The sequence below is a fragment of the Alteromonas gracilis genome (assembly GCF_036870955.2).
Taxonomy (GTDB): domain Bacteria; phylum Pseudomonadota; class Gammaproteobacteria; order Enterobacterales; family Alteromonadaceae; genus Alteromonas; species Alteromonas gracilis_A.
In genome coordinates, this window is record NZ_CP145482.2 from 865,073 (window position 1) to 922,743 (window position 57,671).

Sequence of the window (57,671 nt, forward strand, 5' to 3'; positions counted from 1 at the left end):
CTATGGCCATACTCACGTTGCTGGTAGTCATAGTGGCGACTGAAGAAGGCTTGCGACGAGTACCAGAAGGATTAAAAGCAGGGAGCTATGCGCTGGGCGCAACCAAAATGGAAACTATTGCTCGTACTATTTTACCCATCGCCTCACCTGGCATTATGACAGGTGTAATATTAGCTATTGCCAGGGCAGCTGGTGAAGTTGCTCCATTAATGCTTGTTGGGGCAGTTAAATTTGCGCCCAGTCTGCCTATTGACGGTGAGTTTCCTTATTTACACCTAGATAGGCAGTTTATGCACCTCGGTGTACTAATTTACGATGGCGCTTTTCACAGCCAAACTGACGGTAAAAGTGCAAGTATGATGTTTGCAGCCTGTTTGCTATTGTTGGTGGTTGTTTTCGTGCTTAATATCTTAGCGGTCGTACTTAGAACCCGTTTGCGTAGACGTTATCTCAAAGGATAAACATGCTTAAGTTGTTTGAACATAATACTCTTAACGTCAATGACATCACCGATGAACAAACTGCCGTTGACGTGAAAAACCTCAACTTGTGGTTTGGTAATAAGCACGTGCTTGACGATATCAGTATGCGCATACCGAAAAACAAGATTACCGCATTGATCGGGCAAAGTGGTTGTGGCAAGTCAACACTTATCAGCTGTTTCAATCGGCTGAACGATTTGTATGACGGTTGTAAATACAACGGACAAATCATAATTGATGGCAGAAATATCAACAGCCGCAAAGTGAACGTCTCTCGTTTACGTACCAAAGTGGGAATGGTGTTCCAGCGACCCAATCCTTTTCCCATGAGTATTTATGAGAATGTTTGTTACGGTCTAAAACTACAGGGTGTAAAAATTCGTCGCCACCTAGATGATGCCGTGGAAAATGCGTTGAAGCAGGCAGCACTGTGGAATGAAGTTAAAGACAGATTGTTTGAATCTGCTCACGTTTTATCTGGTGGACAGCAACAACGCTTGGTCATTGCCAGGGCACTTGCCTTAAAGCCTGATATTTTGCTACTTGATGAGCCGACATCAGCGCTCGACCCGCTTACCACGCTCTTTATTGAAGAGCTGATGGACTCGCTTAAAAAACAGTGCACTATTGTTATCGTTACACACAACATGCAGCAAGCCGCGCGAGTGAGTGACTATACGGCATTTTTTCATCAAGGAAGGTTGGTAGAATATGCAGATAGCGATACGCTATTTACGATGCCGGATAAAAAACAAACAGAAGACTATATTACAGGGCGTTATGGTTAACTTACTTATCTGCAGCTATCAGCACCGCCTAGCTGGCGTGATGCGCTTTTCGAGCAATTAGGAAACGATAATATGCGTCAGGTTGCCTTAAATACACATATCTCCGGTACCTTTAATATCGAGCTTGAGAACTTGCGTAACTCGGTATTAACCATGGGGGGCGAGGTAGAACAACAACTCGTCGATACACTAAAAGCAGTCAAGCACAACCATGCAGGCCTTGCAGAAAAGGTTGTACTTAATGATTTGAAGATAAACTCAATGGAAATTCAAATTGATGAAGAGTGCCTGCGAATTATCGCCAAACGACACCCGACGGCAAGCGACCTTCGTCTTATCATGACGATTTCAAAAGCAATTACCGATATTGAGCGCATGGGTGATGAGATAGAACGTATAGCTAAGCTCGTAACGCGTAACAAGTTGCCGTCTTCAGATACCATTCGCAGTAGTATGTTACTTATTGGAGAGCGCGTTGCGGCAATGATGCGCGGTACTTTTGATGCGTTTGCTCGTCAAGATGAAGATGCTGCATTAGCGGTATACGACCAAGACAATCGCATTGATAGCGAATATAAACGCTTGCTTACGTACACGACCCATGAGATGGAAAAAAGCACTGAAGACATGCAAGATTGGCTAGACGTGCTTTGGGCATTGCGTTCTTTAGAGCGAATTGGTGATAGATGTAAAAACGTCTGTGAGTATGTGGTGTATTTAACACGCGGAACTGATGTGCGTCATACACCGCTAGAAAACATACAAAAGAAACTCGAAGATCTGACTTAATCTTGTCCAAATGGTCAATGTGGATTTACGCATGTTCCTCTTAATGGAACCAATGGTGAAATTTATTTGTCATAAAACTGCAATATTTGGTGGATTTATCATCGCATTCAAATAATTCCATATACTTTTATCGTTTTTCAGTGATTTTCGCTATGGCTTCGAAGACGATTACGTTATCATGCGCCGCAGTCAAGAACAGATCGTGCAAAATTTAATCGAACCTTATGATAAAACACAATTTGTCTTTAACTTTTGTCTCTAGCCTTTGTCGCCCAGAGACCATGCTACGTACTCATGTAGCATCCAGCCTAAATCGCGTTTAGATCGGGAGCGATTATCCGTGGAATTTTTTGAAAGTTACGGCCTAATTCTTATTCTTCTTGCCGTCGGCGTGGGATTCGTCATGGCATGGGGTATTGGAGCGAATGACGTTGCCAACGCAATGGGCACGTCTGTAGGTTCTAAAGCTTTAACTATTAAACAAGCAATCATCATCGCTATGATATTCGAGTTTGCTGGCGCCTACCTTGCAGGTGGGGAAGTAACCTCGACGATTCGAAAAGGAATTATCGACTCTACTTACTTTACTGACATACCTGAATACTTGGTATTGGGTATGATCTCGTCGTTGTTCGCCGCCGGTATTTGGCTGGCAGTGGCGTCTTGGCTTGGATGGCCAGTATCTACGACTCACTCAATCATTGGGGCTATCATTGGTTTCACAGCCATAGGTGTGAGTATGGACGCCGTGGCATGGGATAAAGTGGGTGGTATTGTGGGAAGCTGGATTGTCACGCCCGCGATATCAGGTGTCATTGCCTATCTCATTTTTATGAGTGCACACAAACTTATTTTTCAAACCCAATCTCCGTTCGAAAATGCAAAGCGTTATGTACCGTTTTACATGGCTTTGGCTGGTTTCGTTATGTCACTGGTTACCATTAAAAAAGGTCTTAAGCACGTAGGTTTAGAACTCAGTGCGGTGAATGGTTATTTGCTTGCTGTTGCCATCGCGGTGCTTTTGGCGCTGGTAGGCAAGTGGTTTATTGGCCGCATGCGTTTTAGCGGTTCTGAAGATGCAGACTTACAAGCCGCAAACGTTGAAAAAGTTTTCGCACTGCTTATGGTAGTTACCGCGTGCTGTATGGCATTTGCTCATGGCTCGAACGATGTAGCTAATGCCATTGGTCCACTTGCTGCGGTAGTAAGTGTGGTTAGTAGCGGTGGTGAAATTAATTCAAGTGCAACGCTTGCACCTTGGATCTTACCCCTAGGTGGTCTAGGTATTGTTGCTGGCCTTGCACTATTTGGTCATCGCGTAATTAAAACCATCGGACAAGGCATTACGCATTTAACGCCTAGCCGCGGATTTGCCGCAGAACTAGCCGCAGCATGCACAGTCGTAATTGCGTCGGGCACAGGCCTTCCTATTTCAACTACACAAACGCTAGTTGGTGCGGTGTTAGGTGTTGGCCTTGCGCGTGGCGTATCGGCACTTAACCTTGGTATTGTCAGAAATATCGTAGTGTCGTGGATTGTAACGCTACCAGCAGGCGCCATACTTTCAATTATCTTCTTCTTCATATTGAAAGCATCGTTTGGCGTAGCATAAGGCAGAGCTAAAAAAACACCGCCCAGGTTAACCCTTGGCGGTGTTTTTGTTTGTAAATCGGGGTGATAACTTGGGGCAATATCTGCTTATTCGCGATCACGCCTGTCGCATGCGAGTACCGATTTTCATGCCAAGGTAATTGGTGTTTCAAATCCTCTTGGTTTAACACCCACAACGGCACACTTCACTTGATGTATTGTTTCTTCGGCTGTTCCACCCATAATAAAACCTGGCACACCTAATCGCGCTACGGTTCCCATTACAATAATGTCGGTATCTAAAGAGGTTGTCGTTGCCGCGATTTCACGTCTCGGATAACCATGTACAATATGTTTTTGTGGTTTAAGGTAATCAAGTACATTTTCATCAAGTTCGTCGTCTAACTCAGCAAGCAATGTATCTAATTCTTGTTCACGTTCATTATGAATTTTTGCAAGGTCGGCTTCCATTCTATCGTCATCGACAGTAATAAATCCGTCTCTTGCTATATTTTCGGGCACGGCGTCAAATACATGCACGATATGCAGTTGGGCAAACTCCAGCAACGCAATTTGGGTCGCATGGCGCAATACATCGCGGTTCAAATCGCGTCTTATCGCCACCTCGTGTTCAGGATAGTGGTAATTTAGGTCGAGCGCCGCCACAACGTTTTTGTATTGACTTCGGGGACGGTGATTAATGATCCACACCGGACACGGGCATTTTCTGAAAAAGCGCATGTCCAGGCTGCCAAAAAGCCGGTCTAGAAAACTTTCTTCAGCGCGCTTTATTACCAGGTCAATGTCGTTATGTAATACATATCTGACGACATCAATAAGTGGTTGGCCCACGGTCACCTGAGTACTAAGTGGATAGTGTTTCCCCCAATTTTCAGATTGCTCTTTTAGCCAATGGTTGGCCTGAGTTTCCATCGTTTGCTGTGAATCGATATAAGAAAATGACTCCATCACCATACTTGCATTGGGAGGAAGTGCTTCAAGCGATAGCATAATGGTTAACGAAGCTTGATGTGCTTTTGCGATATGGATGGCTTGCGCCACGGTGTCATCTTGTCGGTGTGAGTCCGTTAATACACATAGAATATTTCGATAATGACCTTTCATAACGCCCTCTGTGGCAAAAAAGAAAGTGGATAAAAGTAAAGATGCGTAGGTAGACCTCACACCTTTTTTAATCCTAACCCTACTTTTTTTAGTTTCCAGCCAAAAACCAAGTAACCGTTTATGCGTATTACGTCTCTCAACAATATTGCGCTGGGTATGTTGTAATCATTATGTTAGATTAAACCATTACTTTTTAATTTGTTTTTATTCAACAGTGAGAAGCCTATGAAGTGGCCAAATCTAAAGCATTTGCATTATCTAGTTACGCTTCATCAAGAACAGCATTTCCACAGAGCAGCACAGCGCTGCAATGTGAGTCAGTCAACATTGAGCACTGCAATTCAGAATCTTGAAGAACACTTTGGTAGTCAACTTTTAGAGCGCGAGCACAAAACATTTGTATTTACTTCGCTTGGCTTAGATATCGTAGAGCGCAGTAAGGTGCTATTACAAGAGGCTGGCGAGCTTGTTGAGTATGCACAAAATGCTTAGTAATTGGCAGCGAGGCACGCTAAAGCTGGGTGTTATTCCTACCATTGCACCGTTTCTTTTTGAGGGCATGATGGGAGCTTTCTCTGCCTTTTTGCCAGAAATTAATTTGGAAATGCAGGAAGACACAACGGAAAAGCTGTTACAGCAGCTTACTGACGGTCGCTTAGACCTACTGATTTTGGCATTGCCAATGGATACACCTGGCTGCAAACAAATGGTGCTGGGTCACGACCCTTTTCATCTTATTGCCCATGAGGAGATGGCGGAAAAATTACCTAATCCTGTGGATATTTCTACGCTTCCTAAAAAGAGTATTTTTTTGCTTCAGCAGGAACACTGCATGACGGGACACGCAGTGAGTGCCTGTAACCTGCAGCATAGCGATCAAATTAGTAAGGTTGCTGCAAGTAGTCTGTATACCCTTGTGCAATTAGCAAACAGCAAAATGGGGTACACCTTTTTACCAGAGCTTGCGCTAAATCAGTCAATACTAGAACATACCGGCTTAAAAAGTTATCCCGCCGAAGAGCAAGGGTTTAGAGAAATTGGTTTAGTGTGGCGATCAGGTACCACACGTATGCAGCTGTTTCGTCGCATTGGAGAAATAATATCCCCTTTATTGCCTATTCCAACGCTGAAATAGCCTACACAAACTTACTCTCAACGTGCGGTGCGCAGAAATACGCACCGCTTCTGATCCCTTTCGTTAGTGTCAATTCCGCCCGTTTTCTGCAAATGGAAATAGCCATATTTCATCTATCTCGGCCACAATTTTAAAAAATACGAAAAAAGACAAACTTTTTTGCCAACACCTTCGACTTAATGATTAAGTTAAACAAATAGAACACAAAACGGGGAACACCGTGTTTACAAAACGAGATGAAAAGCTCGTGGAACAGGCATTAAAAGGAAACAAGAAAGCGTGGTTTACGCTTATTTCTCGGTATGAGTCTGCGATGTACCAATATGGGCTTCGTATGACGGGAAATAGTCATGATGCCGCAGATTTAATGCAGGAGATATTTATCTCTGTGTTTCGCAGCCTCGCGTGCTTTAAAGGCGAAGGTAGCTTCAAAAGTTGGCTGTATCGCATAGCGCACTGCCGCTGTGTGGAGCTTTACAGAAAGCGCAGGCCGCATGCTGATATTGACGATGTTCCTGATGCCGTTAGTGAAGTGCCATGTCCAGAAATGCAGCTGAACAGCGATCATGAAAGTCGTGCACTGACGCAAGCCATGCAAACGTTGAGCTTAAGTCAAAAAACTGTAGTGGAGTTGAAGTTTTTCGGACATTTTACATTTGAAGAAATTGCCCAGCAGATGGATATATCAACAAACACTGCTAAGTCACGATTATATGCAGCATTGGCAAAGTTAAAGTTGGAGTTAGAACCATGACTTTACAAGAAAAAGAGGCGCTATTGGCCGCCTTCATTGACGGTAAATTAACAGCGCAGCAGCAGGAAGCTTTTGATGCGCTTTTGAATACTGATAGCGAATTTGCCGACCGTGTCGAAAACAGCAAAATGCTCAATGCGTTTGCAGAAAATTTTGCAGCGCCACCCGTACCACAATGGAATAAAGAGGCGACGTTTTTCAACGGTAATAAGAGGGAACGGAGCGCTCGTTGGTTTTCTTTATCGGGTATGGCCATGGCGATGTCCGCGTGTGCAATGGTCGTTGTATTGAGCGGCGCACAGCTTTCATTTAGTGACAATGGCATCGCGCTTACCTTCTCACGTGCTGTTGATGATGAAAATGTCGATGCAATTGTGGCGAAGAAGGTCGCAGAAGCCCTTGGTGAACAGCGAGAGTATTATCAGCAGGCAAATCAATCACTGTTTAAAGAATACGCGCAGGCTTTATCTACTCAGCAGCAGCAAAGTAGTGCTGAGCTGACCCAGTATTTGTTGGCTTCAAGCCGAGAGGAACGCAAAGAAGATTTCGCTGAATTGCTCAAGTTTATAAATGACCAGCGTATCGATGATCAGCGATTCTACGCGAGACAATTCAGCAGGCTCCAAGACGAAATTGATGATATTGAAATTGGGTACAGCGCAGTGCTAATGCCCAACAACGCAGATGGAGGCCAATCAGCTGGCTATCCAACTAATGACTCAGCTAACAATCCACAGCCTTAGTTAAAAGACTAACGCTTTTGATAATACATGCAGGTGAAACTATGAAACGCTTACTTACAGCATTGTTACTTTGCACAGCTCAGTAACCTAGCCTTGGCGCAAAGTTCAGAGAAATACGACGACTTAGCTAACGAACTTGAAATAATGTCTGGGGTACTAAAAACTTCTCTACGCCAAAATGTTAACTCAGAGAACTGGCGCGTCAGCAATATCGAAACCAGTTATCTTGCCGGACAAGGTGCTTTGTTTACGCTATCAGTGCGAGGACAAAGTGGAAATTGGATTAGGGATATTGAGAACATGGTAGAAGGTTTCGTGGTAATGACGCCGCCAGCACCACCTGAGCCTCCGACGCCTAATTTAACGGGTTCAATTGATGATATTGAGAATATTGTGTTTGAAAGTGCACGGGAGTGGGAAGCGTATGCCGATGCGACCAGCACGCGGTTTGCACAAGCTTTCTCAGAAAGCCATGAACGAGCTCGTGACTTGCGTTCAATGCAAAGAGAGATTGCATGGGAAGCGAGAGAGGCTGAACGTGAACTACGCGATATTACTTTTGAACTTCGCCATGCCGATGAAGAGAGAAAAAAGGAGCTATTGGCAGAGAAAGAGATGTCCCAGCAAAAACTAGCCAAAGTTGAAGCCCAAGCAAAATCAATGAAAGAAGAGCTTAAAGCGTTAGAGAAAGAGCAGGAAAAAAAGGTGGCTGAGCGCAAAGAAAAACAGCTTCAAGCGTATAAAAGCTTTCTGGCGGGTTTTGAGGTGGGGATGAGCGATACACTCTGTCGCTTTGGTTCTGGTTTACGTGGTCTACCAGACAGCGAGCATATAAGCGTTGTATTAAAAGATTTTGATACAGACAGCAATAATAAACGCAAAGACAGAATTTACGTCTTTACTCGTACTGACATCGTTAAATGTGTCCAAGAAAAGATAGACGCAAACAAGCTACTTGCTAATGCAGACGTATATAGCTTTTAATTGAACGGTAGTTAAACTCTTGGGGCAGTGTGACCTAGTTCCGCTGCCCATGCTAATTCTGAACGCAACAAGTTATTTGCTGCATTGGCGCCAAAACTATGCAGCGCGCCATAAGCGCTGTTAGAGGGAACGCGGCAGTAATGGCATAGTGCGTAGAACAACAAGCTGCATCTATGTTGAGAGCCATCACAGTGCAAATAAATTCGAGCGCCTTCCGTTAACATTTGTGAGAGTTCATGCAAATACTGGTGTAAATGTACATCCTCAGTAGGCGATTTTGCAGAAGGGTGTAAGAAAGGTACCCACAGCCATTCTAAACCTGCAGCCAACGCCCCATCTCGAATTCTAGGCGCATCTTCTTCGCTGGTTTGTACCGTTGCCAAATGGGTAACACCCAAGTCTTTTAAACGCGGATATACATCATCGGTAGGCTTTTTTCCTAAACATATCTTCCCAGCACGCAGTGAAAACCAGGCTATTTGGGGCTGTTGAATTGATGTGTTTTGTGATGATTCCACCAAGCAATACTCACTTCTTAAGTCTTCAAAAGGTGATTATTCAAGCATTCACACTACATAATAGTAGATAGAGAAGTAATGACAGCTGCAGCCACCTATTACAAACAAATGCCATATGGCGTGAGTGTACTTTACTTTCTTGGCAACGTAAAAACATACGCCCACACTAAAACACAGGCCGCCAGCTACCAATAGCCATAGTCCTGCCCCCGGTAAAGCCATGTACAGCGGGTAGATAAGCCCTAATGCTATCCAGCCCATCAACAAATACGTCATGACAGAGACTTTAGGGAAGCGATGTTGTGCAATGAGCTTGAACGCGACGCCTGCAATGGCTAAGGACCAAATTATCGCGGTCATGGTAATGCCAAGTACACCTCCGATGGATACAAGCAGTAAAGGTGTGTAAGTGCCTGCTATCAATAAATATATTGCACTGTGGTCAAAAAGCTTAAGCCAGCCTTTTGTTTTTTGGTGTGATATAGCGTGGTAGAGCGTAGAGCTTAGGAACATCAATATTAAGGTTGAGCCATAAATGGCAGCGGTGGTCATTTCTAACGCATTGTCTGCTCGATAAAGCATAAACACCAAGCCCACAATGGCAGCGACAAAACCAAGTCCATGACTAATACTGTTAAGCCACTCCTCTAACACAGAGTAAGCCTTAGCGGGAATTTGCTTCGCTTTTTCTTTGGCGGCGTTGGCGCCTTCCGTCAAAGTATTTGAAGTGATCATACGTGCTCCACTGGTTTTGCTAAGCGTTGTAATGGCGATGTCACCATAAGTAACATTGCTTTTTAGCGAACACTTGTTCGCTCAATGGCCTAATAATAGCAAACTCAACACAGAATGCGATGACAAAGCGGTGACAATTTACTGGTTAGTATCTGTTTCAGAGCGCGCAAAGCAACCGCCTAATTTATCTAACAAGTCGCGCAGCGTTCGGCTTTCCTCTGCACTCATGCCCTGTAGTTTGCACAGCATTTGCGTAGGAACCTCTTCGGCAACCGCTTTTTTGGCTTTACCGTCATTGGTAAGTCGTACCTTACGCACGCGTTTGTCCGCGTCGTCTTTAACCACATTCAAAAAGCCCTTAGATTCAAGCTTTTTCAAAATTAGTGACATGGCTCCGCCATCGATATCAGTGACGTCCAACAAATCCGCAATAGTAATATCGTCATTTTCCCATAGTGCCATGAGCGTAACGTACTGAGGGTAGGTTACATCGAGGGTTTTCAGCAAAGGTCGATAGGCTCGGGTAAAAGCATTCGACAAGGTATAAAACCGATGGCAAAGCTGGTTTTCTAACTTTAATAATTCTGACACGGCAATGGCTCTCTTAACGATACATTTTATATTTTGCATACAAAGTACTTGATCTTCAAGTCGGGATGATGGTAATTTATTTTGCATGCAAAGTATTTATTGTGTTGATCTAACGCAGCGAAACGCGCGGAAGAAAAAACACAGCGTTATTTAATCAAAGGAGAGCGTTATGCACACACTTCAACAAGTCGTATATACAGGTACTGCAACGGCAACTGGTGGTCGTGAGGGGACTGCTTCATCAAGTGATGGCAAATTGTCACTACAACTTTCTACACCAAAAGAGCTTGGCGGTGCTTATGGTGAAGGTACTAACCCAGAGCAAATGTTTGCAGCAGGATACTCGGCATGTTTCATTGGTGCCTTAAAACACGTTGCAGCATCACAAAAGATAAAATTAGCCGATGACATTAGCGTAACGGGCGACGTATCAATTGGGCCAATCGAAGTAGGCTTTGCTATTGCAGTGAAGCTAACAGTAGATTTAGGTGACATGGACAAAGCGCAAGCTCAAACGCTGGTAGATACTGCGCACCAAGTATGTCCTTACTCGAATGCTACTCGTGGCAACATTGAAGTTGATATTTCACTAGCCTAGTATTCGCGTGATTTCTAAAGGCTTGATAATATAGCGCATGTAATCACTACCTTTAGGAAGCCATATGAATAAATACGGATTGCTGGCAGCGTGTGTTAGCCTGCCAGCACTTTTCGCATGCAGCGAAAGCAGCGACGTCGCATCTCAAGTGCAAACAGCAGATAAAAGTGACGTTCAACAAACAACTAATGCAGCTGAAAGTACCGCACAAGCACAGGCTAATATTGCCTCTGGTGTCGATTATCACTCGTTTGCCAATCCCACAGAGGTTCGCGTAAAACACTTGAGTCTTGACCTTACGGCAGACTTTAATACTAAACAGCTTATTGGCGAAGTAACGTTAGACGTTGAGCGCGCTGAGCCCAGTAATAATATCCTAATACTTGATACGCGAGCTCTCGACATAAAACGGGTAACGGCAGAAGGTAGTGACATTGCCTTTAAAATGGGTGACGTCGACGAAGATTTAGGTACACCGCTGTCAATTACGCTTCCTGACAATGTAGATAGCGTGACCGTTTCTTATGCGACATCACCAGAGGCGTCAGGCGTGCAGTGGCTAACACCAGCTCAAACGGCGGGCAAGCAGCATCCTTTCTTATTTACCCAAGCACAAGCCGTGCATGCGCGTAGTTTTATTCCACTTCAAGACTCACCGCAAGTACGCGTTACTTATGATGCCACTATAAGAACGCCGAAATCGTTATTGGCTGTAATGAGTGCTTCAAATGATCCAACAACAGAGCGCGACGGTGAGTACGAATTCACTATGCCTCAGCCTATTCCGTCATACCTTATTGCGTTAGCTATTGGTGACCTAGAGTTTAAAGCTATGGGCGAGCGCACAGGCGTGTACGCTGAGCCCGCATTATTAGAGAGTGCGGCAAAAGAATTCGAAGATACGGAAGCCATGCTAGAAGTGACCGAAGAAACATATGGTCCATACCAATGGGATCGCTACGATCTTTTAATTCTTCCTCCTTCTTTCCCATTTGGTGGTATGGAAAACCCACGTTTGTCGTTTATCACCCCAACCGTTATCGCTGGTGATAAGAGCCTAGTATCGTTGATTGCACATGAACTTGCACACAGCTGGTCAGGCAATACTGTAACCAACGCGACGTGGCGCGACCTGTGGTTAAACGAAGGCTTCACCACTTATCTAACCTATCGCATTATGGAAATGATCTATGGTCATGATCGCTTCAAAAAAGAAGCGGTACTGGGGTATCAAGACTTACAAAATGATGTTGCTGCGCTAGACGCCAACGATGAGATACTGGCAATCGACCTACGCGGCCGTAATCCAGACGACGTATTTTCAAATATTCCTTACGAAAAAGGCGCGTTGTTCTTACGTGAAATTGAGCACAAGATTGGTCGCGAAAACTTTGATGCATTCCTAATGCAATACTTTAAAGACTTCGCATTCAAAAGCATTACAACCGACACCTTTATCACTTACTTAGAAGATACGTTGCTAAAACAGTATCCTGATAAGCTGGATGCCGAGCGTATCAATACCTGGATATTTGAACCGGGTATTCCAGAAGGTGCGCCAAAGCCAGAATCAGATGCCTTTGTAAACATCGACACCACGCGAAATGCATGGCTAGTAGGTGAAGTAGAAGCGGCTGATATTGATACTGCGAAGTGGACAGTGCATGAATGGTTGTATTTCCTTAACAACATGCCGCAGTCACTAAGTGCGGAGCAGCTTGCAGAACTTGATGTTGCATTTTCACTCACGTCAACGCAAAACAATGAAATAGCGCACAGCTGGCTTATGATTGCGGTTGAGAACAACTACCAACCTGCCTTTGAACGTTTGTATAGCTACTTAGTGACTATTGGTCGCAATAAGTTGGTTAAGCCGCTTTATAGCGAACTGTCAAAAACACCTGAAGGTAAAGCCTTTGCAAAACGTGCGTTTGAAGAAGCGAAGCCGGGCTATCATCCACTGACGGTGAAAGCCAACGAGGGTTACGTTAAGTAACAAGACATGTACGAATAGTAAATACGACAAGTAAAAAAGCAGCCACATGGCTGCTTTTCTACTTTAAGAGACATCTACATTTTCAACAACAAAGTCCAAGCATAGCTGGCCTCCTCTGATGGAACAAAACTCATCACTGTGCTTAGAGTAGATGTCTTTAGTTTTCTCGTGCTAGAGCGGCAATCTTGTGAGTATGCCGAACAGATATGAACTATAGATTTGTGTTTAGAGGTAGCATCATTGTTTAATTTTGTTCTTTGGATTACAGTTGTAATCAAATTTGCTATAAGCGACCATAAATGCATTCTTAGATAGCAATCAAAGATAAGACATTAGGAATGCTTTTGATTAGTCTCAAGAATACATGGAGAGATTATGAGATACCTGTTACTACTTCTTTGTTGTTTACCTTCTTTCGCGTGCGCCATCGTAGTTAGGCATGATGTATCAGATGAAAAGTACAAGGTTCAAAAAAATACTATTCCTCAATTGGCCACTTTTTACTTTGATGGAGCACACGGGACTCTTATTGCGCCTTCGTGGATAATCACAGCAGCTCACGCGACTTTTTGTGTTAGCCCCAATTCGACTATTTTGATTAATGAAAATCTGGTTACTGTAGAAAAGGTATTTATCCATAAAGATTATCAAGCGGGAAAAAGTCACGATATCGCCCTTATTAAGTTAAGAGAACCAGTAGCGGATGTCATTCCATTCGCTATCAATACAGACTCAAACGAACTAGATAAAAATCTTTGGTTTATCGGTATCGGAGGCACAGGAAACGGACTAACTGGGCAGACTGTAGACAACTATGAAAACAAAGGGCAAATGCGAAAAGCTCAAAATAGCGTTACGTATGCAAAAGGACCTCTTTTAAAATTTGTCTTTGACAAGGGGAGCGAGGCATTGCCCCTAGAGGGTGTTTCCGGTAGTGGTGATAGCGGCGGCCCTGCGTATAGGTTGAAAGATAAATTAGGTGTTGTTTACGGCATCAGTTCAAGAGTCGAGGGTGGTGATATCGGCACATATGGAGTTAAGGAAGTGTATAGCCGAACTTCATATTTCGCGTCTTGGATTCAACAAATTATCAGCGGTGCGAATACCAAAGATTTTTCACACGAAAGACTACAACAATTGCTTGACGGGTTTAACTGAAGACATTCTGCCGCGAGTTTGTGAAGACATAAGCATTGACGAGAGCGATATATAACAAGTGCTCACGTCGTTCTTTTCAATGACTGAAAATTTAAGTATTACCTGTAATATCAGCGCGACGACTTTACACTCATCGCGACAGGTGCCATGTGCGCTTTAAATCCTGTTATTTCGGTGGCTGGAAGTTTTACGTGCATATCTACACAGTGTGAATAATCGCACTGTGCAATCTCGCCAGTCGCCTGTTCCACCAAGTGGCGAACAAATTGTTCATGCTTAAAATCAACCTCAACAAACACATCTTCTAAGCTAACTTCTTGGCGCACCTCTAATTCGTCAATGGCTTGTTGTGCAGCGGCTGAATAGGCTCGTATTAATCCGCCTGCACCCAGTTTAATGCCACCAAAGTAACGTGTGACAATAATCATAATGTCGCCAATGTCTTTGTGTTGTAGCACATTAAGAATAGGCTTCCCCGCAGTGCCGCTCGGTTCACCGTCATCGGCCATCGCTGCACTAGTGGGCATACTAGGGCTGCCAAATACATAGGCCCAACAATGGTGGCGTGCGTCCGGGTATTGTTGTTTAACGCTGTCTAACAGCGCCATGGCGCTTTCGCGAGAATTAGCAAAGGCAGCAAAAGCAATAAACTTGCTTTTCTTAATTTCGTACAGGGTTTCAACCTGATTGACGGGAACGGGATAACTCATCGGCGCAGTATACCAAATCGTGATGCACATAAAATGATGAATATCTATGAAGTGAGAGGGCTTATACCTTAGACGTAAAGCGGGAACTGAAACTTGAGTTCAGTCTAACTTTGCTGTACCACATTGCTATAACCTCATTTGTTAATGCTCGGGAATAAGAAAAATACAATGACGCGAGAACGCTACATTCCTTTTAGAAAGCAAGACGTTATTACATTATGCGAAGACCTGATTGATTGGCCAGATACAGAGAATGCCAATCAATTCGACACGTTCGCAAAGCTTTTGGTGAGCCGTATTCATTACGATTATCACAATCGATTAGAACACCTTAAAGATAACTATGCGCTGTTTGATCCCAACCGTGATACTCGGGTGATAGGTCAGATAACTCATACTGACTTACAGGCAAGCAAACAGGCGTTTTCATCGGGCTTTGCCGAACTGCTCGACGCTGCAAATTTTGAGAAAGTCACTGACGAAGACCTAAGAGAAGCGCTTAATGAAGAGTCGTTATTTAAAGTGCGCTTAGAAGTGCAGTTTGACGATTTTGAAGATGTTGTATTTTACCGACGTGGAGAGTCAGTTAGAACCGAAACACTCCGTCAGTGGTGGGGGCTGAGAAAAAGAAAAATTGAGTTTACGCACTACGACCGTGTAGCGGTATATATTACGTTTAAAGACGCAGATTACTTTAATCAAAACAATCGAAAATCACTCACTTTTACGCCCGGTTCAACCATAGTGAAGCTTTTTCAGAACGTCCCAAAGGCAGACTTGGAAATGCTGTTTCCCAACAGCGAAGTGCGCATGAGACCGCTAGATAAGCTGATTATTGGCGCATCGGCGGCAGTAGGAGGCACGGTAGTATTGGTTACTAAGCTTGGTGCATCGCTTATTTTAATGGCGTCTGTAGTGGCGTTTTGGCTAGGGTTAAGAGATGAAGAAGTCACGCTTACTACGCAAAGTTTAATGACCTTTGGTATTGGTATGGGCGTCTTCGGAAGCTTTGTTTTCAAAGAGTGGACAAAGTTTAAAAACAGAAAGATTCGCTTTATGAAAGCCTTGTCTGACAATCTCTATTTTAAAAATCTTGATAACAACGCGGGCGTTTTTCACACCCTTATCGATGCTGCAGAAGAAGAGGATTGTAAAGAGGCGCTGTTGGCGTACTCTTTTTTACTTAACTTCGGTAGCGCGGGCATTAGCGCAGAGGAACTCGACGAGAAAATTGAGCACTGGTTTATGCAGCAGCACCAATGCGTACTCGATTTCGACGTGGCCGATGCCCTTAACAAACTTGTGCGTATGAATATTATTTCGCAATCAAGCGACATATTTAAAGCAAAACCATTGGGTGAGGCTTGCGCAATACTCGACGATTATTGGGATAATATCTATCAAAGTACGTAGCAAGTTCACGTTCATTGCAAAGGCGAAAAAATGTAGTGGTCAAAATCGCTAAATGTTAGTTAATAACGTATTTTGATGGTTTTTGGCACAGAGTGATGTTGGCTTTGTTTTTGGTGTTTTTTATTTAAGTTGTTGAATTATTTGGGTAATTAAAAGTTGGCGCGGTCATTGAAATAGACTGAGTAAGTTTAGCAAATTGCACACAAGTGCATTCACTAAACATTACTCAATGTCATCCAATAAGGAAATCGTGCTATGAAAACGCTTGTAAAATCTATCGCTACTGTTGCAATTGCTACTATGTTCACTGGTGCTGCTATGGCCTCTACACAAATTGAGGCAGCAGATGACTCTGTTACTTCAAATCTTTGTGTTGCTGCAGCTACGGGTAATAAATGGAAATTGCATAAAGAGCTTAAACTGTCTGCTGTTGATAAGCAGTATGTTGCCAGCGAAATGACGTGTAACGGCATGTCTGTTGCTGAATTTGTTGACCAATACGGTGCAAACAGTGAAGCAATTAAAAAGTACCTAAATATTGAAAGCCAGGCTATTGCTAACGTTTCTTACAGCAAATAAGTTGGCGTTTCGTAACCTTGCCCATTCACCAGCAGTCATCGTGAATGGGCAATGGCTTGCTCAATATAGCGCACATCATTTTCAATAAAGATGTAAGTGCCACTAAGATCCCAAATTTTAAAACCCAAGCTTCAAACCTCAAACATCAATTCCCAAACTCTAATTCAAAAACCATACATCTTAATGTCATTAGGTCGTTGTCACACAAATAGAAAATCTCTATAGTTCATACAGGCAAGGCATTAACCGTCTTGATGCGCTAATTCTCTACACTACATTCCTGGTTTCTCTGCTACATGAAAATACTGCACACGTCAGATTGGCACCTTGGCCAAAGCTTTTTTACCAAAAGCCGAAAGAACGAACACGCGGCCTTTTTAAAATGGCTTATTAATGAAGTTGAAACGCACAGTGTTGATGCACTTATAGTAGCAGGCGATGTGTTTGATACGGGCACACCGCCAAGTTATGCCCGCGAGCTATACCATGAATTTATTGGTGCGCTGCAAACAAAGAAATGTACGCTGATTGTACTGGGTGGAAATCACGATTCCGTATCTGTACTTAACGAAAGCAAAGCGTTGCTGAAATACTTAAACAGCCACGTTATCGCCAGTACCTTTGGTGATGCCGACGACCAGGTTATTGCGCTAAAAGACGGCCAGAATAATTGCGGCGCCATCTTGTGTGCGGTGCCGTTTATTCGTCCTCGTGATGTCATTATAAGTAGCGCAGGGCAAGATGCCGTTGAAAAACGCCAAGCGTTGGGTGATGCCATAAAACAACATTACGCCACTTTGTTCCAAAAGGCATTGTCGCTGCGCGAAACTAGTTTAAGCGCAAGTGACAAACCTATCCCTATTATTGCCACGGGACATTTAACCGCACTTGGCGTAAGCCAGTCAGAAAGTGTTCGCGATATTTACATTGGCACGTTAGAAGGTTTTGACGCATCGGGCTTTCCGCTTAAGCAGATTACATTGCGTTAGGTCATATTCATCGACCACAAAAAGTGGCCGGGAAAGCACATATTCGCTACTCTGGCTCGCCAATTCCCCTAAGTTTTGATGAGCTTAATACGCAAAAGCAAGTTGTGCTGGTGGATTTTGATAGTGATGAAAACGGCCCCGAGATAACCACAATATCGGTGCCTCGTTTTCAGGCTATGCAAGTCATAAAGGGCGACCTTGCCACCATAGAGCAAAAAATTACCACGTCTGACGACATTGCCAACGCCAGTGAAGCGCAGCCAGTATGGCTGTGTATTGAGGTTGAAACTCAAGACTACCTGACGGACTTACAGCAACGCATTCAGCAAATGCTAGACGGTAAGCATGCTGAAATTTTGCAGCTTAAGCGGGTAAGAAAACAGCAAGCAAAGCGCTTATCTGAAAAGCAGAATGTGCAGCTTAGCGAGCTGTCAGTCACTGAGGTGTTCGAAGCACGACTTGAGCTTGAAAATTTTGACGATGCGCCTGAGCGCATGTCGCGAATATCCAACTTATTTGCTGACGCTGTTGAGTTGGTCAACACCAATCAAGAAGACCTTGATGGTCAGCAAGGCGTTCAAACGAGTGCGCCTAGCGAGATGCCAAAAGCATCGTCACACGACGCGCCAAAAGAGGCCCTCGAAAAAGAAATAAAACACCCTGAAGACAAAACGCCAGAAGATAAATCACCAGAAGATACAGTGAGTGTACATCAAGCCTCGTTGTTCTTTGATGAGACGGAGGATAAAGCATGAGGATCCTCAATTTACGTCTTAAAAACCTAAACGCCCTTAAAGGCGAGTGGAAAATTGATTTCACGCAATCGCCTTTTGTAGACAATGGTTTATTTGCTATTACCGGGCCCACTGGTGCGGGAAAAACCACTTTGCTCGACGCAATCTGTCTGGCTCTTTACCACCAAACGCCGCGCCTAGGGGCGATTTCTGTGTCGAATAACGACATTATGACCCGCGGTACTGCCGAGTGTTTGGCTGAGGTGGAATTTGATATTAAGGGCAAAGCGTACCGCGCGTTTTGGAGTATGCGACGAGCAAGAGGCAAAGCCGATGGCAATTTGCAAAGTGCCGATGTAGAACTTGCCGAAGTTGAATCAGGTAAAGTGCTAGCTACACAAGTGCGACCCAAAAGTGACGAAATCGAGCGCTTAACCGGGCTTAACTTTGCGCGCTTTACAAAATCGATGATGCTGTCTCAAGGAGACTTCGCTGCATTTTTAAATGCTAATGAAGGTGATAGGGCTGAGCTACTTGAAGAGCTTACCGGTACAGAGATTTACGGCCAAATATCACAAGCTGTGCATCAACAATTTACAGAGGCCAAGCAAACCAAAAAAGAATTTTCGCTTAAATTGGAGGGTGTAACCCTACTTAGCGAAGAGCAAGTGACAGCCCTTGAGCAGCAGCTTAGTGAAGTACAAGTGAGTGTGAACGCGCTGAATACAGATATTGAGTATTTACAGCAACAAAAGCACTGGCAACAAGCGTTACAAGAAAGCAAAAACGCAGTAAACATGGCAAAGCACGACAAAGCCGACGCTGATGCAGCAATAAGCGAAGCTAAAGATGAGCTCGATAGTTTAAGACGCAGTGAACCTGCCGAAGCGCTTAGGGTGCCTTATGTAAGCATGCAAACACTCAAACTAGATGTAGAAAGTTATCAAACGCGTCTGCATGAAAAAACAGCGCTGTTGCCAGATGTGCAGCAACAGAAACAACAAGCTGCCCAACGTGCTGAACAGGCCCATGCTGCGCTTAATAATGCAAAGTCGCAAAGTAGCGCACTGGAGCAGCGCATTACAAACGATGTTCTACCTATCGATAATGAACTTGGTCATAGTGAAAAAGCGCTACGTCATCACCGTGAATCTATTAAAACGCTTACCCATGAATTAAGCGCGCTAGAGCAACAAAAAACGCAGCGAGAGTATGATGTAGCAAGTCAAAAGCGTGAGCAAGAAACGCTGTCTAGTTACCTTAACGCGAACGCAAGCCTAGGCGCTATGGCTGAACACATTAGCGGGTGGCATGAAAGCGCAGGGCATATTGCCAATGAATATCAAACAATTTCAGTGTTGGCTCAAAAGCATGAAGCCGATACCCATAGCTTAGCCGAGCTTAAAGCAAAGCAGCAGCGCATTGAGCAATCTGTTGCAGCGCTTAGCACGCAGTGTGAAAAGGAACAGCAACACCTCGCACAATGCCAGCAAGCGCTTGATGCATTATTAGTTAACGGTGATAAAGCGGTACTGACGCAGGAGCGTGATAGCAAACTAGCGCAGTGGAACAATTTGCTTCAGCTAGAGCATTTACAGCAACAATATAGTGATGTGGAAGGTCAGCTTGGTGAGTTGACGTCGCAAAAAAATGCGCAACATGAAACTCTTTTACAGCAGCAGGCTGAGCGAAACCACCTTGTCGAATTGTACAAGCAAACCAGAACTGAGCTTAAAGATATTGAAGCACTTATCGCACTTGACGCTGAAGTGGCTCAGCTGCGCGCGCAGCTTAAAGCCGACGAACCGTGCCCTGTTTGTGGCGCAAACGAGCACCCTTTATCAAGCGTAGCGATTGATATACCAGAGACCATTACGCGCCGTGATGCCCTTAAGCAAAAACTAGAAAGCATTGAACTAGAAGGTGCCAAAGCTAAAGAGAGTGTTACTAACGCAGAGCTCACACTTGCGCAAATTGAAAAGCAGTGCGGCCAACTTACCGCGTTTAAGGAATCGCTTACCGCCAAATGGCATGGCTTTACTGAGGAACTCATCGCTGCCTTTGCGTCGTTTAACGAGACGCTACCCGCGCTTAATATTGTAGACAAAAAGGGCCTGTCAGATTCAGTGGCCCAGTTTAAAGCGCGAGGCGAGGCAATAAAAGCGCAGCTTGAGAGCATTGCTCAAGCGGAAGCCGCCTTAACCAGCGCAACGTCTACCGTGACGAGCACAAACAATACCTTGTTAAGTAAAACCAATGAAAAGCAGTTGATTGAACAACAGGTCACTTCGCTACAGCAACAAATGAACAATGACAGCGAGGCGTTGGAGAAAAAGCAGCGTGAGCTCGATACCCGCACTCAGACGGTATTAACACGCATAGCTGAATTGCTAGAACAGGCGCCAGAACGAGAAAAAGAACAAGCACCCAGCGCACAAAGCCTTGAGCAGTGGCTGGCTGATAAGGCTGAAGCCCTTAAAACCTACAAGCAAAACAAACAACAATTCGAAGTATTAACACCGCATATCACTGACTTTAATAATAAAGTTATCGAGCTAAAACGCGATATTGAGAGTGTATCAAAGCAATTAAAACAAGCGAACGATGAGAGCGCTAAAGTAGCTGAAACCATACCTACGCTTAAACAAAAACGAGACACCTTGTTTCCAGAGAAAGACATTGATGCACAACGAGCGCAGGCAAGTAATGCAATAGCAAAAGCGGAATCTACTCTGCAAGACACCACGCAGCAATTGCATACCGCCGATACACGAGTGTCTACACTAGAAGCTGAAATTGCGCAGCTAATCGAGCAATTAAAAGAGAAGCAAGCTGCGTGTGAACAGGCCAATGCGCTATTTATCGAAAAACTGTCAGCAAGCCCGTTTGATGATGAAAAGGCCTTTTCCGCTGCATTGCTTAACGATGATGAACGCAAACGGCTTGTCAGTATAGAAAAAACACTTGTCGAAAAACACAGCCAAGCGCAACTGCGCTTATCCAATGCTGAAGACGCATTGAACAAGCTGCTATCTCATGAGAATGCAAAATCGTGGCAAGCAATTCTCAATGATAAGGGCACTATGTGGGTGTCAGGCGCACTTACAGATAAAATGGCGCAAAAAGATACGCTGCTTTCACAGCAAGGACAGGTAGAGCAGCAGGTTAGGACAAACAACCAAGCACGCGAGAAGCAGCAGCAGTTGGTCAGCGAAATGGCGTCGTTTGAAACCTACTACGATGACATTACCTATTTGCACTCGTTAATTGGTTCGGCAAACGGTGACAAATTCAGGCGCTTTGCGCAAGGCTTAACACTAGATAATTTGGTGCAGTTAGCGAATCAGCAGCTCGACAAGTTACACGGTCGCTACCAGCTTATTCGCAAGGAAAACGAGGGGCTTGGATTGAGTGTGCTGGATACGTGGCAGGGCGACGTTGTGCGTGATACCAAAACCTTATCAGGCGGCGAAAGCTTTTTGGTGAGCTTAGCGCTTGCATTAGCGCTCTCTGATTTGGTGAGTCACAAGACCAGTATCGACTCACTATTTTTAGATGAAGGCTTTGGCACATTGGATGCTGAAACACTGGATGTGGCGCTTGATGCGCTGGACAACTTAAACGCCAGCGGCAAAATGATCGGCGTGATCAGTCATATCGAAGCCATGAAAGAACGCATTCCTACTCAGCTAAAAGTGATCAAGCGTAACGGCGTTGGGTTAAGTGCGTTAGAAAAACAATACGCGGTGGGGTGAGCATTAAGACTTTGCCCACCTATATACTTCATTATCTCTCAATAATGCCTGCCAACATATCTCTGTTGGATTTGAAAAAAGGCGTGCCCTGCAAGTATTGTAGGCCCTCATCAATAGTTTTGATTTGCTTGAGGTAGCGTGCTAATCCGTCAAAATCACCATTTTTAAATAGAATTTCAGATAACTTAACCATCAAAGCAATGCTGTTGGGAAACTTAATAAGGGCATCTCTAGCTAGTAATTCCGCCAATTCTTTATTTCCATCATCTAGCGCTTTTTCAATACTATTCAAACATTCGTGTCGTGTAGTAGTGGTGTTTGTAGTGTAACTAGAGCGGTCCACACCGTAACATAACGAGAGTTGAGAAACCTCTTCCTGCATACCTCTCATGTAGCCTTCTGCTAACATGAGAAGAAACCTGAATTTATAATCTAATAAAGGATAAAGTTCTATGAAATTAGGGGTTTCTATTAAGTCTAATAACCCAAAATGCTGATCAATCCCCCCATTTAACGTTGTTTGTTGTTTTGAAACTTTTGTTGCAAAAACCCGAAGTTCTTCCAAAGGGGTCCCTATTAAGAGAGACATGAAGACCACAAAGAGGACGAGTGCGATTTTCGTAATTGATGTCTATGTTTTTTGCTCGCAGAAGCAAATACAGGACGTGTTCGTCGTTTTCTGTTTCTAAGCTAATACCATCAAGCGGGGGTAATGGGTAATAGTCGTCATATTTACAGAAATGCAGTCCCGTCATTCTGGGCTTCGCATCGTCTTTATTACGTATCTTGTTACTGTAGCTCATATCATTGACTTCCATTATCTCAGTATGAACGTCCATAACATTTTGCAAAACGAGTATATCTATGTCACCAATATAAAGGTGTTTTGCTTTAATCGTCGGTGTTTCTATAAAGCGAATTGTATTGGGAATTATATTACTGTTGCCGTAGGTCGATTGGGTGAGCCTAAATCTATCTCCAAACTGTTTTTTCAACAGTTTAAGAGACTCATATCGCTTTTCCTCAAAGCCTTTTTTATTTTTTAAAACAACTTCCACAGCACTTTCTGGATTTGTACTTAAAGCAAACCAAATGTAAGGGGTAACAAACAATTCGTACTTTTCATCTGCATATACAAGAAAAAGTAACTCAAAACGCTCTTGCAAAATTAGCCTCCAAATATATCCCACAATACTTCTTTGGTTTTGATGTATTTAGAAATATGACAATAAGATAGTAAAACAAAATGAGGCAGTGTAACTCAATTGGAAAAATTATATAGCGGCTTGATGTAAGCATGTAGTGAATTTGTTGCACTTACTTTGACATGGGTAATCGAGGTGCAGGCGCATGCAGCTTGTGTATTGTTAAACTCGAAAAAACATTTTTTATTCAGTATACCAAAGGGGAATCAGGTGTTTTGCTTTCAAAGGTTACTACAAAAAATAAGGCAAGTATCTGAATGTATGGAAGTTTGGGGTCTTTGATGTGTCATGAAATGGATGCCATAAACTATGAATAAGCTTTGTATCTTGTTTCTTTTTTTCCCTTGGCTTCATTACGCCGTCTCTAAAAAAGGGCAGGAAAGCTATACCGCACACAATAATGCGATTTTGGCACGGATAAAAAACACAAATAGCCTAGCCCAGTGCCACGAGGCGCTGCGCGATTGGGTACTGTTTTTTCGCAAAGGTCACGTTGCGGTAACCATCAATAACAACAGTTCGAATGAGGTTACAGGCTCATCGACGGTACACAATTTCGATATACCCGCATTCAAGTAATATCTAAAAAACAAACCTAGCTGAAGATTTAGAAGGCATTTGGCTTTCTCAAGCTATACGGTTTCGCTCAAAAAAGAAGGTAGTGAATACAAAGGCTATATTACTGAATGCCCAAACCCTGCTTGGAAAGTAGGGCAAGTGAAATTCATTATTCATGAATATCAAGATAAAAGCGCGAATAAAGCCACGTTTTTTATGGGCGATCATTCTGAGCAAGAAATAGACACTATTACGTTTTTAGGCCAAAACGAGGTGGTACTGGGAAACAACTTTATCGTAATGTCTCGTAAGGCGCCGCGAAAAGAGTCGCCTGCTAATATCAAACGCTATCTGCGCATGCTTGATGCGAGCCAACCGTTATTTGAAAGAGTCTCGCAGGATACTGTGCTGGTGCGTATACCTTCGTTCGACCATGCGTTTAAAAATGATATCGATGCGGTTATCACACAAAATTTAGAAACCATCTTAAAAACTGAAAACCCTATTATCGACATCCGAGGTAACGACGGCGGCAGCGACATAAGTTACGCGTCGTTAACCCCCATTATGTACATAAACCCAATTCGCACTGTAGGAATGGAGTACTTATCTACCGAGCTTAATAACTCTCGTATGCTTGGTTTTTTGGAGCACCCACATTTTAGTGACGAAGAAAAGCAGTGGGCTAGAGAGGGTTACGAAACCCTTCAGCAGCATATAGGTGATTACATCAATATTGATGAAGATGTGACGGTTGAGACATTCGACAAGGTTCACCCTCTGCCAAAGCGCATTGGTGTGCTTATAGATTCGAGTAACGGCAGCTCCGCTGAACAATTTTTACTTTCTGCAAAGCAAAGCCAAAAAGTGAAGCTGTTTGGACATACTACTGCTTAAGCGTACTTGATATCTCGAACATGCATCAAACCGCGTCGCCAAGCGGCGTGTTTACCCTACATTACAGCCTTACAAAAAGCCTGCGAATTCCCCACATGGCTATAGACGGCGTGGGTATACAGCCTGACTACTACTTCGATGATAAGATTCCGTTATACGAGTGGATTTCGCATACCCAGGCAACTCTAGAAGGAATGTAAATACATATAAACGCCAATCGTACGGTAATTTGCAGGAAACTAAGGCCAAACAGGTTCATTTGCGGCGCGTAATCCTATAAGGTGCGTCGTCAAAATAATAATGGACCAATATTTATGGATTCAACGTCACGCCCGAACCTGTTTCAGCGCTATATGAATGGCAGTTTGGTACTGCAAATTATCATCGGAATTGTATGCGGCATTGCGATAGCGACTTTGTCGCCCTCGTCAGCGCAATCAGCTGGTTTACTAGGAACTTTGTTTGTCAAAGCCTTAAAAGCAATTGCACCACTGCTTGTTTTCGTTCTAGTGATGGCATCAATTGCCAACCATAAACAAAACGAGAAAACCTTTATTAAGCCCGTACTTGTCCTTTATCTAATCGGTACCTTAATTGCCGCATTAACAGCGGTGCTCGCCAGTTTTGCTTTTCCAACAAGCCTGAGCCTTGTGATGTCAGAGGTAAGCCAAGCTGCGCCCAAAGGCGTCTCAGAGGTCCTAACTACCTTGCTTTACAATATGGTAGATAACCCCGTAAACGCGCTGGTTAATGGTAACTATATAGGTATTCTTACTTGGGCAGTAGGCCTTGGATTAGGGCTTAGGCACGCCAGCGAAGCAACCAAAGCCTTGCTTCAAAATATGGCGGACAGCGTAACCAGCGTTGTCAGTTTTGTGATCAAGCTTGCGCCATTTGGTATTTTTGGACTAGTGGCAAACACTATTGCCTCTACCGGGTTTGGTGCGCTTGTCGAATACGGCCAACTTATTACTGTGCTGGTTGGCGCCATGCTGTTTATCGCCCTTATCACCAACCCATTGTTGGTCTTCTTGGCGACGAAAAAGAATCCCTATCCACTAGTATTTAAGTGCTTGAAAGAAAGTGGAATCACGGCGTTCTTTACGCGCAGTTCTGCGGCCAATATTCCGGTTAATATGGCCCTTTGTAAACGCCTAAAGCTTGATGAAGATACGTATTCAGTGTCTATCCCGCTGGGCGCAACCATTAACATGGTAGGTGCAGCCATTACCATTACCGTGCTAACACTCGCGGCGGTGAATACCCTAGGTATAGCAGTTGATTTTCCAACTGCGGTTTTGCTCAGCGTTATTGCTGCTGTATCGGCGTGTGGTAGTTCAGGTGTTGCAGGTGGTTCGCTATTGCTTATACCCCTTGCCTGTAGCTTGTTTAATATTCCTAACGAAATTGCAATGCAAGTGGTGGCAGTGGGCTTTATTGTTGGTGTCATTCAAGACTCTGCTGAAACTGCGCTTAATAGCTCTACCGATGTGTTGTTTACCGCAGCCGCTTGTCAACGCGCTGATAACTAAACCAGCGCGTCGGTCACTTCAAAAATAAGTCGTGCAGCCAGTTTGGCTGTGCGACTGTCTATATCAAACTGCGGGTTCAATTCGGCAATATCGCAAAGTTGCCATTGGTATTGCATGGCCTGTTGTTGTTCAGCCAAGAAACGTAACACGCGAATAACCAAGAGTGGGTCTATACCTAGTGCACTTGGCGCACTCACGCCAGGTGCTGAAGATGCTGGAAACGCATCTAAACACACGGTGACATAAAGCAAGTCAATGTCTTGCAACATGGGCGCTAAGGTGTCGCAGATGGTAGAAAAGTTACACTGGGTATCTAATACATAATGCGTGTTGGAATAGTCTGCGAATTCAAAAAGCGCAGAAGTATTCGCCGCTTTCGACACACCGATGCAGGCGTAATGAAAAGGCACATTGTGCAGTTGGCAGTGTTCATAAACTTGCCTGAATGGTGTGCCTGAACTGGTGTTCGGGGCAGGCTTTCGTAAATCAAAGTGAGCATCAAAATTGATAATACCTATGCGCTTACCTTGACGTTTACTTGCGACAGTTGCCTGCTCGGTATTATTGGTATGGGCATTAAAAAGCCCTAGGTAGCTTCCCCAGGCTATCTCATGACCGCCGCCTAAACCAATCACAAGTCGCTGATTGTCGGTAGGCTCCTTGTTAGTCGTACCGCGAGCCTTCATGTGCAAATCGGCTGTAAGGGCATAACTGATAGCGTTTGCATATTGGTTCTGCGCTTGGGAGAGTGCACATTGTGGTATTGCCTTTTGCGCGGTACGCGACGTGCTATCAATATCTGAATTGCCATGTGAGCTATGTTGCGAATTAGCTGTTCGAATAGGGTCGACGCCCACATCACCAAAATCAGTCAACTGAGCGTAAGGCCAGTGCCACGGCAAATTGGCAAGGGCACCACGGATTGCGTCAGGCCCACCAGCGGCGCCAAGCCTGCCCTTGTTATGCTTTACGCCCAAGTCGCTTGCAAACCCTACTAGCGCCACATCCATGGTAACAGCATCACTTGCGAAGCCCTGAGAATCAACGTCATGCTTAACGCGTTGATGCCATCGTAGGCCTTTTTCACCATCTTCACTGTCAGTACGACCTTGCCAGTTAAACATGAACGCCTCCTTTATAAATGGCAGTAGGGCGATGTCCATTAATGCAATACGCAAGCTCAGCAGGGGTATCTATTTCCCACAACGTGATATCAGCCACTTTGCCCACCTCAATAACGCCTCTGTCGGTTAAACCCAGTGCTTTTGCGGCATGTACGGTAATACCGCGCAGCGCTTCTTCCGGCGTTAACTGGAATTGTACGCAGGCCATATTCATAGCCGTTAAAATAGAGGCAAGCGGCGAACTACCTGGATTAAAGTCTGTTGCCACAGCCATAGGTACGTTATGGCTTCTAAGCGCGTTAATTGGCGGCTTTTGTACTTCGTTCAAGTAATAAAACGCCCCAGGCAACAGCACCGCAACGGTTCCGCTTTGGGCAAGCATAGGGACGTCGCTGTCAGCCAAGTATTCAATATGATCCACCGATAACGCATTATAGCGCGCTGCCAGTAGAGCACCTTTGCTGTCGCTAAGTTGCTCTACATGGGCTTTTACGGGTAGTCCGAGTTCAATAGCTTTGTTAAACACTCGCTCGGTTTGCGCCGCAGAAAATCCGATGGTCTCACAAAATACATCTACCGCATCGGCAAGGTGCTCCGTTGCCATAAGCGGCATAGCGCGTTCGCAAACAAAATCGATATACGCATCTGCATCATCAGCAAATTCGTAAGGTAGCGCATGTGCCCCTAAGTAGGTCGTACAAACGGAAACAGGCAGTAATTGTTCAAGCTGCTTGGCAGCTTTTAACATGCGCACTTCAGTGTCGATATCCAGTCCATATCCCGATTTTATTTCAACCGTTGTGACGCCTTCTTCGCATAGCCTTTTTGCTCGTTTAACGGCATTTTTGAGTAACTCTTCATTACTCGCGCTTCGCGTACTGGCGACGGTGCCTTTTATGCCGCCACCTCGCTGAGCTATTTCAAGATAGCTGGCACCGCGAAGACGCTGTTCAAATTCTATGGCGCGATTGCCGCCATACACCAAATGCGTGTGGCAATCGATAAAACCAGGCAATAGCCATTGATTATTGCCGTCAATAAGCTGTTTAGCAGCGCTAGCGTGTTGTTCAAATTCGCCGCTATTTTGCGCGTCGATAAGCTCAACGATGTGGCCATCTTTGACAGCCACGGCCGTCTCTAGCAGTTCTCCGTAAAGGGCATCGTTATCTTGCATAGAGGCAATGCGCACATTGTGGAATAAGGCGTCGTATTGATAGTTCATGGCCAAATGTTGATTCCTACGTAAAGGCAAATTTTGTACTGAGTCTACTTGTACATACTTGTATATACAAGTATGCTGTTATCAAAATGTTAAACCGTAAGAGTAGTACATCCTTGTTATGCAGCCACGTTACGTATTAATCAAAACGGCGTTACTCGATGCCATTGAAAAGGGTGATATGAAGCCAGGGGAGCAGGTGCCCTCGGAAAACCAGCTGGCACAGCAGCATAGCGTAAGTCGCATGACGGCAAGGCGTGCGCTTAGTGAAATGGTCGATGAAGGTATTTTGATGCGAAGCCAAGGAATTGGAACCTTTGTGTCTGATCATCGCCCCATGAGTTCCATGCTGGAAATTAAAAGTATTCGCGATGAAATTGAGCAACGCGGTCATCAGTACAGTAACGAAATTTTGTTATTGGAGCGCACTTCGGCAAGCGCTGACATCGCTAGGCGATTAGGGCTAAGCGAAGGAGATGACGTATTTCATAGCATTATCGTGCACTGCGAAAACAAGCTCCCCGTGCAGTATGAAGACCGCTGGGTTTGCCCAAAGTGGATAGCAGATTACCTTGATAAAGACTTTAAAGCGCAAACGGCGAACTACTACTTAAACCAAGTTGCACCTTTGTCACAGGCCGACCATAGCGTGGAAGCCGTATTGGTAGACAAAGACATTGCTCAATCGCTTCTTATTCAACATAAAGAGCCTTGCTTGAAAGTAACAAGGCGTACCTTTACACGAACAAAACTGCAAGAAAATACATCAGATAACACAGTGGTAAGTCACGCGGTGCTATATCACCCGGGAAACCGTTACCGCTTAGGTGGCCACTTAGAATTCTAATAAAGGCCTTCACATATTTTGGAGAAGTTTATGAAACGCCTCGACCCTACACGAGTCATTCGCGCCCCAAAGGGCAGTACACTGAATGCTAAAAGTTGGCAAACTGAAGCGCCACTTCGCATGTTGATGAACAACTTAGACCCTGATGTTGCCGAGCACCCACAAAACCTTGTGGTGTACGGCGGTATCGGTCGTGCGGCCAGAGACTGGGCGTCATTCGATAAAATTGTAGAGGTGTTAAAGCGCCTGAACACCAACGAAACACTGCTAGTGCAATCGGGTAAACCCGTTGGTGTGTTTCCTACTCACGAAAACGCACCTCGCGTACTAATCGCTAACTCTAACCTTGTGCCACACTGGGCTAATTGGGAGCACTTTAACAAGCTCGATAAAGAAGGCTTGATGATGTACGGGCAGATGACCGCAGGCTCTTGGATTTACATTGGCTCGCAAGGCATTGTGCAGGGCACATATGAAACATTTGTCAGTGTTGCTAAGACTCATTTCGATGGCCAAGCAAAGGGACGTTGGATCTTAACCTATGGTCTTGGTGGTATGGGTGGCGCACAGCCGCTAGCAGCAACCATGGCAGGTTTTTCAATGATTGCCGTAGAAGTGGATGAAAGTCGTATCGATTTTAGAATTCGCACTGGTTATGTCGATAAAAAAGCGAGCTCGATTGATGAAGCATTAGATATGCTGGCTGAGGCAGAAAAAGCTGGTACGCCTATTTCAATTGGTTTGCTTGGCAATGCGGCTGAAGTATTTCCAGCGTTACTTGAGCGCGGTGTTATCCCTGATGTGGTTACCGATCAAACCAGCGCACACGACCCGCTAAATGGCTATTTACCTGTAGGTTGGTCGATGGAGCAAGCAGTGTCTGAGCGCACCGCTGATGAAGCTCATGTGGTAAAAGCGGCTAAGCAGTCTATGGCGCTGCAAGTAAAAGCAATGCTTGGATTCCAACAGGCTAGGGCGGCAACGCTAGACTACGGCAACAACATTCGTCAAATGGCATTGGAAGAAGGAATTGCTAACGCCTTTGACTTCCCAGGTTTTGTGCCAGCCTATATTCGTCCGCTTTTCTGTCAAGGCATAGGGCCCTTTAGATGGGCTGCGTTATCTGGCGACCCTGAAGATATTTACAAAACTGACGCCAAGGTTAAAGAACTAATTCCTGATAACCCGCATTTGCACAATTGGCTTGATATGGCCAAGGAACGTATTCAATTTCAAGGGCTACCCGCGCGTATCTGCTGGGTTGGGTTAGGAGAAAGACAAAAGCTTGGCTTAGCCTTTAACGAAATGGTGCGCAATGGTGAGCTAAGTGCGCCAGTGGTCATTGGACGGGATCATCTTGACTCTGGCTCGGTAGCGTCGCCGAACAGAGAAACAGAATCTATGCTTGATGGCTCTGATGCAGTCTCAGATTGGCCGTTATTGAATGCGCTTCTAAATACAGCAGGCGGTGCAACATGGGTAAGCCTGCATCACGGTGGCGGCGTTGGTATGGGCTTTAGTCAGCACTCTGGTGTGGTTATTGTGTGCGATGGCTCAAAAGAAGCCGACGAACGCATTGCGCGCGTACTTCACAATGACCCTGCAACAGGGGTTATGCGTCATGCAGATGCTGGGTACGATGTTGCCAAAACCTGTGCGCAAAAGCACAACTTAGACTTGCCAATGATGAATACAGCAAAAGGCGAGGAATAAGCGAATGAAACCCACGTTAACTCTTATTCCCGGCACGCTCACCCTTTCACAGCTGCGTGATGTGCATCGACAACATGTGCACTTGGTGCTTGATGAAAGTGCTAAGCCCGCTATCAATGCCGCAGAGCAGGTGGTGTTAAACGTTATAAAAGAAAACCGCACTGTATACGGCATTAATACAGGCTTTGGCTTGTTAGCCAACACGCGCATTAACGTTGATGAACTTGAACTCTTACAGCGCAGTATCGTGCTTTCACATGCCGCTTGCAGTACAGGGGACTTCATGAGCGCAGATACCGTACGCTTGCTGATGTTGCTTAAAATAAACTCATTGGCTCGTGGGTTCTCTGGCATTCGCCTAAGTGTTATCGAAGCACTCATTAAGCTATACAACGCACAAGTCTACCCCGCTATTCCCGAAAAGGGCTCGGTGGGTGCAAGCGGCGACTTAGCGCCGTTGGCGCACATGAGCGTGGTGCTATTGGGCGAAGGTGAAGCTTTTTATGAAGGCAAGCGAATTGCCGCCACTGAAGCGCTACAAATAGCGGGACTTGACCCCATTGCCCTTGCGCCAAAAGAAGGCCTTGCGCTATTAAATGGTACACAAGCGTCTACCGCGTTTGCCTTACAAGGCTTGTTTTATACCGAAAATGCCCTTTGCAGTGCTATCGGTATTGGTGCACTAACCGTTGACGCTGCGCTAGGTTCTCGTGTGCCGTTCGACCCTCGCATCCACCAAGTACGCGGCCATCAAAGCCAGTGCGATGTGGCCGAAGCATTTCGAACTCTGCTAGATACCTCAGAAATTGGACAGTCACACAAGGGCTGTGAAAAAGTACAAGATCCTTACTCTTTGCGCTGTCAGCCGCAGGTGATGGGGGCGTGTTTGCAGCAAATGCGCTACGCGCAAGAAGTACTAGTGACTGAAGCCAATGGTGTTAGCGATAACCCGTTAGTGTTTGTGAACGATGATGGTGGTGATAGTGGGCAGGGTGATATTTTATCTGGGGGCAACTTCCACGCAGAAACGGTGGCGATGGCGGCGGACATGTTAGCTATTGCGTTATCTGAGATTGGTGCCTTGTCTGAACGTCGCATGTCATTGATGATTGATACGCATTTAAGCGGCTTACCGCCATTTTTGGTGGAAAACGGCGGTGTTAACTCAGGCTTTATGATTGCTCAGGTTACCTGTGCCGCATTGGCCAGTGAAAACAAAACGCTGGCACATCCGGCGTCAATTGATTCACTTCCCACATCAGCAAACCAAGAAGACCACGTGTCTATGGCGACATTTGCCGCCCGCAGGCTTCGCGATATTTTTGACAATGTCGCCGGCATTTTGGCCATCGAGTGGTTAGCAGCATGCCAAGGCTTAGACTTTAGAAAACCGCTAAAAACCAGTGAGCGTTTATTGCCGTTAATGTCACTTTTACGAGAAAAAGTACCGTTTTACGATAAAGACCGTTACTTTGCTCCTGACATTGAAGCTGCCAAACAACTTATCAAACAGCATCATTTAATGGATACAACGGCATTAAATATGTTGAATGACAAGTAAACACACCCCATGCTAAGTACATTGGCTAATCCCTCGGGCTAAATCATGTGGTTGCGTTTCGCAAAAATGTAATAGGCTGGGGGCAGATTTAGTAATAGGGAGAAGAGAATGAAGCGATGGTTTAAAACAGTGTTGGCTGTTGGTGTGACAAGTTTGACATTGGCAGGGTGTAGCGACAGCGAGGTGGGTGATGTTTCCCTTGGTCTTTTTACAACCAAAGACATTAAGATAGATGCGTTACAAGACCCGGTTGTAACAGGTGTAACCTGTCATATCTCAAGCATTGAAGCCAACTTGGATTTTTCCGACCCGTCTGACAGTTCCATCGCTTGCCGACAAACAGGGCCTATAACGGCCAAGATGCTTTCAGAGATAGATAAATCTGATTCTGGCGAAGTCATATTTAAAAAGTCAAAGAGTGTATTCTTTAAAAATATGAAACTTCGCCGCATTTATGATGAAGAGACTAAAACCTTGATCTATTTGTCGTACAGCACAAAAGAAACGTCGGGAAGCTACAAGCATAGTTTATCTACGGTGCCGCTTTGGGAAACCCAAGCATTCAATGTTTCATCACAGCCTTCAACGTAATTGTGTTGTCAGAACATGCGTGTGTAAACAAACATTGCGCTTAGTGCAGTATCATCGTCAGTCAGTGGGCTGTCGCTGATACTGTCGTCAAAAAAGGTCGCGCCAAATTCAAGGCGAGTCATACCACCCAAGAATTGTCGTGTTGAAATAGCAACGCGAAGTTCCGTATTAACCGCGCTTTCTCCTTCATAAAAAGCTCTAAAGTTTGTCGCTTCTTCTGGGCGTACACCGTAATAGTAGTCAACATAGTTTTCATCTTGGAAGGTCACGCCCAGTGAGGGTTCAACCATGAATCCGTCAAAGCGAAAAGGCTTTCCAACGCGAAGCGCTGCCTGATAGCCATCAAATTTCCCGAGGATATCTGCATTGGTCGAGAGCGAGTACGTCCAGCCTTGCCAATTGTAGTTAAGGGCTACGCCCGCTGCATAGCTGAAGTCTCTATCGTCCATGCCTGCGAATATAAAGCTGTCATCTTCTTCGAAACCAGCAAATACTGGCACTAGTTGCGCTTCTATCGAAAGGGGCCCTTCTTGTATTAGCTGATAGCTGGCAAATGGGCCATAAATACGCAGCCGTTCACCGGCATAACCGAAGATAGGAATGGGCACAATACGATTGTCAAAATCTGTGTATACATCTTGTGAAGCAACAACACCAAGCCCCCACATCCAACCCTGTGGCTGTTGCGGCATTTGTGCATGTGCGTAAGTGCAAAGTGTAGAAAGCGATAGCGAAGCCACTAGGGCTAAAGAAGCGGTTTTCATTTTAGACATCCTTTTTTATGACAGATACAGCTAAACGCAACTTATTGATCAATACAATGTTCTTTTAACTTAATTTACACAAGCATATGTTCGTGCTCTCGCGTACGTAATGCCTGTACTAATACATATAAACTCCACTATGCATGCGAACTGTGACTGGAATATTGATAAAAATAGCGCCAATTAAGCCTATGCGTTACAACTGCCGCTAGTAGTTCTTTTGAGCTGTGGTAAAGTGGAGGGCTACTGAGTGATTTCTGGAATTGAAGTGAGCCAAGAATTTGTAATTGGTATTGATGGCGGAGGCACATATTGCCGCGCCGTGTTACAAGACATCAATGGACATATATTGGGAACAGGTGAAGCTGGGCTTACTAACATTATGAGTAATGCTAATCAAGCGTTAGCGTCAATGGTGGCCGCGAGTAAACAAGCTTTAAAAATGGCGGATGAGAACATTACCTTAACAGATGTTGCTATTGCCGCGGGCCTTGCCGGAGCAAATATTCCACAAGCTAAAACCACATTTCTATCTTTACCAATGCCCTTCGCGCGTATTGATGTTATGAGTGACTTACACGCAGCGTGCGTCGGCGCACATAATGGTGGTGATGGCGCTATGATTATATGCGGTACAGGCTCAGCTGGCACCGTATTCCAGAGTGGTAAATTTATCGATAAAGGTGGTTATGGGTTGACTGTAGGAGACAACGCTAGCGCCGCTTGGCTTGGTCAATCAGCCGTTAAACATGTGCTGTTAGCCTTCGACAATATTGAAAAGCGTGGTCTACTGTTTAAACGTTTAACCTCGCATTTTGAAGTCACGCAACCTCAATCGCTTATTCACATAATTTCGCAGTTTACTGCGGAATCATACGGTCAATTAGCCCCTATTGTGGTGGAAAGTTATTCGCAAGGGTGCGAGCAAGCAACCCAGCTCTTAAAAGAAGGCGCAGAGTACCTGTCAAAACTTGGCGAAGCTTTGCTTCAAGAAGCAGAAACTTCTCTTCCTATTTGTTTCGTCGGCGGATTATCAACAGTTTATCGTCCGTTCCTATCTCCCCGAGTTGAACAAGCATTGTGTGATGCTAAAACGAATGCCCAACAAGGTGCTATCCGTTATTTCAGTCAGGCCCTTGTGCAATGACATTATCCATTACGGTTCAACATGTTTTATTACCCTCAGGATGGGCAACAAATAAGACCATAACGGCAAGTAATGGCGTTATTACTGATATTCGAGATGCCACAACACTCGAGCTTAAACATATTGAAGAAGGCTACTTGATACCTGGCTTTTTTGACACGCAAGTTAACGGCGGTGGCGGTGTGTTGTTTAATGATAAACCCTGTGTTCAAAGCGTTGATACAATGGCTTTAGCACACTTGCGCTACGGCACTACCGCGATGTTGCCTACGATCATTACCGATAATGCACAAACAATGTTAAAAGCGGCAGACGCAATAGCACAAGTTTTAGATTCTGGGACTGATAGGCTTAAAGCAGTTATTAAAGGCATTCATTTTGAAGGCCCTTATTTGAGCAAAACCAAAAAGGGCGTTCACGAAGAAGCTTATATTCGTAAGCCTTCTGATGCAGAGCTAGCGATTTTAACGCGTAAGGATATTGGCAAAGTTCTGATAACGGTAGCGCCAGAAACCGTGGATGTTGGCTTTATAAAAGAGATGGTTTCTGAGGGTGTGACAGTGTCGTTGGGTCACACCAACGCGGACTTCGAACAAATACAAAGTGCCATCGACGCGGGTGCTACTGGCTTCACGCATTTATACAACGCCATGTCAGCACTGACGTCTCGAGAGCCTGGCGCTGTGGGTGCTGCATTACTGAATGAAGATACCTACTGTGGTTTTATCGTTGATCATTATCACCTTCACCCCAAAAGTGCTGAATTAGCACTTAAAGTAAAAGGGGCATCTCGCGCAATGTTAGTCACCGATGCTATGGCACATGCCGGAAGTGATGTGACAAGGTTGCCGTTCTTTAACACTGAAATTGTACGCGAAGGAAATAAGTTAACAACGCCTGACGGTACATTAGCAGGGTCATGTTTAGATATGCACTCGGCTTTAGTTAACACCATTAATGGATGCAGCATAACGCTAGCCCAAGCAAGTACGATGGCAAGCAATACGCCGTCTAGCTTTATGGGTTTGTCAAACGAGATTGGGAATTTAGAGGTTGGTAGATTTGCTGACTTTGTTTTGTTGAGTGAAAAAAATGAAGTAAAACAGGTGTTCAGTAGAATGCGTAACGTTTGCTGATAGAGATAATGCGGATAAATAATTTATCCGCACTTAATAGGGTTATTTGCGAGCAGACTTGCGAATAAATGCTGCCATCAAGCCTAGCATCATGATAGCAAATGTCGCTGGAGCACTAACTTCTTCAACAGTTACTTCACTAATTGAAACTTCAAGGCTGTCTGAGTTATTAGTTTGTTGACCTGTTGAGCTTTGCGATGTGCCTGAAGCGGTTCCGGTAAGCGCAAACCTTACAATTGAAGTTTCTGACATAGCTTGGAACATGGCGTCATAGGTAAGCAGTTTCATGCTTTCAGAGATGAAAAGTGTTTCATCTAGCAACGTTGTGAAATCAGATGACTGACCGTCGAACACGGTAACGCGAAGCTTTACATCGTCATAACCTGACACAGTTGCCATGTACGAAAACGACAAAATGTACTTTATCCATTCTGTAGTTGCAAACGACTGCCACATAACAAATGAGTTGCCAGACTCTCCTAACAAAGACCCAACACTTGTATTTTGCGAATTTGACCAAGTTGCCTTGTAGTCGTCATAGTTCCAGCCGGATTCTTGTGTGATAAGAGAGCTGTGCGCAGGCAGAGCAAACAACATTGTTACTCCGACAAGAATTGCTTTCACTTTAGATGATAACTTCTTAACCATAACTTTACTTCTTCTAAGTTTTGATATCCAATTCAATAGAAAGCACTTTTCGTGCCTATTTTATTAAGTCCTTGTTTCTAAGGCTCTTTGTGTTGTTCTCGTACTTTCATTTGCAAAAGATGTAAAGAAAAGTGACAGAAAACTGTTTTATTTGCGCGTTTCTGGACAACCTGTATACTCGATTACGTTAAACAAATCATTTTTTGATAGAGGTTGTTCACAATGACGTTGTGTAAATTTAGACATTTGATGCTGTCTGTCGTGTTAACGGTTTTCAGTACATCACTGATTGCCGAAGAGTATTCAATTTATTTTGTACCTTCGTCTACCAATGACCTTCAGCAAGGCTTTTTGCGCTTCACTAACCCTAACTTTAGCACTGTTTCAGTGAGTATAGTCGGAATTGATGATGCAGGGAACCCCGGCCAGACCACACTTAGTTTTGAAGTGGGAAGTTTAGCATCACAACAATTCAATTCAGATGACCTCGAGTTTGGTAATGGTTCAAAAGGGCTCACGGGCTTTTTGGGCATAGCTAGTGACAACTGGACACTTCAAGTTACTACTTCGGGTGAACTTGGTGTTTCGTCATACATCAGAACGTCTGAAGGTTTTATGACGAAGATTGGCGATTTAGTGCCAAACACCAACCAAACGTCGCACATCGTGCCGATGTTTAACCCAGCATCTAACGTAAACCAAGTTAGTATTTTGAGGGTTGTGAATATATCAAGCGATAGCAACGATGTTAGCATTCTTGGCATTGACGATAACGGAGATGTGACCTCTTCAGCTTCTATCACTCTTGCTGGGAACGAAGCGGTTATGCTTACAGCACAAGACATTGAAAACGGAACAAATGGCCTATCTAATGGAATTGGCGACGGTGCAGGCAAATGGCAATTGTTTGTTACCTCAAGTGAGCCTGCAGCAGTGATGAGCTTTCTTCAAGCTCCAGGCGGCTACCTCTCCAACCTATCAAAATCGGGCGATTAAGATAGAATAAACTTCAAAATTCAAATGAAAAAGCCATGTATAAGAGGATGCTTAACATGGCTTTTTTTGTGCCTAGCTGTTTTCTTTGTGCGCCAAAAACTCTTCGTAATTGCCGTCAAAGTGATTTAGTTTCTGGCCTTTAATTTCGATAATTTGTGTGGCCAGTGATGAAACAAACTCTCTATCGTGACTTACAAAAATTACTGTTCCATCAAACTTATACAATGCATTGTTTAACGCTTCGATAGACTCCATATCCATGTGGTTCGTCGGTTCGTCCATCACCAAAACGTTAATGTCTTGTAGCATAAGCTTGCCAAATAATAGGCGGTTCTTTTCACCACCTGAGCACACTTGTACGCGCTTATTGAAATCGTCAGAAGTGAATAGCAAGCGACCAAGCATTCCCTTTATTTGTAAGTCATCATGTTTAGGGCTGCGCCACTGGCTCATCCATTCAAACATAGTTAAATCTTCAGCGAAGTACTTTGCATTGTCTTGAGGAATATAACCAATGGACGCGTTTTCAGCCCACTTATAACTACCTGAAGTAGGTTCAATATCGTTAACTAAACATTTTAATAGTGTGGTTTTTCCCGCACCGTTTTCACCGATAATTGCCAAGCGTTGTCCGGCTTCAAGAAGCAAATTCGCGTTGTCGAATAAAGGAAGGTCAGGGTAGCTGTGACCAAGATCTTCAAGCGTAATGGCTAAACGGTGCAGCTTTTTATGCTGCTTAAACACAATGTACGGTTTGCGACGACTAGACGCTTTTACTTCGGCGAGCTCAATTTTTTCAAGACGACGAGCGCGTGAAGTAGCTTGTTTGGCTTTAGATGCGTTAGCTGAGAAACGTGCAACGAAGCTTTGCAGTTCTTCTATTTCGGCAGACTTTTTGGCGTTTTCTGCATGAAGCTGTTCTTGTACTAGCATTGCTGCCTGTATGTACTCATCGTAGTTACCCGGATAAATACGCAACTCGCCATAATCAATATCGGCCATGTGAGTGCACACCGAGTTCAAGAAGTGACGGTCGTGCGAAATAATCAGCATTGTCGATTTACGCTTGTTAAGCTCTTCGGCTAGCCAGCTGATTGTGTAAATATCCAAGTTGTTGGTAGGCTCGTCCAGTAACAAAATGTCAGGCTCAGCAAACAACGCTTGGGCAAGTAATACACGAACTTTTTTACCTGGAGCGACTTCTTTCATTAGGCCAAAGTGATAGCTTTCATCAATACCCGCAGAATTAAGAATATCGCTTAGCTCTCGCTTCAGCAGTATAACCATCCATTTCAGCGAACTGAGTTTCTAAGTCGGCAACACGCATGCCGTCTTCTTCACTCATCTCAGCTTTACTGTAGATTTCGTCGCGCTCTTGTTTTACTTCCCATAATTCACGGTCTCCCATGATCACAGCATCAACAACGCTAAACTCTTCAAATGCAAATTGATCCTGGCTCAAAATACCCAACTTAGTACCCGGGGCCATTGATACATTACCCGATGACGGCGTAAGCTTGCCGCTCAAAATTTTCATAAACGTAGATTTGCCGCAGCCATTTGCGCCAATTAAGCCGTATCGGTTGCCGTTGCCGAACTTCGCGGAAATATTTTCAAAGAGTGGCTTAGAGCCAAATTGCATGGTGATATTTGCAGTGGTAATCAAAACAGGTATCCAGAGGGTAAAACGAAAGAGGAGATGTCGAAGCTGTCATCGACATATAAAAGCGCGCGCACTATAAGGAAATACATCCCCAAAGTCGAGGGAAAATTGAACAGTGTAAAGAAAAAGACATCCTTGTCTTTGCTTATTACTTACGGGAGTTACATGCTCAAACCGTGAGACTTATACCACTTACCTTTATAAAGACGTTCAATGACCGCAGGGCTTTCCCAGCTAAATACATACAACCAGTCATTATCAATAAGGTCCTGCAGCATCTTGTGTTTATCAACAATCTGCTGAATTTTGGTATTTGGTGCTACGATATAGACGCTTAAACGCTGGGGCTGATGAACCCATCGCTCGCCGTTGTGCAATGACTGCTTCGATAATCCAATTCGCAAGTCGCCTGAATTACCTTCAAATACACCAATATTATTGTATAGGGCGTTATGAAGTACTTTATTTCCGCTGCCTAACTTTTGATTATCTGCCACAGACGCATTGTATTGGCTGTTAATCCAGTTAGTAACGATCATAGGTGCTGTCATCAGCGTCTCTAGAACTGAACTATCTTCATCAGTTTGCCATGAGTAATCATGCAGGAATGTTTTCCCCTCAAGATCGAGCCCTCGTGTGCGAAGTCGCGGACCGATAATGAATGAAGAATTACCTGCTAAGCCCCATTCAGGTTGTACTTGTGACCAGTCGCTGGCGCGATGCTGGAAGCGTTCGTTACGTTTTTTATCAGACTCAAAGGGCAAATTTTTACTGTAGTGTTTCGCCCGCTCTTTTTGTGCTTGGTGCTTCGCCTCTATAAGCAGGTTTTTAACTTTTTCAGGTACCTGGTCATCAAAACACTCGACGTCGTCGGTAGTCGTATTATGCAATGCAGGCACAAAGCGCGTGTTGCCCGCTATTTTAAAGCCCATGTCTTTAAGTGCAGAGCGAACTTCTTCGTCGTTAAGCAGTTGAGCAAGCACGCGGACATTGACTTCACCAGACTGTCCTCCACACGCGCCACAATCAAGGCTAAGCAGCATGAAGGTTGTTGCGAGACTTGCTGGCATGCCCTACAAGTAGCACAGTAGGCGAAAACTTTGATATGCCCATCATTTTCAATGCACCGGCGGCTAGCGCCACTTTGTCATCAATTCCTATTGGGCCTTGGTCGTTGCTTATCTCCCAATCACAGTGATGGCTTAATGAGTTTATTGGGTTCTCTTTGCTTGATGGCATTAGCGTATTTTTTAATAGCTTAAAGGCGTACCACCAACCTGCAGATTCGACCATAGAAAAGCTTCCTAAGGGCGATTTGCTCCACTTATGCCATGTGGCGCGCTGTTGAATAAATTCGGCTCTGTGCGCGGTAGTATCTTTTTCTTTTACGCTAAGCTGAGGTGCAAGCAATCCCGGTAGCTGAGGTCGCTGCGCATCAGTATTAGCAGGCGCATAAGCTATGGGCATACCAAAAAAGCCAGCAAAGCCCATGGTCTTAATTGTGGGACTTTTAATTTCCAATATTCGGCGAATAACTTCAGAGCGCACATCAATACAGAAAATTGCCTGCACATCAGGGGCAAGCTGAGGCGCGGGGGATGCTGAAATTAACTTCGATTGCAGTCGTTGCTGTTGCTCATACTCATAGGCATACATCATTACCCAAAGCGCTAGTTCTTCGTTTTTATACTCTGCAATTTTCGCAGGGAGCTGCTTTAGCTCGTGGGTCCATCTAATTTTTACCTGCTGAGCTTTTTCTTCGAAATGCGCCTTGTGATAGCGGTAGATAATTAATTCCCACGCTAGACGAATGGCCAGCAACCCTTGTAACTCGTTACAGTCCTTTAACCAAGTGCGGTAGGCGATGTACGACGACCAACCATTTATATTCATAAGCAGGGCGTAGAAATAGTCTTGTGCTCGCTGCGGGTCAATTCCAAGTTCAGCCACCGACGCCTCTAACACACTTTCTAGGCTATCAGGTAACTCTTTGAAAATGCGTTTTAAGCTTTTGGTATTCATGAGCACGCTGATCCCGGTGTCATGTTGAAGGCCATTCAACCAGCTTTTGTAAAGTGTATCAGCTGCAGAATTACCCTCGATTTGAACCAGTGGCGATTCGTGCTGAAAGTAGGCCGCACAAAATTGGCTTATCTGAAAAGTGCATTCCTCTTCCCAGGTCATTTCATTCTTTTCGCGAAACCTGTCGAAATGTCTTGTGAGCAAGGGCAGTGAAACTGATTTTCGTTCGTCGCCTAGTGCAGCAATAAATGTGTCTTTGTCAGTCGTTAGGTCGTACAGCGCCATACTGTGCTTTATTGCATCGTCTGAAATAGCGCCCTCTTTATATAAATCGACCCAATGAGAAGCTGGCATAATGGCGGTAATACCAGTTAGAGCATGCACACGTGCCGATACATCTTGAAATGGCTGGTCAATGAGCTTCCAGAAAGGGTTAACCGCAATCATCTTGTCTAACGGAAAATTAGGAGCTACACCATTACATGCTTCGCTTGCGGCGCGCTGTATACGTTTTTCGTTTAAATTTGTAGCGTTAAGAGAAACAACAGTCATTATTTACTCCCGATATGCGTGATTGATGCAGCATTGTTGTTATTGGTTAGTTCTTTACGAAGCGTGATAGGTGATATTTTCAAAGTGATTTTTGTAAACCACTCATCAAGATACAGACCCGCAAATAAAAGCTGTTTGAATTTTTGTACATAACGTTTTTTGCCATAGGTTTGCATTGCTATGTGTAAAATAAACAGCGTAGAAATCAACGCCATCACCCAAATATCAATTAGAGAGAGCATGGCTACAGGCTCAGGAAAGTTGGGTAAAAGGTACCGGCTCACGGCATCCTTGGCGGCGCTGTATATACTAATTAGCACAATGGAAACACCTACTAATATGTACAGTTGTGTTTGGTCTGAATTCGCCGTGCGAGTCGCGATATAAGCGGTAAACGCTAACGTTACAAGTAGCCATGGGCTGATAGGGCCGCTGTAGTCTGAGAACGTAAAGCTTGCTAACACGATAAGCGCGGTTACAAAAAGGGCATTTAACCAGTCAGCAAACTGAGGTGTTCTAGGAGCACTGATATCATACTCAAGTGCTTCGTAAACCGCAGAACCCGAATTCAGAAATGCATAGGCTTTGTAAAATGAGTGTGCAACCAAATGGATAAGCGCCAACGAGTAGAGGCCCAGAGCACACTCTACAAGCATTAAACCCATTTGAGACGATGTTGACCATGCCAGTCGAACCTTCACTGTTACGCGTGTAGTCATAGCCAGAGCACTAAAAAATACGCTTAGTCCAGCACCAATACCTAAAATCCACTGCGCTGGTGAATACATCGCAATAAGTGGCGCAAAAGCTAGCAACAAGTAGCCGCCAAGGTTGATTACGCCTGCATGAAGTAGTGCACTTACCGGAGTAGGAGCTTCCACAATGTTGATTAACCAACCGTGTGCGGGTAGCTGTGCGCATTTAATCAAGGCGGCAACAGCAATACAGCATGCTGCACCTGTCGTGTATTGTGTTTGTGCGGCAGTGAGCGCGTTAATTGACAGCGGCGCAGCCTGCTCCAATACGCTAAGGATCTGGTTGATATAAAGGGTATCAAATGCCAAGTAGAGCAAGGTGAAGGCTGCGCCCATGAAAAGTTCAGACGTTCTTGCGAGTAAGAATTTCTTTTGCGCAGCTACAACAGCGCGCGGTCTGTCGGGATATAGAAGCAAAAGGTTATGAAGAGATAAGCTTACCGCAAGCCATCCAAACCAGAACACAACAAGGTGGTTTGCAAGAATAGTTATAACAACAGACGCAAGCGTTAGCTGCATCCATTTCAAAAAGCGAGGGTAGCAAGCTTCACCCACAAAGTAGTTTCGAGAAAAGCGCATCAAGATTGCACCTATTGCCACCACCGTTAAAATAACAACGGACTTAAGCGGCGACAATGTAACTAGCATAGTGTTTAGTGCAGCGGGCGCTGTGTCGATGAAGCCCACCAAAAGCGATACAGCAAGCATAATAAGGCTGCCCCAAATGGCGACCCTTTCAATATGAAGTCTTGAAGTGAAAGTGTTTTTCGGCCCACTGAACCAAGACATTACTGTCCAAAACAGTGGAAGCAACACAAGTAAAAATGAGCTAGTTTGAGATGACATGTTGTACTCCTTTGTATACTTAGGAGTAAAGCATGTCGCTTTGGTTTTAAAAAATATTATAAATATCTATTATTGTTCTGTTTATTTTGATTGTTAATTTTTTGTTTAATTATAAATTATTGTATTTAAATTGATTGTTGCCTTTTTTTGATTTAAAACTTAAATAATATCTAAGTTTTTTTTGATAAAAAGTTATTTTATTTATATGAGACTTTGGTTGATCCTATATTAGGCAAAAAATATCAGGTAGATCATGAATAAAACAACGCTTACACTGTCTTTTCCTGAAGACATCGACACTGCTGCCAGGCTGATTCAAAAAGGAGAATGCGTGGCGGTTAAAACAGAGACTGTTTACGGGTTAGCTGGTGATGCGAATAACCCTCTCGCGATTGAAAATATTTTTCAGGCAAAAGCCAGACCTACCAGTAACCCTCTAATTGTGCATATTGCCGACATTGACGATATAGTGAAATGGGCAAGGGATATTCCAGAGTCAGCCTACCAACTTGCAAACGCATATTGGCCTGGCCCGCTGTCTATTTTGCTTAAAAAGCAACCTTGGGTATCAGGTTCGGTCACCGCAGGGCAAGATACCGTAGTGTTGAGGTTTCCTGATAGCCAAGACTTTATTGCGCTGATAAAGGCGTCTAAGGCCGGTCTTGCCGCGCCTTCAGCTAACAAATACAAGTTTATCAGCCCCACTACCGCTGAACATGTATTAACCTCGCTAAATGGGCGCATTGCTGCTGTTGTAGATGGGGGAGATGCCGAGGTCGGCATAGAATCTACAATCATCGACGTAACACGAGATATTCCGACTATTCTTCGTCCCGGGCCTATCGACGATATCATGTTGTCAGATACGCTTCACCGAGAAGTTCGTTATGCGGCTAATTTAGGCATCACTGTTCCTGGCAGTGCTAAGCAACACTATCAACCAAATACGCCCGTTTTTCTGCTTTCCACTAAAGAGATAGAATGCAAAGGGCTGCGCAGAAACGAAGGGCTTATTAGTTATTCGTCGCCCCGATTATCAGGGCATATTGATGAGGAAAATCACCTGCAGTTATCGAGTGAGCCAAGTCATTACAGCAAACGATTTTACGATGCATTACACCAGCTCGACAAACTAGCCCTGTCCTGTATTTATCTAGAAAGCACGCCAACAACCACGCCATGGATAGCCATTAATAATCGTATTGGACGGGTTGTAGCGGGTTAATCACTCTTGTGTTTTGTCGATAAGTTGGCGTCTAATTTTGCGGTATCGATAATTTTTTGGACGTTTGACGGTACTTTCTTTTTAGCTAAAGTCACGGCATAAAAATGCTCATAGGCGTCTGGCAAACTTTGCTGTATGTGAAGTAGGCCATTGGCTACCTCGTCGCGCACGACAACTGATGGCATAACAGAAAAGGCTCCGCTGTCTCTCGCCAATAAGCGAAGCATAGCCATGTCATTGGTTTCAGCCTTGATCTTAGGCGAATACTGCACCTTTGCGCACGCTATGCTGAAGGCTGAGCGTATTTCACTATTCTGTGATGGTAGCACCCACGAGGCATCGGCATAACTTTGAGGAAACTTTCGCGCGCGTTGAGGTTTTGATGGGCCTATTATCTCAATTGCTTGACGCGAGACCAATTCGCTATGCCAAATTCCGTTTTGCTGTCCTAACTCTACATTATGGTTGGTCAATATAATGTCCAACCTAAAACTGGAAAGGCCTTCTAGCAGAGACTCTAGACTGCCTGTTTGCAATGAAAACGTGGCAAATTTGTTATTGATTAACGGCAAGGTAAAACTTTCAACAAAGTTTCTCGATAAATTAGAAAGCACGCCAATAGAAATATGGCTTAACTGAGATGGCAGCCCTTTGTTGATAAGGTTTTCAAGTTCCTCACCTTTTGAGAATATCTCATCGGCGTAAGCAAGCACTTGCTTACCTTGTGGAGTCAACACGAGTGAACGTCCCTTACGCGTTAGAAGCGCAACGCCCATGTTTTCTTGAAATTGCTTAAGCTGCGCTGATATTGCAGATTGAGACAAATGAATTTCGTTGGCGACCTGAGTAAGGTTACCCGTATTAGCCACACGCCAAAAGTAATAGAGGTGATGATAATTCATTCTAGACACGTAGCCATTCCTCAATGCATTGCTTGGTCACTTGTTGGTTAGAGATAATACGCTATTTATCAATATGCTGCAGCTTTTCCAAAATAAATGATATGGCTTCTGGGCTTTTAAATGAGTTGTGTGATGACGATACTATTCGCGTTTCCTGAGCGTCTTCAATGAATGCGCTGTCGTAGGTAACGACTGAGTCACTAATCGATGAGCAGTTAGATTGCGTGTCGCAAGAAAGTGCGCCAGATGAACCAATAATTGAGTAGCAAGTGCCTTGGACTGGTATCGTGGCCAGCGTCGTCATGAGTGGATGGTTTGGTCGCAATACTTGCACACTATCGGGCCCATAGTTTTGCAAAAATGGCAGCATAGCGTGGGTAAGTTTGTTTATGCCTACTTTGTTGATAAAGCCACGAAAAAGCTCTCTGAAATTAAATGGTAGGCTTATCAGCGAGGAGCCTATACTGCCAATTAAGCTATTAGCAACATCAGAGCCTCTGTGTGGTGTATCTAAAAAGAAAACCGTATTTCGTTCAAACACAGGAGAAAACAAAAACACATCACGTACGTCTTCATCTTCTTCTGATAACAGAGATTCTGGCGGAGAAGTGAATGTAGTATTCCACAACTTGTTATCGGGTTGGCTAGACAACAGCTTGGCAATGACACCTCCCATACTATGACCGATAAGAACAGCTTCATCAGTTTGAGTGCCTGTATTAATGCGCTGTTTTAATGCATTAAGAAGTTTGCGAACCCGCATGGCATTGTAAAATGGAGGAGGGCCTGAAGGATAATACACATGCCAAATCTGAAAACGCTGGCTCAGTGATTTATCATTTAAAATAGCCATAGTGAGATAGCGCCAAATAAGCGGGTCGGAGTTCAATCCGTGGAGCATGACCAACGGCGTTTTTGTTGATGAAAGCTCGCCAATACTAAATACTCCCATGCGACTTTCTGCTTTTTCGGCATTGGTAAACCCGAGCCAGCTGAAGTTATGAATGTCAGCATTTTGCAATAACCCAAGAAACGCTGCGCTAGGAGAGTAACGAAGTGCATATTCTTGATTTGCAAAACCTATCTTTTTATTGCTGGCAGTGGGAATTGCAGTCAGGGTTACGTGAAGCCTAAGACCTTGTAAGCTGATGTCGCTTGCATAGATGCTAAACGATGAAAAAATGCCTTCTAAAGGGAAGTTAGGATCGATATTGGTATTGTTGCTATTTCTATTTTTGCGAAAGCTCACCGCAGCCGCGCCAATGTCGCCAAAGACCCTTGGTTGTAGGCGCTCCTCTGATGTGATCATGTCATCAACTAGGAAAATTTTACTTGGACCGGAATAATTTACCTGAACCAAATTATCTTGGATGTTCCGCTGGTGGAACAGTATGTTGACTGATGCATTGTAATGTCGACGAGCAAATTCAAGATCACTAGCACTTAAATCATCTCGTCCAAGTAGTGTTCGTGAGCAGTGGAGCAGCAAGGTAACGCCAAGTGCGGAATTGCGTTCTTGCCTTTCGCATCGCTCTCTAAGAGCACGGGTTTTAATTTTATTAAGGTCAGGTAAAAAACCGTAGCCATAACTAGTTACAAGTGGAACGGGTTGCGCTTTTTGTTTGAAGAAATTGCTACTACTACATGCACTTAACGCCAACAAAAGAAAGAAGGCAGCAAACCAATATGACACCTTTAGATTTGGCTTTTGATGTTTTTTTACCCTGCGATAGCGCATTACCATAAATAATAAACTCGATGCTTTTTGTCGCTTTCCTACCCTAATAGTTATTTTGGCACTGTATTTGCCGTTAATAATTGAGAATAGTGAAAAAGTAAACCAGTCTGCAATTCACAGTGTAGACGCAAAATAGTTTGAAACGAAGTGCTAAAGCATCGTTTGCTCTATTTGGTGTGGCTTTTGCGTATTAAGTTGAAATAGCAAAGTTACTAACCTTTCAATAGTGACATTTGAGGCGTGCGTGGAGCGTTTAACTTATGGATATTTCAGGCGTTTTAGAAAATCAGCAGGCTATGATTATTGCCAGTCTAGTGGCTGTAGTCATTCTACTTTTTGTGATCAAACGCCTTATTTTAGTGCGGCTTAAAGCGAAAGCTCGCTCTGAAACGAGCAGCATGTCTAATATGTATCGCGTGCTAGTACTGTCGTTGAATGCACCATTAAATTTACTGATTCTGGTTATCTTCCTTTCTTTAGTAAAAAGCGTTTTCACTATATTTCAGTTGGAAGAGAAAATGTTAGTTCAGGCTTTATCCATAGCGATAGAAGCTGGCCTTATCATTACGCTTTTCCTTTTATTGGAGCGCTTTGTTACCTATTCACTTAGGCGTTATCGCGATCAATCTACGCTAGTTAAAAACACCAGTGCTATCGCTAGTGGCGCTGTACGTGCCGTGTTTGCAGTTATGGCTGTACTTATCATTCTTAGCACTATGGGTATTTCTATCACCCCAATTGTGGCGTCGCTTGGCATTACTTCGTTGGCCGTGGCGTTAGCGCTACAACCAACCCTCGAAAATTTCTTTTCAGGCATTCAGTTGGTAATGGATAAGCCTATCCGCATTGGCGATTACATCGAGCTTGATTCAGGAGAACAGGGCTTTGTAGAGAAAATTGGCTGGCGTTCTACGTGGGTGAGGATGTTGCCTAATAATATAGTCATTATGCCTAACAGTAAGCTGTCTAATTCAAAGTTAATTAATTATTACTATCCCGAAAGGGAACTTTCGGTGCCAGTTGAGGTTGGTGTGCACTATAACTCTGATTTAGATCTGGTTGAAAAAGTGTGTCTTTCCGTTGCAGAAATGGTGCTTAGTGACCATGAGTATGGTGTCAAAAACTTTAAACCATTCGTACTTTTTCACACTTTTGATAACTCGAGTATCAACCTAACAGTGATGCTACGCACGCGTGAATACTTTAACCTATTTTTCATTAAAAGCGCCTTTATTAAAGCGCTCAAAAAGCGTTTTGACGATGAGGGCATTGTTATCCCATTCCCAATAACAGCATTGAATATCGACCAGGAACGCACTGACGAAATACTTCGTCATTCCTTAAAAAAAGACACTTAATTAATACCTTTATAAGGTTATTTCTATGTATGCATTGCATACGTATTCACCCTGTTTTTCGATGCTTCTCTCTAGAAAGGCGCCGATTGTTTAAATAGTATCCCGCCCTGTAAACAATATTTTTACATTTGGAAATTAAATATTAACAACAGGGCGGGAAAATGAATATTAAGGCTTTAGTCGTTAGTGCGGCACTTTTGATAAGTGCTCAAGCAAACGCGAACTTTATTACCAACGGTGACTTTCAAACGTGCAATTTTAGCGGTTGGAGCTTAGATACAGATGGGTTCGGCGAGCCTGCCGATACCAGCGATTTCTCTATCGTTGATAATGCAGGTCAGTGTTCAGCAATGCTGGGTACCGACAACTTATTTCCAGACGGTATTTCAAACACGCTGTTTACTCAGCTTGACTTGTCAGGTGTTGCTGATGGCGTTGTTTTAGACTTGAGTTTTGATTGGCTCTTTAGTGGTTCTGATTTGCAAACCGATGATTTTTCAGACGCGTTTTCTGTTGTGCTAAATAACGGGATAGAGTTTGAATTATTGCTGTTCGGGTTCGAAAGTAGCAGCGGCACCTTCACAGCACAATTGGATAATAGCTATGACGGCTTCTTTCTCGATTTTGCGCTAATGCCTGGCTTCAACCTCGAATCATTTTCGTCGACACTTACTGTTGATAATGTGTCATTGGTAGAAAGTACCGACGTTTCTGCACCGCAAACATCAATCCTGTTGGCGTTTGGACTAGGTATGATTGCACTTCGCCGCAGTCATACTAAAAAGCAAGGAATGCCGCTATGAAAAAGTCATCCTTGTTTTGTTTGCCGTTTATCGCGCTAGCTAGCACACCATCATTTGCCGACTGGCAGCAAGCCGAAACGGCTAATACTCAATACCCCAGTCGACTTGTTTTTGACCGCGTCAACCGACAGTATGTAACTACTATAACTATTCAAAATACCGGAGATTCAGTAATATCCGGGCCAATTCGTGTCATGTTTGATAGTACTAGTCATGCGCTTCTAAATGCCAGTGGTGAAGAAGATGGAATTCCTTATCTGACAGCAGAGGTAGAATCGTTAGCAAGCGGTGAAAGCACAACTGTAACGGCACGTTTTGAAGTGAAAAGGGCGCGTTTAGCGTTAACGCTAAGCGTTCAGACGTTCGTTGAAGACCAAAGTGGCACTGGACTAACACTGGATGACAACCAAATTGCGGTGTTCTATAACCGCGAAGACGGTGAGTATGACGGTTGGGGTCTGCACCTTTGGAATGGACAAGCATGTGGAAACTATGCCGCACCAACAACGCAAAGCTCGCACTTCAGTAATTGGCCTGACCCTTACCCTGCAGATGGCGTGCACCCAGAATACGGCGCGTACTACATACTGTCTGTTGAGCCTGGTGCACAGTGCTATAACTTTATCGTACACAAGGGTAATGACAAAGCATTAGGCGATGCTGACAGCCGCTTTGAACCAGAGTTTGGCAACCAAACCTTTACCTTCAACGGCTTCCCTGAGCTATGGTACACACCTATTACAAGCAGACCGCAATTCCTTGATGGGGCAAGAGCGCACTGGATGGATGACAACACCATGTTGTGGCTTACTGACCATGGTGAAGCATCAGATATCGCACTTTACCATTCGCACAATGCGAGTTTAGATATCGACAGTGCAGGTGTGTCGCTGCTAAACGTTGGCGCACTGGGCACCGCTACCCGTATTCCAATGACGATAGCGAATGCTGAACAGGTTCACTATGACAGTAATCCACACTTAAATGGTTTTAGTGGGTTTGAACTTGATATTAGTGAAGCACAGGCTAAGCAGCTGCTTACCTAGCCAACTAATTGCGGTGGCAAGAGATGCTGAAGGCAATGTTGTCGACTCAACGCGGGTGCAAATACCGAGAGTGCTGGATTACCTTTATACGCGCAATGAAAGCGATGCTGATGAAGCGCAGCTTGGTGTGAAATACAGCGATGGCTCGGTGACCGCCTCTGTTTGGGCGCCTACGGCGCAATCGGTAAACGTAAAGGTGTACAACAAAGCTAGGCAGTTGCAAAGCACAGCGCCAATGACGTTAGATAGCGCAACCGGTATTTGGCAATACACGGGCGAACAAGCAGGCCTAGACAGACAGTTTTACCGCTATGAACTTACTGTTTACCATCCGCTAACGCAAAACATTGAAGTAGTGGAAACAACCGATCCTTACTCTATTTCACTATCAACCAATGGACGCTTTACTCAATTTGTTAACCTTGACGATGCTGACTTGAAGCCATCGGGATGGGATGGGCATACCGTGCTGAAGCGGCGGGCGACCCGGAAGACATCATTATTTATGAAAGCCATATTCGTGACTTTAGTATTCTTGATGAGAGTACGAGCCCTGAAAACCGTGGCAAATATATGGCCTTTACCGAATCAAATTCGGTGCCTGTGCAGCATTTACAGTCATTACAGGATGCGGGGCTCACTCATTTCCATATGCTGCCCGCTAACGATATCGCCACCATACGCGAAGACGAAGAAAGCCGTGTAGACATAACTGACACCGTTGCAAGGTTGTGTAGTGTGAATGCCCAAGCGTCGGTGTGTGGTGTAGAAAATGACAATTCTACGCTACTCGAAGTGCTCCAAAGTTATTCTCCTGAGACCACTCAGGCACAGGCATTGGTCGAGTCTATGCGTGCGTATGATGGCTTCAATTGGGGTTATGATCCGCACCACTTTGCCGCACCTGAAGGAAGTTATGCGACTGACCCAGATGGTGAGACGCGTATTGTAGAGATGCGAGCAATGAACCAAGCACTCCATCAGATGGGCTTACGCGTGGTGCTCGACGTTGTCTACAACCATACCGCCTCTTCAGGCCTGTTCGATAATTCGGTACTAGACAAAGTAGTACCTGGATATTATCAGCGTTTAAGCGAAACCACAGGGCGCATTGAAAATTCAACATGTTGTGAAAACACAGCCACTGAACATGTCATGATGGCTAAGCTTATGAATGACTCGCTTGTAAGCTTTGCAGAACATTTTGGTTTTGATTCTTTCCGTTTTGACCTAATGGGTCATATTCCAAAACAAGCTATTTTGGATGCGCGAGAAGCAGTGCGCGCTGTCGACCCAGATACCTACTTCTATGGTGAAGGATGGAACTTTGGTGAAGTGGTAAATAATCGTCGGTTCGAGCAAGCTGCGCAACTTAATATGGCGGGCTCAGAAATTGGCACCTTCTCTGATAGACAACGTGAAGCCGTGCGAAGTGCAGCGCTATTCAATCAAGGCGGTAGCTTGCACGACCAAGACACTATCAGAATTGGTCTAGTTGGCAATGTGGGTAGCTATCAATTTGTGGCAGCTGATGGCTCATACCTGTCGGCCTACGATTACAATTGGAACGGACAACCTGCTGGATACAGTGAAGACCCTGCCGACACTGTGAACTATATCTCGAAGCACGACAATGAAGCCCTTTGGGACGAGCTGCAGTATGGGTTGCCTAGCGATATGACATTACAAGACCGCGTACGCGTTCAAAATGTGGCGCTTTCTATTCCATTGCTAAGTCAGGGTATCCCTTTCCTTCACATGGGCTCTGAATTGATCCGCTCCAAATCAATGGACCGCAACACGTATGATGCGGGTGATTGGTTTAATCGCGTCGATTTCACCAAAACGATGAGCAATTGGAATATTGGTTTACCACTTGCGCAAGATAATCAAGCAAGATGGGGAGAGATAAGCGGTGTGTCTGCAAACCCTAACTCGGCGTTTGGTGCACAAGATATTCATTTAACGTCATCGCTGTTTACAGAATTTTTGAATGTACGTGCAACGAGTAAGCTGTTTAGACTAACCAGTGCAGAAGACATTTCACAGCGTATTCGCTTCCACAATACGGGTGAAGGGCAAGTGCAAGGGCTTATTGTAATGAGCCTTGACGACGGTATTGGCTTAGATGATCTCGACCAGAATAACGACGCAATTGTTGTCATGTTTAACGGCACACAAAGTGCTCAAGACTTCTACATTGGTGATGCTACTGGGTTTGAGCTTCATGCTAATCAGCAAGCATCTGCGGATGAACGAGTGCAGAATGCTTCGTTTGATAACGGCACGTTTAGTGTACCTGCACTCACTACTGCTGTATTTGTGAAACCACAAAATGGTGAACAAGGTTTTGGTCTATCTGCATTACCGCCTTACGGTGATAGAACCGTGTATTTGCGTGGTGGCATGAACGCGTGGGATACCTCTTTGCCGCTAGAGTATGTGGGCAACGACGTTTATCGTATTGAAGTGAGTTTGCTAGAAGGAACCTATGAATTCAAACTTGCGGATGAAAACTTTGACGTAGCCAATATCGGCGGTGGGGTTAGCGTTGGTGCGGGCCAGTCGGCTACGCTGACTAATGGCGGGAATAACCTGACGTTAAACATTATTAGCGACGGTGATTATACCTTTGAGCTAGATGCGCCTAACGGTGCAAGCCCTGTGCTTACTATTACCACTCAAGACCCAAATGCAGTGCCAGCACCTTATGGTGATACCACGATTTACGTGCGCGGTATTATGGGAGACTGGGGGACTTCTCGCCCAATGGCTTACGAAGGTGCAGGTATTTATTCAATAAGCTTTTCTGTTACTGCAGGGACCCATGAGTTTAAAGTGGCTGAGGCAAACTGGTCGTCTCCGAATTTGGGAAGTAACGGCGGGGCAATCAATGTAGGGGAGTCGCTTACCTTACAACAAGGCGCAGGCAATATTCGACTAACGGTGACTGAGTCGCAAACGCTACGTTTTGTGATAGATGCAAGCGATACTCGGTGCGCCCGAAGTGAGCGTGGAAAGCGTTCCTGAATAATAGACAATAGCAAACACATTTCCTAATGTAAAAAAGGGGCTAGGCATAAATGCTTAGCCCCTTTTTTCAATATCATGATCATATTTTTTGAAGTATCGTCTCGGGCTGAAATTTAAAGAACAAAGATATAAAGGATTCGTTTGTGGGAAGTGTACTGGTGACTAAAAAAACACACCGAACAACTCAAAGAGCAGAGGTTTTTTGCTCATTAATGGGGACAAGCTGTTTCCGGTTATTAAAAATGACTTTCGGATTGGCCAATATGTAACACTTTCAATGGGCGTTGAAATTGGCAACGGGGTTGTTGTTGTCGCAAACTCAGTGGTCACAAAATCTGTCCCCGATTTTGCTATTGTTGGTGGAGATCCTGCCAAAATGATTAGATACGCTTCGACAAAAAGCAAATAGATGCGTTGCAAGATATTGATTGGTGGAATTTTCTATTCACCGACTTTAGTACACTGTCGTTCCAGCGTATCTATACCGCTATAACTTAATGGCGCGAAGAGTGTAAAACTATTGAGCTGTACAAACCAAAAGTGCTTAGATTGCCTTAAGACTTGAGCATTTATAGGTTCAAAAGCACTTTACTATTTTGCCTTATCTGTCAAAATCTGAGTATCTGCATTGTTTAATGTTGTGAAAGAGCAATTCGATATTGCCCAACATAATGATTCTCTTCAAATCTAGTGCGTTCAAATAGATGAAATGATAGCCTTCGAGCTGGAGCATGGATAGGTGATGGAGCTCATGTAAAGCGTAGTAAGGATAGTGACGTCATCGGAAGATTCATTGATTTGTATATGAAATAAAAGTGTATTGCCGATCGCTTTTATCATTCACGTAGTTTCACAGCTGACCAAAATTTTAAGGACAAATATGACTTTTCTTCGTACCGTATTTTCTATCTTCGTTTGTATATTCGTAACGTCATGTTCGAACCTGGCTTTTAATGAACGATACGAGAGTACCAAGTGGAGCAGTATCGTTGTTTCACCTAGTAAATGGTAGTTTCGGCGAAGAGATAACGAATCTTCTTGAGCATAATCTGACTTCAACTGAAAGTATGATTATTTATTCGCCCAAATATGTGGTTGATAACTTTGGTAACGGAGAAGAGGCATTCGACGTTAAGCAAATGAAAACCATCGCTGAAGGTTTGAAAGTGGATGGCATACTCGTTGCTGAGTACACGAGTTCAGAAACCAGCGCTTATCAAAGCGATTTAGGAATAGGTTCATCAAGAGCGGTTGTTTTTTATCGCTTAATTGATGCCAAAACAGGACTAACAGTCGCAACGAGTAACAAAGAAGAGGCGAGCATCTTCTTAGACTCAAGAGAAGCAGTAGAAACTGCAGCAACTTCAGCGCTTGCAGACATCAAGGCTGCGCTTCATAAACTGTCTGATTGATTGCAAAACCCAAAAGATGAAGCGTCTCCGATTATTGCTTAAAGTAATTGGAGACGCAGTTGAGTCAAAGGCTCATGTTGCTGTGGAATAAGATTTTTTAATAAGTGTTCTTTGCGCTTTATGGCAACTACATTCTCTCGCCCGCTACTGTAATTTTATTTTCAAAACTACCATATCAATTTTATATCGCTTTTGTTTGTCGAATACCTAAACCTATCACGCATAACGCAATCTGAATTTACTGTTGGAAATAGTGATCGGTAATTTGTTTAAAACTACTTATTGATGCTCTTGCGGAAATTCTATGAGAGTAGAAAAAATGGTGGCCCAACCCTGACTTGAACAGGGGACCTGCCGATTATGATGCCCCATTAGCAAGCTTACAATCCCGTTATAAGTGCGTGTTTTAACGCGGTCATGACCACCATCTTACCGATATTGTTACCACCTATGAATTGTATGGTGTAACTCAAATTGATTCTTACCCGTTCTGAACTAAACTTTATTGTGGTAGTGTAAAGTAGGATTATATCCTTACGAGATTTCTTTCATTGGAGGTAAATTATGGCAATGGTAAAGAAAAGTATCACAGTAACTGATCAACAAGAACAATGGATGCAAGCTCAACTTGCAACAGGTAATTATGCTAGTGACAGCGAGTTATTACGAGATTTAATCAGAAAAGAGCAAATGCGTACTAGCCAAGTTGAAGTTATTAGGCAAGAACTGATCAAAGCAGAGCAAAGCGGTTTCAGCTCTCGTTCTCCTGAAGATATTGTTAATGCGGTGATTGCCAGAAAACAAACTAATGGCGAAGTATAAATTAAGTAGTGCTGCTGATCAGGATTTGGAGCAGCTATTTGAATATGGCATTGATAACTTTGGTTTAGCTCAAGCTAAATCATACATTGACGGGTTGATTATTCAGTTTCAAAGCATTGCGGAAAACCCGCTACATTATCAGGCTGTTAATCATATTCGTAAGGGATATAGACGCAGCGTGTATGGAAAACATGCTATTTACTACGTCGTTTCTAATGACTGCGTTGATGTCATGCGAATACTAAGAGCAGAAAACCTTAAAACTGCTTTTGAGTAATTAATGTGTTCAGTTCGTTATCAGATAGTTTGTCCAAAATGGCCAAACTTTGCTTTCGACAACATAGATGACATTGATGAAGGAAAAATGGTGGCCCCACCCTGACTTGAACAGGGGACCTGCCGATTATGAGTCGGATGCTCTAACCAACTGAGCTATAGGGCCATTTAGATAAGATGCGTTGAAATTGTTAGCCTTAACAATCACAAGCGTGCGCAAGTATAAGCAGTTTTATTTGCCTTGTCACGCCTCACTAATGGCTTTGTGTGGCGTTTGCTTTATTTTTGTTCAAGTTGCGTAGTTATAGCGGCCAAATGGTGTTGTATTCCACTTGGCCTATTCAATATTTTAATTGTTTTTATGTTTAGTGCGCTCCAGCATTATTCTGGCAAGCTCGCAGTCGGCGACGAAGCATAAATGCAGCTATACCAATAAGACTAAACGCACCCAAACTGCCGCCTCCGCTGCTTCGTACAGTGTCATTGCCTAAATCAACAGTTTCGGCGGGCGCTTGGACATCAACGGCTATACTTGCGCTACTCGCCACGCCAAATTCATCGGTCGCCGTCAAAGAAAACGTCAAGGTCGCTGGGTTGTCAGGCGTAGTAAAACTGGCTTGAAGTGTTTGCGCATCAGCAAGGGTTACAGCTGGACCTGATGTTTGTTCCCATAAAACGCTGACAAGCGCATTTTCAGGATCGCTAGCACTACCTTGTAACGTTTGCGATGTACGAAGTAGTGCTGCAAAATCATCTCCGGCATTCACAATGGGAGCTTGATTACTCTCGTCATCTTTAATTGTTACCGTTGTTTGGTTAAAACTACCCAGCTGTTCCTCGTTCTCAGCACTTAGCGTTATAAAGAAGCGTTCTTCTGCTTCTTCGTCGTTGTCGTTGATAAGTGCAACCGTAATGGTTTGAGCTTGTGATTCGCCCTCTGCCCACGTTAGTGTACCTGACTGTGCTTCTACATCTTGATTAACTGTTGCGGTATCGCTTTCAACCATGTATTCAACACTGAGTTCACCTTCTGTGCCTCCCAGTCTAGACACGCTAACCGTTATGTTGGCGTCAGTTTCTAGTGCGGTAACTTCATCTATGTTTAACTCTGCAA

At 44.2% G+C, this 57,671-nt stretch carries 49 protein-coding genes, 1 tRNA gene and 4 pseudogenes (2 of these 54 running past the window's edge); 35 read left to right on the forward strand and 19 right to left on the reverse strand.

Annotation, left to right across the window (positions count from 1 at the left end):
• The 4 genes and pseudogenes from pstA to V6N89_RS04220 form a co-directional block, all read left to right on the forward strand.
• Positions 1-461 (forward strand): annotated as a pseudogene (pstA, locus tag V6N89_RS04205) (phosphate ABC transporter permease PstA) (it extends 1,098 nt beyond the left edge of the window).
• A 2-nt stretch (positions 462-463) separates the two neighbouring features.
• Positions 464-1,270, forward strand: a complete 807-nt coding sequence (pstB, locus tag V6N89_RS04210; protein WP_338516477.1) for a phosphate ABC transporter ATP-binding protein PstB — start codon at positions 464-466, stop codon at positions 1,268-1,270.
• Positions 1,271-1,342: 72 nt separating this feature from the next.
• Positions 1,343-2,059, forward strand: a complete 717-nt coding sequence (phoU, locus tag V6N89_RS04215; RefSeq protein WP_338516478.1) for a phosphate signaling complex protein PhoU — start codon at positions 1,343-1,345, stop codon at positions 2,057-2,059.
• Positions 2,060-2,399: 340 nt separating this feature from the next.
• A complete protein-coding gene (locus V6N89_RS04220; protein WP_346993449.1) occupies positions 2,400-3,671 on the forward strand; it encodes an inorganic phosphate transporter in 1,272 nt (423 codons plus the stop codon).
• A 125-nt stretch (positions 3,672-3,796) separates the two neighbouring features.
• Here V6N89_RS04220 and V6N89_RS04225 read toward each other — a convergent pair whose 3' ends face one another.
• Positions 3,797-4,774 carry a universal stress protein gene (locus V6N89_RS04225; protein ID WP_346993450.1) on the reverse strand — a complete coding sequence of 326 codons (978 nt, stop codon included), beginning with the start codon at positions 4,772-4,774 and terminating at the stop codon, positions 3,797-3,799.
• A 225-nt stretch (positions 4,775-4,999) separates the two neighbouring features.
• Between V6N89_RS04225 and V6N89_RS04230 the strand changes: the two are divergent.
• From V6N89_RS04230 to V6N89_RS04245, 4 genes and pseudogenes are all read left to right on the forward strand, one after another.
• Positions 5,000-5,909, forward strand: a pseudogene (locus tag V6N89_RS04230) (LysR substrate-binding domain-containing protein).
• A 220-nt stretch (positions 5,910-6,129) separates the two neighbouring features.
• Positions 6,130-6,663 (forward strand): RNA polymerase sigma factor, encoded by a 534-nt coding sequence (locus tag V6N89_RS04235; RefSeq protein WP_338516481.1) that lies wholly within the window; start codon positions 6,130-6,132, stop codon positions 6,661-6,663.
• Positions 6,660-7,406, forward strand: a complete 747-nt coding sequence (locus tag V6N89_RS04240; protein ID WP_338516482.1) for an anti-sigma factor family protein — start codon at positions 6,660-6,662, stop codon at positions 7,404-7,406. Before V6N89_RS04235 ends, V6N89_RS04240 begins: the two co-directional genes overlap by 4 nt.
• Before the next feature lie 93 nt (positions 7,407-7,499).
• Entirely contained in the window at positions 7,500-8,390 is an 891-nt protein-coding gene (locus V6N89_RS04245; protein WP_338516483.1) for a hypothetical protein, read from the forward strand.
• A gap of 11 nt (positions 8,391-8,401) precedes the next feature.
• Here the strand turns inward: V6N89_RS04245 and V6N89_RS04250 are convergent, their stop codons facing one another.
• From V6N89_RS04250 to V6N89_RS04260, 3 genes are all read right to left on the reverse strand, one after another.
• Positions 8,402-8,908 carry a hypothetical protein gene (locus tag V6N89_RS04250; protein ID WP_338516484.1) on the reverse strand — a complete coding sequence of 169 codons (507 nt, stop codon included), beginning with the start codon at positions 8,906-8,908 and terminating at the stop codon, positions 8,402-8,404.
• A gap of 48 nt (positions 8,909-8,956) precedes the next feature.
• Complete coding sequence (trhA, locus tag V6N89_RS04255) at positions 8,957-9,643, reverse strand: PAQR family membrane homeostasis protein TrhA (protein WP_338516485.1); 687 nt, start codon at positions 9,641-9,643, stop codon at positions 8,957-8,959.
• Positions 9,644-9,781: 138 nt separating this feature from the next.
• Positions 9,782-10,234, reverse strand: coding sequence for a MarR family winged helix-turn-helix transcriptional regulator (locus V6N89_RS04260; RefSeq protein WP_338516486.1), 453 nt, complete (start codon positions 10,232-10,234; stop codon positions 9,782-9,784).
• 169 nt (positions 10,235-10,403) lie between these two features.
• On the opposite strand from V6N89_RS04260, the gene V6N89_RS04265 reads away from it, so the two are divergent.
• The 3 genes from V6N89_RS04265 (at position 10,404) to V6N89_RS04275 (ending at position 13,986) form a co-directional block, all read left to right on the forward strand.
• On the forward strand, positions 10,404-10,832 hold the full coding sequence (locus tag V6N89_RS04265; RefSeq protein ID WP_338516487.1) for an organic hydroperoxide resistance protein: 429 nt from the start codon (positions 10,404-10,406) through the stop codon (positions 10,830-10,832).
• A 64-nt stretch (positions 10,833-10,896) separates the two neighbouring features.
• On the forward strand, positions 10,897-12,828 hold the full coding sequence (locus V6N89_RS04270; RefSeq protein WP_346993451.1) for a M1 family metallopeptidase: 1,932 nt from the start codon (positions 10,897-10,899) through the stop codon (positions 12,826-12,828).
• Positions 12,829-13,203: 375 nt separating this feature from the next.
• Complete coding sequence (locus V6N89_RS04275; protein ID WP_346993452.1) at positions 13,204-13,986, forward strand: trypsin-like serine protease; 783 nt, start codon at positions 13,204-13,206, stop codon at positions 13,984-13,986.
• 110 nt (positions 13,987-14,096) lie between these two features.
• On the opposite strand, the gene V6N89_RS04280 is transcribed toward V6N89_RS04275, so the two are convergent.
• Positions 14,097-14,696 (reverse strand): YigZ family protein, encoded by a 600-nt coding sequence (locus V6N89_RS04280; RefSeq protein ID WP_338516489.1) that lies wholly within the window; start codon positions 14,694-14,696, stop codon positions 14,097-14,099.
• Between the two features lie 168 nt (positions 14,697-14,864).
• Here V6N89_RS04280 and V6N89_RS04285 point away from each other — a divergent pair, with 168 nt between their 5' ends.
• The 4 genes and pseudogenes from V6N89_RS04285 (at position 14,865) to V6N89_RS04300 (ending at position 22,166) form a co-directional block, all read left to right on the forward strand.
• Positions 14,865-16,109, forward strand: a complete 1,245-nt coding sequence (locus V6N89_RS04285) for a TMEM143 family protein (protein WP_338516490.1) — start codon at positions 14,865-14,867, stop codon at positions 16,107-16,109.
• A 255-nt stretch (positions 16,110-16,364) separates the two neighbouring features.
• Positions 16,365-16,688, forward strand: coding sequence for a DUF3718 domain-containing protein (locus tag V6N89_RS04290; RefSeq protein WP_159623839.1), 324 nt, complete (start codon positions 16,365-16,367; stop codon positions 16,686-16,688).
• Positions 16,689-16,984: 296 nt separating this feature from the next.
• A pseudogene (sbcD, locus tag V6N89_RS04295) lies at positions 16,985-18,240 on the forward strand (exonuclease subunit SbcD); the annotation flags it as partial.
• 188 nt (positions 18,241-18,428) lie between these two features.
• The gene (locus V6N89_RS04300) at positions 18,429-22,166 is read left to right on the forward strand and encodes an AAA family ATPase (protein ID WP_346993453.1); all 3,738 of its coding nucleotides are present in this window, start codon (positions 18,429-18,431) and stop codon (positions 22,164-22,166) included.
• 31 nt (positions 22,167-22,197) lie between these two features.
• On the opposite strand, the gene V6N89_RS04305 is transcribed toward V6N89_RS04300, so the two are convergent.
• Positions 22,198-22,731: a hypothetical protein gene (locus V6N89_RS04305; RefSeq protein ID WP_346993454.1), complete on the reverse strand. Its 534-nt coding sequence runs from the start codon at positions 22,729-22,731 to the stop codon at positions 22,198-22,200.
• Positions 22,664-23,332, reverse strand: a complete 669-nt coding sequence (locus tag V6N89_RS04310) for a hypothetical protein (RefSeq protein WP_346993455.1) — start codon at positions 23,330-23,332, stop codon at positions 22,664-22,666. The genes V6N89_RS04305 and V6N89_RS04310 overlap by 68 nt, the downstream gene beginning before the upstream one ends.
• Before the next feature lie 657 nt (positions 23,333-23,989).
• Between V6N89_RS04310 and V6N89_RS04315 the strand changes: the two genes are divergently transcribed.
• From V6N89_RS04315 to sstT, 3 genes are all read left to right on the forward strand, one after another.
• Positions 23,990-24,826: a S41 family peptidase gene (locus tag V6N89_RS04315; protein WP_346993456.1), complete on the forward strand. Its 837-nt coding sequence runs from the start codon at positions 23,990-23,992 to the stop codon at positions 24,824-24,826.
• Between the two features lie 20 nt (positions 24,827-24,846).
• Positions 24,847-25,026: a hypothetical protein gene (locus V6N89_RS04320; protein WP_346993457.1), complete on the forward strand. Its 180-nt coding sequence runs from the start codon at positions 24,847-24,849 to the stop codon at positions 25,024-25,026.
• 114 nt (positions 25,027-25,140) lie between these two features.
• Complete coding sequence (gene sstT / locus V6N89_RS04325) at positions 25,141-26,358, forward strand: serine/threonine transporter SstT (protein ID WP_346993458.1); 1,218 nt, start codon at positions 25,141-25,143, stop codon at positions 26,356-26,358.
• Here the strand turns inward: sstT and V6N89_RS04330 are convergent.
• A complete protein-coding gene (locus tag V6N89_RS04330; protein ID WP_338516497.1) occupies positions 26,355-27,482 on the reverse strand; it encodes a formimidoylglutamase in 1,128 nt (375 codons plus the stop codon). The genes sstT and V6N89_RS04330 overlap by 4 nt on opposite strands.
• Positions 27,475-28,704 carry an imidazolonepropionase gene (hutI, locus tag V6N89_RS04335; RefSeq protein WP_338516498.1) on the reverse strand — a complete coding sequence of 410 codons (1,230 nt, stop codon included), beginning with the start codon at positions 28,702-28,704 and terminating at the stop codon, positions 27,475-27,477. Before hutI ends, V6N89_RS04330 begins: the two co-directional genes overlap by 8 nt.
• 118 nt (positions 28,705-28,822) lie before the next feature.
• Between hutI and V6N89_RS04340 the strand changes: the two genes are divergently transcribed.
• From V6N89_RS04340 to V6N89_RS04355, 4 genes are all read left to right on the forward strand, one after another.
• A complete protein-coding gene (locus V6N89_RS04340; RefSeq protein ID WP_338516499.1) occupies positions 28,823-29,548 on the forward strand; it encodes a UTRA domain-containing protein in 726 nt (241 codons plus the stop codon).
• Positions 29,549-29,578: 30 nt separating this feature from the next.
• Positions 29,579-31,261 (forward strand): urocanate hydratase, encoded by a 1,683-nt coding sequence (gene hutU, locus V6N89_RS04345; protein ID WP_346993459.1) that lies wholly within the window; start codon positions 29,579-29,581, stop codon positions 31,259-31,261.
• A 4-nt stretch (positions 31,262-31,265) separates the two neighbouring features.
• Positions 31,266-32,822, forward strand: coding sequence for a histidine ammonia-lyase (gene hutH, locus V6N89_RS04350; protein WP_346993460.1), 1,557 nt, complete (start codon positions 31,266-31,268; stop codon positions 32,820-32,822).
• A gap of 108 nt (positions 32,823-32,930) precedes the next feature.
• On the forward strand, positions 32,931-33,413 hold the full coding sequence (locus V6N89_RS04355) for a CreA family protein (RefSeq protein ID WP_338516500.1): 483 nt from the start codon (positions 32,931-32,933) through the stop codon (positions 33,411-33,413).
• Between the two features lie 8 nt (positions 33,414-33,421).
• On the opposite strand, the gene V6N89_RS04360 is transcribed toward V6N89_RS04355, so the two are convergent.
• Positions 33,422-34,177: a MipA/OmpV family protein gene (locus tag V6N89_RS04360; protein WP_346993461.1), complete on the reverse strand. Its 756-nt coding sequence runs from the start codon at positions 34,175-34,177 to the stop codon at positions 33,422-33,424.
• Positions 34,178-34,445: 268 nt separating this feature from the next.
• Between V6N89_RS04360 and V6N89_RS04365 the strand changes: the two genes are divergently transcribed.
• Both V6N89_RS04365 and nagA read left to right on the forward strand, forming a co-directional pair.
• The gene (locus V6N89_RS04365; protein ID WP_346993462.1) at positions 34,446-35,324 is read left to right on the forward strand and encodes a BadF/BadG/BcrA/BcrD ATPase family protein; all 879 of its coding nucleotides are present in this window, start codon (positions 34,446-34,448) and stop codon (positions 35,322-35,324) included.
• Positions 35,321-36,460 carry an N-acetylglucosamine-6-phosphate deacetylase gene (nagA, locus tag V6N89_RS04370; RefSeq protein ID WP_346993463.1) on the forward strand — a complete coding sequence of 380 codons (1,140 nt, stop codon included), beginning with the start codon at positions 35,321-35,323 and terminating at the stop codon, positions 36,458-36,460. Before V6N89_RS04365 ends, nagA begins: the two co-directional genes overlap by 4 nt.
• Positions 36,461-36,502: 42 nt before the next feature.
• Here nagA and V6N89_RS04375 read toward each other — a convergent pair whose 3' ends face one another.
• Positions 36,503-37,108 carry a hypothetical protein gene (locus V6N89_RS04375; protein ID WP_338516507.1) on the reverse strand — a complete coding sequence of 202 codons (606 nt, stop codon included), beginning with the start codon at positions 37,106-37,108 and terminating at the stop codon, positions 36,503-36,505.
• A 222-nt stretch (positions 37,109-37,330) separates the two neighbouring features.
• Between V6N89_RS04375 and V6N89_RS04380 the strand changes: the two genes are divergently transcribed.
• Positions 37,331-38,104, forward strand: a complete 774-nt coding sequence (locus tag V6N89_RS04380) for a hypothetical protein (protein ID WP_338516508.1) — start codon at positions 37,331-37,333, stop codon at positions 38,102-38,104.
• Between the two features lie 72 nt (positions 38,105-38,176).
• Here V6N89_RS04380 and V6N89_RS04385 read toward each other — a convergent pair.
• From V6N89_RS04385 to V6N89_RS04400, 4 genes and pseudogenes are all read right to left on the reverse strand, one after another.
• Positions 38,177-39,770 (reverse strand): annotated as a pseudogene (locus V6N89_RS04385) (ABC-F family ATPase).
• Positions 39,771-39,928: 158 nt separating this feature from the next.
• Complete coding sequence (locus V6N89_RS04390) at positions 39,929-40,837, reverse strand: putative inorganic carbon transporter subunit DabA (protein WP_338516509.1); 909 nt, start codon at positions 40,835-40,837, stop codon at positions 39,929-39,931.
• On the reverse strand, positions 40,800-42,341 hold the full coding sequence (locus V6N89_RS04395; protein ID WP_346993464.1) for a putative inorganic carbon transporter subunit DabA: 1,542 nt from the start codon (positions 42,339-42,341) through the stop codon (positions 40,800-40,802). Before V6N89_RS04395 ends, V6N89_RS04390 begins: the two co-directional genes overlap by 38 nt.
• Entirely contained in the window at positions 42,341-43,942 is a 1,602-nt protein-coding gene (locus V6N89_RS04400; RefSeq protein WP_346993465.1) for an NADH-quinone oxidoreductase subunit L, read from the reverse strand. The genes V6N89_RS04395 and V6N89_RS04400 overlap by 1 nt, the downstream gene beginning before the upstream one ends.
• Positions 43,943-44,195: 253 nt before the next feature.
• On the opposite strand from V6N89_RS04400, the gene V6N89_RS04405 reads away from it, so the two are divergent.
• Complete coding sequence (locus V6N89_RS04405; RefSeq protein WP_346993466.1) at positions 44,196-45,167, forward strand: L-threonylcarbamoyladenylate synthase; 972 nt, start codon at positions 44,196-44,198, stop codon at positions 45,165-45,167.
• On the opposite strand, the gene V6N89_RS04410 is transcribed toward V6N89_RS04405, so the two are convergent.
• Together V6N89_RS04410 and V6N89_RS04415 are read right to left on the reverse strand one after the other, a co-directional pair.
• On the reverse strand, positions 45,164-46,069 hold the full coding sequence (locus V6N89_RS04410) for a LysR family transcriptional regulator (RefSeq protein WP_338520216.1): 906 nt from the start codon (positions 46,067-46,069) through the stop codon (positions 45,164-45,166). The genes V6N89_RS04405 and V6N89_RS04410 overlap by 4 nt on opposite strands.
• A gap of 61 nt (positions 46,070-46,130) precedes the next feature.
• Positions 46,131-47,762 carry a lipase family alpha/beta hydrolase gene (locus V6N89_RS04415; RefSeq protein ID WP_346993467.1) on the reverse strand — a complete coding sequence of 544 codons (1,632 nt, stop codon included), beginning with the start codon at positions 47,760-47,762 and terminating at the stop codon, positions 46,131-46,133.
• A gap of 305 nt (positions 47,763-48,067) precedes the next feature.
• Between V6N89_RS04415 and V6N89_RS04420 the strand changes: the two genes are divergently transcribed.
• The 9 genes from V6N89_RS04420 (at position 48,068) to V6N89_RS04455 (ending at position 56,558) form a co-directional block, all read left to right on the forward strand.
• Complete coding sequence (locus V6N89_RS04420) at positions 48,068-49,165, forward strand: mechanosensitive ion channel family protein (protein ID WP_346993468.1); 1,098 nt, start codon at positions 48,068-48,070, stop codon at positions 49,163-49,165.
• Positions 49,166-49,326: 161 nt separating this feature from the next.
• On the forward strand, positions 49,327-49,968 hold the full coding sequence (locus tag V6N89_RS04425; RefSeq protein ID WP_338516516.1) for a hypothetical protein: 642 nt from the start codon (positions 49,327-49,329) through the stop codon (positions 49,966-49,968).
• Complete coding sequence (locus tag V6N89_RS04430; RefSeq protein ID WP_346993469.1) at positions 49,965-51,014, forward strand: pullulanase-associated domain-containing protein; 1,050 nt, start codon at positions 49,965-49,967, stop codon at positions 51,012-51,014. The genes V6N89_RS04425 and V6N89_RS04430 overlap by 4 nt, the downstream gene beginning before the upstream one ends.
• A complete protein-coding gene (locus tag V6N89_RS04435) occupies positions 50,968-51,720 on the forward strand; it encodes a hypothetical protein (protein WP_346993470.1) in 753 nt (250 codons plus the stop codon). Before V6N89_RS04430 ends, V6N89_RS04435 begins: the two co-directional genes overlap by 47 nt.
• Entirely contained in the window at positions 51,666-54,044 is a 2,379-nt protein-coding gene (locus V6N89_RS04440) for an alpha-1,6-glucosidase domain-containing protein (protein ID WP_338520217.1), read from the forward strand. Before V6N89_RS04435 ends, V6N89_RS04440 begins: the two co-directional genes overlap by 55 nt.
• A 280-nt stretch (positions 54,045-54,324) precedes the next feature.
• Positions 54,325-54,456, forward strand: a complete 132-nt coding sequence (locus V6N89_RS21680) for a hypothetical protein (protein ID WP_431189786.1) — start codon at positions 54,325-54,327, stop codon at positions 54,454-54,456.
• Between the two features lie 544 nt (positions 54,457-55,000).
• Complete coding sequence (locus V6N89_RS04445) at positions 55,001-55,459, forward strand: hypothetical protein (protein ID WP_346993471.1); 459 nt, start codon at positions 55,001-55,003, stop codon at positions 55,457-55,459.
• Between the two features lie 564 nt (positions 55,460-56,023).
• Positions 56,024-56,281, forward strand: a complete 258-nt coding sequence (locus tag V6N89_RS04450) for a ribbon-helix-helix domain-containing protein (RefSeq protein WP_054552832.1) — start codon at positions 56,024-56,026, stop codon at positions 56,279-56,281.
• Positions 56,268-56,558, forward strand: coding sequence for a type II toxin-antitoxin system RelE/ParE family toxin (locus V6N89_RS04455; RefSeq protein WP_338516521.1), 291 nt, complete (start codon positions 56,268-56,270; stop codon positions 56,556-56,558). Before V6N89_RS04450 ends, V6N89_RS04455 begins: the two co-directional genes overlap by 14 nt.
• 88 nt (positions 56,559-56,646) lie before the next feature.
• Here the strand turns inward: V6N89_RS04455 and V6N89_RS04460 are convergent.
• Together V6N89_RS04460 and V6N89_RS04465 are read right to left on the reverse strand one after the other, a co-directional pair.
• A tRNA-Ile gene (locus V6N89_RS04460) sits at positions 56,647-56,723 on the reverse strand.
• A gap of 199 nt (positions 56,724-56,922) precedes the next feature.
• Positions 56,923-57,671: the 3' portion of a choice-of-anchor B family protein gene (locus V6N89_RS04465; protein WP_346993472.1), read on the reverse strand. It continues 568 nt past the right edge of the window; the window shows 749 of its 1,317 coding nt (coding positions 569-1,317); its start codon lies beyond the right edge, outside the window; the stop codon is at positions 56,923-56,925.

Coding starts and splice junctions, on each gene's coding strand:
- nagA (WP_346993463.1), top strand. CDS start 35,321: ATGACATTATCCATTACGGTTCAACATGTTTTATTACCCTCAGGATGG.
- V6N89_RS04445 (WP_346993471.1), top strand. CDS start 55,001: ATGAACGATACGAGAGTACCAAGTGGAGCAGTATCGTTGTTTCACCTA.
- V6N89_RS04355 (WP_338516500.1), top strand. CDS start 32,931: ATGAAGCGATGGTTTAAAACAGTGTTGGCTGTTGGTGTGACAAGTTTG.
- V6N89_RS04265 (WP_338516487.1), top strand. CDS start 10,404: ATGCACACACTTCAACAAGTCGTATATACAGGTACTGCAACGGCAACT.
- V6N89_RS04395 (WP_346993464.1), bottom strand. CDS start 42,341: ATGACTGTTGTTTCTCTTAACGCTACAAATTTAAACGAAAAACGTATA.
- V6N89_RS04425 (WP_338516516.1), top strand. CDS start 49,327: ATGAATATTAAGGCTTTAGTCGTTAGTGCGGCACTTTTGATAAGTGCT.
- V6N89_RS04340 (WP_338516499.1), top strand. CDS start 28,823: ATGCAGCCACGTTACGTATTAATCAAAACGGCGTTACTCGATGCCATT.
- V6N89_RS04275 (WP_346993452.1), top strand. CDS start 13,204: ATGAGATACCTGTTACTACTTCTTTGTTGTTTACCTTCTTTCGCGTGC.
- V6N89_RS04300 (WP_346993453.1), top strand. CDS start 18,429: ATGAGGATCCTCAATTTACGTCTTAAAAACCTAAACGCCCTTAAAGGC.
- V6N89_RS04270 (WP_346993451.1), top strand. CDS start 10,897: ATGAATAAATACGGATTGCTGGCAGCGTGTGTTAGCCTGCCAGCACTT.
- phoU (WP_338516478.1), top strand. CDS start 1,343: ATGCGTCAGGTTGCCTTAAATACACATATCTCCGGTACCTTTAATATC.
- V6N89_RS04330 (WP_338516497.1), bottom strand. CDS start 27,482: ATGTTTAACTGGCAAGGTCGTACTGACAGTGAAGATGGTGAAAAAGGC.
- trhA (WP_338516485.1), bottom strand. CDS start 9,643: ATGATCACTTCAAATACTTTGACGGAAGGCGCCAACGCCGCCAAAGAA.
- hutH (WP_346993460.1), top strand. CDS start 31,266: ATGAAACCCACGTTAACTCTTATTCCCGGCACGCTCACCCTTTCACAG.
- V6N89_RS04420 (WP_346993468.1), top strand. CDS start 48,068: ATGGATATTTCAGGCGTTTTAGAAAATCAGCAGGCTATGATTATTGCC.
- V6N89_RS04450 (WP_054552832.1), top strand. CDS start 56,024: ATGGCAATGGTAAAGAAAAGTATCACAGTAACTGATCAACAAGAACAA.
- hutI (WP_338516498.1), bottom strand. CDS start 28,704: ATGAACTATCAATACGACGCCTTATTCCACAATGTGCGCATTGCCTCT.
- V6N89_RS04430 (WP_346993469.1), top strand. CDS start 49,965: ATGAAAAAGTCATCCTTGTTTTGTTTGCCGTTTATCGCGCTAGCTAGC.
- V6N89_RS04380 (WP_338516508.1), top strand. CDS start 37,331: ATGACGTTGTGTAAATTTAGACATTTGATGCTGTCTGTCGTGTTAACG.
- V6N89_RS04410 (WP_338520216.1), bottom strand. CDS start 46,069: ATGAATTATCATCACCTCTATTACTTTTGGCGTGTGGCTAATACGGGT.
- V6N89_RS04455 (WP_338516521.1), top strand. CDS start 56,268: ATGGCGAAGTATAAATTAAGTAGTGCTGCTGATCAGGATTTGGAGCAG.
- V6N89_RS04280 (WP_338516489.1), bottom strand. CDS start 14,696: ATGAGTTATCCCGTTCCCGTCAATCAGGTTGAAACCCTGTACGAAATT.
- sstT (WP_346993458.1), top strand. CDS start 25,141: ATGGATTCAACGTCACGCCCGAACCTGTTTCAGCGCTATATGAATGGC.
- V6N89_RS04240 (WP_338516482.1), top strand. CDS start 6,660: ATGACTTTACAAGAAAAAGAGGCGCTATTGGCCGCCTTCATTGACGGT.
- V6N89_RS04285 (WP_338516490.1), top strand. CDS start 14,865: ATGACGCGAGAACGCTACATTCCTTTTAGAAAGCAAGACGTTATTACA.
- V6N89_RS04390 (WP_338516509.1), bottom strand. CDS start 40,837: ATGCCAGCAAGTCTCGCAACAACCTTCATGCTGCTTAGCCTTGATTGT.
- V6N89_RS04225 (WP_346993450.1), bottom strand. CDS start 4,774: ATGAAAGGTCATTATCGAAATATTCTATGTGTATTAACGGACTCACAC.
- V6N89_RS04375 (WP_338516507.1), bottom strand. CDS start 37,108: ATGGTTAAGAAGTTATCATCTAAAGTGAAAGCAATTCTTGTCGGAGTA.
- V6N89_RS04400 (WP_346993465.1), bottom strand. CDS start 43,942: ATGTCATCTCAAACTAGCTCATTTTTACTTGTGTTGCTTCCACTGTTT.
- V6N89_RS21680 (WP_431189786.1), top strand. CDS start 54,325: ATGGGCGTTGAAATTGGCAACGGGGTTGTTGTTGTCGCAAACTCAGTG.
- V6N89_RS04290 (WP_159623839.1), top strand. CDS start 16,365: ATGAAAACGCTTGTAAAATCTATCGCTACTGTTGCAATTGCTACTATG.
- V6N89_RS04320 (WP_346993457.1), top strand. CDS start 24,847: ATGCATCAAACCGCGTCGCCAAGCGGCGTGTTTACCCTACATTACAGC.
- V6N89_RS04440 (WP_338520217.1), top strand. CDS start 51,666: ATGCTGCCCGCTAACGATATCGCCACCATACGCGAAGACGAAGAAAGC.
- hutU (WP_346993459.1), top strand. CDS start 29,579: ATGAAACGCCTCGACCCTACACGAGTCATTCGCGCCCCAAAGGGCAGT.
- V6N89_RS04405 (WP_346993466.1), top strand. CDS start 44,196: ATGAATAAAACAACGCTTACACTGTCTTTTCCTGAAGACATCGACACT.
- pstB (WP_338516477.1), top strand. CDS start 464: ATGCTTAAGTTGTTTGAACATAATACTCTTAACGTCAATGACATCACC.
- V6N89_RS04360 (WP_346993461.1), bottom strand. CDS start 34,177: ATGAAAACCGCTTCTTTAGCCCTAGTGGCTTCGCTATCGCTTTCTACA.